The organism is Vibrio sp. Vb2880, from assembly GCF_033337975.1.
Taxonomy (GTDB): domain Bacteria; phylum Pseudomonadota; class Gammaproteobacteria; order Enterobacterales; family Vibrionaceae; genus Vibrio; species Vibrio alginolyticus.
This window is the reverse complement of the sequence record NZ_JAWORT010000022.1, coordinates 1-56,557: the sequence shown is the minus strand read 5'-3', so window position 1 is coordinate 56,557 and position 56,557 is coordinate 1. Positions and strand designations below refer to the sequence as shown.

The 56,557-nt window shown below is 45.0% G+C and carries 61 protein-coding genes and 3 pseudogenes (1 of these 64 cut by a window edge); 40 read left to right on the top strand and 24 right to left on the bottom strand.

Features of this window, described 5'->3' with window-relative positions:
- From R7M92_RS19845 to glmU, 10 genes are all read left to right on the top strand, one after another.
- Window positions 1-163 carry the end of a F0F1 ATP synthase subunit I gene (locus R7M92_RS19845; RefSeq protein WP_005378921.1) on the top strand. It extends 227 nt beyond the left edge of the window, so 163 of the gene's 390 nt are visible here — the last part of the coding sequence; its start codon lies beyond the left edge, outside the window; the stop codon is at window positions 161-163.
- Window positions 164-171: 8 nt separating this feature from the next.
- Entirely contained in the window at window positions 172-984 is an 813-nt protein-coding gene (gene atpB, locus R7M92_RS19840) for a F0F1 ATP synthase subunit A (RefSeq protein ID WP_005378922.1), read from the top strand.
- A 57-nt stretch (window positions 985-1,041) separates the two neighbouring features.
- A complete protein-coding gene (atpE, locus tag R7M92_RS19835) occupies window positions 1,042-1,296 on the top strand; it encodes a F0F1 ATP synthase subunit C (protein ID WP_002540812.1) in 255 nt (84 codons plus the stop codon).
- A gap of 74 nt (window positions 1,297-1,370) precedes the next feature.
- Entirely contained in the window at window positions 1,371-1,841 is a 471-nt protein-coding gene (atpF, locus tag R7M92_RS19830) for a F0F1 ATP synthase subunit B (protein WP_005378929.1), read from the top strand.
- A gap of 14 nt (window positions 1,842-1,855) precedes the next feature.
- Window positions 1,856-2,389 carry a F0F1 ATP synthase subunit delta gene (atpH, locus tag R7M92_RS19825; protein WP_017635596.1) on the top strand — a complete coding sequence of 178 codons (534 nt, stop codon included), beginning with the start codon at window positions 1,856-1,858 and terminating at the stop codon, window positions 2,387-2,389.
- Window positions 2,390-2,402: 13 nt separating this feature from the next.
- Window positions 2,403-3,944, top strand: a complete 1,542-nt coding sequence (atpA, locus tag R7M92_RS19820; RefSeq protein ID WP_005378931.1) for a F0F1 ATP synthase subunit alpha — start codon at window positions 2,403-2,405, stop codon at window positions 3,942-3,944.
- 44 nt (window positions 3,945-3,988) lie between these two features.
- Complete coding sequence (gene atpG / locus R7M92_RS19815) at window positions 3,989-4,855, top strand: F0F1 ATP synthase subunit gamma (RefSeq protein ID WP_005378932.1); 867 nt, start codon at window positions 3,989-3,991, stop codon at window positions 4,853-4,855.
- A 35-nt stretch (window positions 4,856-4,890) separates the two neighbouring features.
- Window positions 4,891-6,294, top strand: a complete 1,404-nt coding sequence (gene atpD, locus R7M92_RS19810) for a F0F1 ATP synthase subunit beta (protein ID WP_005383849.1) — start codon at window positions 4,891-4,893, stop codon at window positions 6,292-6,294.
- An 18-nt stretch (window positions 6,295-6,312) separates the two neighbouring features.
- Window positions 6,313-6,735 carry a F0F1 ATP synthase subunit epsilon gene (locus R7M92_RS19805; RefSeq protein WP_005378937.1) on the top strand — a complete coding sequence of 141 codons (423 nt, stop codon included), beginning with the start codon at window positions 6,313-6,315 and terminating at the stop codon, window positions 6,733-6,735.
- A gap of 149 nt (window positions 6,736-6,884) precedes the next feature.
- Entirely contained in the window at window positions 6,885-8,246 is a 1,362-nt protein-coding gene (gene glmU / locus R7M92_RS19800) for a bifunctional UDP-N-acetylglucosamine diphosphorylase/glucosamine-1-phosphate N-acetyltransferase GlmU (protein WP_017635597.1), read from the top strand.
- A gap of 80 nt (window positions 8,247-8,326) precedes the next feature.
- On the opposite strand, the gene R7M92_RS19795 is transcribed toward glmU, so the two are convergent.
- Window positions 8,327-9,067: an amino acid ABC transporter permease gene (locus R7M92_RS19795; protein WP_005383852.1), complete on the bottom strand. Its 741-nt coding sequence runs from the start codon at window positions 9,065-9,067 to the stop codon at window positions 8,327-8,329.
- 115 nt (window positions 9,068-9,182) lie between these two features.
- On the opposite strand from R7M92_RS19795, the gene R7M92_RS19790 reads away from it, so the two are divergent.
- Window positions 9,183-9,959 (top strand): transporter substrate-binding domain-containing protein, encoded by a 777-nt coding sequence (locus R7M92_RS19790; RefSeq protein ID WP_318134086.1) that lies wholly within the window; start codon window positions 9,183-9,185, stop codon window positions 9,957-9,959.
- Between the two features lie 44 nt (window positions 9,960-10,003).
- Here R7M92_RS19790 and punC read toward each other — a convergent pair whose 3' ends face one another.
- Window positions 10,004-11,209: a purine nucleoside transporter PunC gene (punC, locus tag R7M92_RS19785; protein WP_285385950.1), complete on the bottom strand. Its 1,206-nt coding sequence runs from the start codon at window positions 11,207-11,209 to the stop codon at window positions 10,004-10,006.
- A gap of 152 nt (window positions 11,210-11,361) precedes the next feature.
- Here punC and punR point away from each other — a divergent pair, with 152 nt between their 5' ends.
- On the top strand, window positions 11,362-12,264 hold the full coding sequence (gene punR, locus R7M92_RS19780; RefSeq protein WP_318134084.1) for a DNA-binding transcriptional activator PunR: 903 nt from the start codon (window positions 11,362-11,364) through the stop codon (window positions 12,262-12,264).
- A 54-nt stretch (window positions 12,265-12,318) separates the two neighbouring features.
- Here the strand turns inward: punR and ilvA are convergent, their stop codons facing one another.
- The 5 genes from ilvA to ilvG are packed head-to-tail and all read right to left on the bottom strand — an operon-like array spanning window position 12,319 to window position 18,617.
- Window positions 12,319-13,866: a threonine ammonia-lyase, biosynthetic gene (gene ilvA, locus R7M92_RS19775; RefSeq protein ID WP_005383857.1), complete on the bottom strand. Its 1,548-nt coding sequence runs from the start codon at window positions 13,864-13,866 to the stop codon at window positions 12,319-12,321.
- A 2-nt stretch (window positions 13,867-13,868) separates the two neighbouring features.
- A complete protein-coding gene (gene ilvD / locus R7M92_RS19770) occupies window positions 13,869-15,710 on the bottom strand; it encodes a dihydroxy-acid dehydratase (protein WP_005383859.1) in 1,842 nt (613 codons plus the stop codon).
- Window positions 15,711-15,723: 13 nt separating this feature from the next.
- Window positions 15,724-16,662: a branched-chain-amino-acid transaminase gene (gene ilvE, locus R7M92_RS19765; protein WP_005378953.1), complete on the bottom strand. Its 939-nt coding sequence runs from the start codon at window positions 16,660-16,662 to the stop codon at window positions 15,724-15,726.
- A 12-nt stretch (window positions 16,663-16,674) separates the two neighbouring features.
- Window positions 16,675-16,959, bottom strand: a complete 285-nt coding sequence (gene ilvM / locus R7M92_RS19760; protein ID WP_005378958.1) for an acetolactate synthase 2 small subunit — start codon at window positions 16,957-16,959, stop codon at window positions 16,675-16,677.
- An 11-nt stretch (window positions 16,960-16,970) separates the two neighbouring features.
- Entirely contained in the window at window positions 16,971-18,617 is a 1,647-nt protein-coding gene (gene ilvG, locus R7M92_RS19755; RefSeq protein WP_005378960.1) for an acetolactate synthase 2 catalytic subunit, read from the bottom strand.
- A gap of 465 nt (window positions 18,618-19,082) precedes the next feature.
- On the opposite strand from ilvG, the pseudogene R7M92_RS19750 reads away from it, so the two are divergent.
- From R7M92_RS19750 to R7M92_RS19675, 16 genes and pseudogenes are all read left to right on the top strand, one after another.
- Window positions 19,083-19,304, top strand: a pseudogene (locus R7M92_RS19750) (magnesium chelatase domain-containing protein); the annotation flags it as partial.
- 45 nt (window positions 19,305-19,349) lie between these two features.
- Window positions 19,350-21,275, top strand: a complete 1,926-nt coding sequence (locus R7M92_RS19745; protein ID WP_318134082.1) for a recombinase family protein — start codon at window positions 19,350-19,352, stop codon at window positions 21,273-21,275.
- A 433-nt stretch (window positions 21,276-21,708) separates the two neighbouring features.
- Window positions 21,709-22,527 (top strand): hypothetical protein, encoded by an 819-nt coding sequence (locus tag R7M92_RS19740; protein WP_318134080.1) that lies wholly within the window; start codon window positions 21,709-21,711, stop codon window positions 22,525-22,527.
- Window positions 22,528-22,672: 145 nt separating this feature from the next.
- Window positions 22,673-22,873 carry a hypothetical protein gene (locus tag R7M92_RS19735; protein WP_256895297.1) on the top strand — a complete coding sequence of 67 codons (201 nt, stop codon included), beginning with the start codon at window positions 22,673-22,675 and terminating at the stop codon, window positions 22,871-22,873.
- Window positions 22,870-23,088, top strand: coding sequence for a hypothetical protein (locus R7M92_RS19730; RefSeq protein WP_256895298.1), 219 nt, complete (start codon window positions 22,870-22,872; stop codon window positions 23,086-23,088). The genes R7M92_RS19735 and R7M92_RS19730 overlap by 4 nt, the downstream gene beginning before the upstream one ends.
- Before the next feature lie 2 nt (window positions 23,089-23,090).
- The gene (locus R7M92_RS19725) at window positions 23,091-23,552 is read left to right on the top strand and encodes a hypothetical protein (protein ID WP_256895299.1); all 462 of its coding nucleotides are present in this window, start codon (window positions 23,091-23,093) and stop codon (window positions 23,550-23,552) included.
- Window positions 23,545-23,946 carry a hypothetical protein gene (locus R7M92_RS19720; RefSeq protein ID WP_256895300.1) on the top strand — a complete coding sequence of 134 codons (402 nt, stop codon included), beginning with the start codon at window positions 23,545-23,547 and terminating at the stop codon, window positions 23,944-23,946. Before R7M92_RS19725 ends, R7M92_RS19720 begins: the two co-directional genes overlap by 8 nt.
- Window positions 23,946-24,458 carry a hypothetical protein gene (locus R7M92_RS19715; protein ID WP_256895301.1) on the top strand — a complete coding sequence of 171 codons (513 nt, stop codon included), beginning with the start codon at window positions 23,946-23,948 and terminating at the stop codon, window positions 24,456-24,458. The genes R7M92_RS19720 and R7M92_RS19715 overlap by 1 nt, the downstream gene beginning before the upstream one ends.
- 86 nt (window positions 24,459-24,544) lie before the next feature.
- The gene (locus R7M92_RS19710) at window positions 24,545-24,844 is read left to right on the top strand and encodes a hypothetical protein (RefSeq protein ID WP_256895302.1); all 300 of its coding nucleotides are present in this window, start codon (window positions 24,545-24,547) and stop codon (window positions 24,842-24,844) included.
- Window positions 24,837-25,088 (top strand): hypothetical protein, encoded by a 252-nt coding sequence (locus R7M92_RS19705; protein ID WP_256895303.1) that lies wholly within the window; start codon window positions 24,837-24,839, stop codon window positions 25,086-25,088. Before R7M92_RS19710 ends, R7M92_RS19705 begins: the two co-directional genes overlap by 8 nt.
- A gap of 113 nt (window positions 25,089-25,201) precedes the next feature.
- Complete coding sequence (locus tag R7M92_RS19700) at window positions 25,202-25,789, top strand: recombinase family protein (RefSeq protein WP_318134073.1); 588 nt, start codon at window positions 25,202-25,204, stop codon at window positions 25,787-25,789.
- Window positions 25,790-25,855: 66 nt separating this feature from the next.
- Window positions 25,856-27,322, top strand: a complete 1,467-nt coding sequence (locus R7M92_RS19695) for a DNA/RNA helicase domain-containing protein (RefSeq protein WP_318134071.1) — start codon at window positions 25,856-25,858, stop codon at window positions 27,320-27,322.
- Between the two features lie 30 nt (window positions 27,323-27,352).
- Window positions 27,353-27,811: pseudogene (locus R7M92_RS19690) on the top strand (magnesium chelatase domain-containing protein); the annotation flags it as partial.
- Window positions 27,812-27,885: 74 nt separating this feature from the next.
- Entirely contained in the window at window positions 27,886-28,257 is a 372-nt protein-coding gene (locus R7M92_RS19685; RefSeq protein WP_025635473.1) for a hypothetical protein, read from the top strand.
- 148 nt (window positions 28,258-28,405) lie between these two features.
- Window positions 28,406-28,987 (top strand): recombinase family protein, encoded by a 582-nt coding sequence (locus R7M92_RS19680; protein WP_025635471.1) that lies wholly within the window; start codon window positions 28,406-28,408, stop codon window positions 28,985-28,987.
- Between the two features lie 275 nt (window positions 28,988-29,262).
- A complete protein-coding gene (locus R7M92_RS19675; protein ID WP_318134068.1) occupies window positions 29,263-30,171 on the top strand; it encodes a hypothetical protein in 909 nt (302 codons plus the stop codon).
- A gap of 183 nt (window positions 30,172-30,354) precedes the next feature.
- Here the strand turns inward: R7M92_RS19675 and R7M92_RS19670 are convergent, their stop codons facing one another.
- Window positions 30,355-30,834, bottom strand: a complete 480-nt coding sequence (locus tag R7M92_RS19670; protein ID WP_025635014.1) for a hypothetical protein — start codon at window positions 30,832-30,834, stop codon at window positions 30,355-30,357.
- Between the two features lie 129 nt (window positions 30,835-30,963).
- A complete protein-coding gene (locus R7M92_RS19665) occupies window positions 30,964-32,511 on the bottom strand; it encodes a recombinase family protein (RefSeq protein WP_025635015.1) in 1,548 nt (515 codons plus the stop codon).
- Window positions 32,512-32,571: 60 nt separating this feature from the next.
- Here R7M92_RS19665 and R7M92_RS19660 point away from each other — a divergent pair.
- A pseudogene (locus R7M92_RS19660) lies at window positions 32,572-33,453 on the top strand (YifB family Mg chelatase-like AAA ATPase); the annotation flags it as partial.
- Window positions 33,454-33,508: 55 nt separating this feature from the next.
- Here the strand turns inward: R7M92_RS19660 and R7M92_RS19655 are convergent.
- On the bottom strand, window positions 33,509-34,465 hold the full coding sequence (locus tag R7M92_RS19655) for a DUF2860 domain-containing protein (protein WP_318134062.1): 957 nt from the start codon (window positions 34,463-34,465) through the stop codon (window positions 33,509-33,511).
- Window positions 34,466-34,614: 149 nt separating this feature from the next.
- Between R7M92_RS19655 and R7M92_RS19650 the strand changes: the two genes are divergently transcribed.
- A complete protein-coding gene (locus R7M92_RS19650; protein ID WP_086047109.1) occupies window positions 34,615-35,493 on the top strand; it encodes an acyltransferase in 879 nt (292 codons plus the stop codon).
- A 46-nt stretch (window positions 35,494-35,539) separates the two neighbouring features.
- On the opposite strand, the gene R7M92_RS19645 is transcribed toward R7M92_RS19650, so the two are convergent.
- The 5 genes from R7M92_RS19645 to R7M92_RS19625 all read right to left on the bottom strand — a co-directional run bounded on the left by R7M92_RS19645 (window position 35,540) and on the right by R7M92_RS19625 (window position 39,542).
- On the bottom strand, window positions 35,540-36,142 hold the full coding sequence (locus R7M92_RS19645) for a thiol:disulfide interchange protein DsbA/DsbL (protein ID WP_005379036.1): 603 nt from the start codon (window positions 36,140-36,142) through the stop codon (window positions 35,540-35,542).
- Between the two features lie 34 nt (window positions 36,143-36,176).
- Window positions 36,177-37,163, bottom strand: a complete 987-nt coding sequence (locus R7M92_RS19640) for a serine/threonine protein kinase (protein ID WP_318134091.1) — start codon at window positions 37,161-37,163, stop codon at window positions 36,177-36,179.
- 48 nt (window positions 37,164-37,211) lie between these two features.
- Window positions 37,212-38,633 carry a cytochrome c oxidase accessory protein CcoG gene (gene ccoG / locus R7M92_RS19635; RefSeq protein WP_005379038.1) on the bottom strand — a complete coding sequence of 474 codons (1,422 nt, stop codon included), beginning with the start codon at window positions 38,631-38,633 and terminating at the stop codon, window positions 37,212-37,214.
- A 308-nt stretch (window positions 38,634-38,941) separates the two neighbouring features.
- Window positions 38,942-39,208 (bottom strand): YihD family protein, encoded by a 267-nt coding sequence (locus R7M92_RS19630; RefSeq protein ID WP_005379040.1) that lies wholly within the window; start codon window positions 39,206-39,208, stop codon window positions 38,942-38,944.
- Between the two features lie 166 nt (window positions 39,209-39,374).
- Window positions 39,375-39,542 carry a hypothetical protein gene (locus R7M92_RS19625; protein ID WP_005379043.1) on the bottom strand — a complete coding sequence of 56 codons (168 nt, stop codon included), beginning with the start codon at window positions 39,540-39,542 and terminating at the stop codon, window positions 39,375-39,377.
- A gap of 296 nt (window positions 39,543-39,838) precedes the next feature.
- Here R7M92_RS19625 and R7M92_RS19620 point away from each other — a divergent pair, with 296 nt between their 5' ends.
- Together R7M92_RS19620 and trhA are read left to right on the top strand one after the other, a co-directional pair.
- On the top strand, window positions 39,839-40,645 hold the full coding sequence (locus R7M92_RS19620; RefSeq protein ID WP_025768919.1) for a sporulation protein: 807 nt from the start codon (window positions 39,839-39,841) through the stop codon (window positions 40,643-40,645).
- Between the two features lie 70 nt (window positions 40,646-40,715).
- Window positions 40,716-41,369, top strand: a complete 654-nt coding sequence (gene trhA / locus R7M92_RS19615; RefSeq protein WP_025768918.1) for a PAQR family membrane homeostasis protein TrhA — start codon at window positions 40,716-40,718, stop codon at window positions 41,367-41,369.
- A 33-nt stretch (window positions 41,370-41,402) separates the two neighbouring features.
- Here trhA and R7M92_RS19610 read toward each other — a convergent pair whose 3' ends face one another.
- From R7M92_RS19610 to def, 6 genes are all read right to left on the bottom strand, one after another.
- On the bottom strand, window positions 41,403-41,987 hold the full coding sequence (locus R7M92_RS19610; protein WP_017821574.1) for a DUF3157 family protein: 585 nt from the start codon (window positions 41,985-41,987) through the stop codon (window positions 41,403-41,405).
- Window positions 41,988-42,013: 26 nt separating this feature from the next.
- Entirely contained in the window at window positions 42,014-43,459 is a 1,446-nt protein-coding gene (locus R7M92_RS19605) for a TrkH family potassium uptake protein (protein ID WP_318134060.1), read from the bottom strand.
- Window positions 43,460-43,468: 9 nt separating this feature from the next.
- A complete protein-coding gene (gene trkA, locus R7M92_RS19600; protein WP_005379062.1) occupies window positions 43,469-44,845 on the bottom strand; it encodes a Trk system potassium transporter TrkA in 1,377 nt (458 codons plus the stop codon).
- A 63-nt stretch (window positions 44,846-44,908) separates the two neighbouring features.
- The gene (gene rsmB, locus R7M92_RS19595; RefSeq protein ID WP_158159522.1) at window positions 44,909-46,192 is read right to left on the bottom strand and encodes a 16S rRNA (cytosine(967)-C(5))-methyltransferase RsmB; all 1,284 of its coding nucleotides are present in this window, start codon (window positions 46,190-46,192) and stop codon (window positions 44,909-44,911) included.
- An 80-nt stretch (window positions 46,193-46,272) separates the two neighbouring features.
- Entirely contained in the window at window positions 46,273-47,220 is a 948-nt protein-coding gene (gene fmt, locus R7M92_RS19590; RefSeq protein WP_053308102.1) for a methionyl-tRNA formyltransferase, read from the bottom strand.
- 33 nt (window positions 47,221-47,253) lie between these two features.
- On the bottom strand, window positions 47,254-47,772 hold the full coding sequence (def, locus tag R7M92_RS19585) for a peptide deformylase (RefSeq protein ID WP_005379068.1): 519 nt from the start codon (window positions 47,770-47,772) through the stop codon (window positions 47,254-47,256).
- A 138-nt stretch (window positions 47,773-47,910) separates the two neighbouring features.
- On the opposite strand from def, the gene R7M92_RS19580 reads away from it, so the two are divergent.
- From R7M92_RS19580 to R7M92_RS19565, 4 genes are all read left to right on the top strand, one after another.
- Window positions 47,911-49,005, top strand: a complete 1,095-nt coding sequence (locus R7M92_RS19580; protein WP_017821578.1) for a LysM peptidoglycan-binding domain-containing protein — start codon at window positions 47,911-47,913, stop codon at window positions 49,003-49,005.
- Window positions 48,989-50,098: a DNA-processing protein DprA gene (gene dprA / locus R7M92_RS19575; RefSeq protein ID WP_053350676.1), complete on the top strand. Its 1,110-nt coding sequence runs from the start codon at window positions 48,989-48,991 to the stop codon at window positions 50,096-50,098. The genes R7M92_RS19580 and dprA overlap by 17 nt, the downstream gene beginning before the upstream one ends.
- 2 nt (window positions 50,099-50,100) lie before the next feature.
- A complete protein-coding gene (locus R7M92_RS19570; protein ID WP_005379074.1) occupies window positions 50,101-50,580 on the top strand; it encodes a DUF494 family protein in 480 nt (159 codons plus the stop codon).
- 76 nt (window positions 50,581-50,656) lie between these two features.
- Window positions 50,657-51,226, top strand: coding sequence for a type I DNA topoisomerase (locus R7M92_RS19565; protein ID WP_017821580.1), 570 nt, complete (start codon window positions 50,657-50,659; stop codon window positions 51,224-51,226).
- Window positions 51,227-51,292: 66 nt separating this feature from the next.
- Here the strand turns inward: R7M92_RS19565 and R7M92_RS19560 are convergent, their stop codons facing one another.
- Window positions 51,293-52,426 carry a 5-(carboxyamino)imidazole ribonucleotide synthase gene (locus tag R7M92_RS19560; protein ID WP_318134058.1) on the bottom strand — a complete coding sequence of 378 codons (1,134 nt, stop codon included), beginning with the start codon at window positions 52,424-52,426 and terminating at the stop codon, window positions 51,293-51,295.
- Between the two features lie 4 nt (window positions 52,427-52,430).
- Entirely contained in the window at window positions 52,431-52,916 is a 486-nt protein-coding gene (gene purE, locus R7M92_RS19555; protein ID WP_005379082.1) for a 5-(carboxyamino)imidazole ribonucleotide mutase, read from the bottom strand.
- Between the two features lie 199 nt (window positions 52,917-53,115).
- On the opposite strand from purE, the gene R7M92_RS19550 reads away from it, so the two are divergent.
- From R7M92_RS19550 to R7M92_RS19535, 4 genes are all read left to right on the top strand, one after another.
- Window positions 53,116-53,673 carry an L-threonylcarbamoyladenylate synthase gene (locus tag R7M92_RS19550; RefSeq protein WP_005379084.1) on the top strand — a complete coding sequence of 186 codons (558 nt, stop codon included), beginning with the start codon at window positions 53,116-53,118 and terminating at the stop codon, window positions 53,671-53,673.
- A 47-nt stretch (window positions 53,674-53,720) separates the two neighbouring features.
- Window positions 53,721-54,638: an oxygen-dependent coproporphyrinogen oxidase gene (gene hemF / locus R7M92_RS19545; protein ID WP_065274969.1), complete on the top strand. Its 918-nt coding sequence runs from the start codon at window positions 53,721-53,723 to the stop codon at window positions 54,636-54,638.
- Window positions 54,639-54,739: 101 nt separating this feature from the next.
- Entirely contained in the window at window positions 54,740-55,573 is an 834-nt protein-coding gene (aroE, locus tag R7M92_RS19540; RefSeq protein WP_017821584.1) for a shikimate dehydrogenase, read from the top strand.
- A gap of 3 nt (window positions 55,574-55,576) precedes the next feature.
- Window positions 55,577-55,840 (top strand): DUF1488 domain-containing protein, encoded by a 264-nt coding sequence (locus tag R7M92_RS19535; RefSeq protein ID WP_064376867.1) that lies wholly within the window; start codon window positions 55,577-55,579, stop codon window positions 55,838-55,840.
- Between the two features lie 7 nt (window positions 55,841-55,847).
- On the opposite strand, the gene R7M92_RS19530 is transcribed toward R7M92_RS19535, so the two are convergent.
- Window positions 55,848-56,396: a gamma carbonic anhydrase family protein gene (locus R7M92_RS19530; protein ID WP_005379096.1), complete on the bottom strand. Its 549-nt coding sequence runs from the start codon at window positions 56,394-56,396 to the stop codon at window positions 55,848-55,850.
- Window positions 56,397-56,557: the final 161 nt, after the last annotated feature.

Genomic DNA, 56,557 nt, shown 5'->3' with positions numbered 1-56,557 from the left:
CTTCTATACGGGTGAAGTACTGAAAATTCTCATCACGGTTGCACTGTTCTATGTTGCCTACATGTATATGCAGGTGGAACTTGTTCCCCTCAAACTAACCTATTTGCTGGTACTAGGTATTAATATCTGTGCACCAGTGCTATTCATTAACAACAAAAAATAGGATGAGTTATGGCTGCGCCAGGTGAAGCGCTAACATCGTCCGGTTACATTGCCCACCACCTTTCTAACCTATCGCTATACAAGTTGGGTTTAGTAGGGTCGGAGACAAGTTTCTGGAACGTACATATCGATAGCCTGTTTTTTTCTTGGTTTACTGGTTTAATTTTCCTCGGAATTTTTTACAAAGTAGCAAAGAGAACAACAGCGGGTGTACCGGGTAAGCTTCAGTGTGCTGTAGAAATGATCGTTGAATTTGTCGCCGATAACGTCAAAGACACGTTCCATGGACGCAACCCACTGATCGCGCCTTTAGCACTGACTATCTTTTGTTGGGTATTTTTGATGAACGTGATGGACTTAGTTCCTATCGACTTCTTACCATACCCAGCAGAGCATTGGCTAGGTATTCCTTACCTTAAGGTTGTACCGTCTGCTGATGTGAATATCACCATGGCTATGGCTCTAGGCGTTTTTGCATTGATGATTTACTACAGCATCAAAGTAAAAGGTCTAGGTGGATTCGCAAAAGAACTTGCACTACATCCATTCAATCACCCACTGATGATTCCGTTTAACCTACTAATTGAAGTGGTATCGCTATTAGCGAAACCTCTATCACTTGGTATGCGTCTATTCGGTAACATGTTCGCGGGTGAGGTTGTATTCATTCTTTGTGCGGCAATGCTACCATGGTACTTACAATGGATGGGTTCACTACCGTGGGCAATCTTCCATATATTGGTTATTACGATTCAAGCCTTCGTATTCATGATGTTGACAATTGTTTACCTGTCAATGGCACACGAAGATCCTGATCATTAATTTTTTTAAAGCTTTTTATTTGGGCACTAAGCCAACAACTATAAATTGGAGATAGTAATGGAAACTTTACTGAGCTTTTCTGCAATCGCCGTAGGTATTATCGTCGGTCTTGCTTCTCTTGGTACAGCGATTGGTTTCGCACTGCTAGGTGGTAAATTCCTAGAAGGTGCTGCACGTCAACCAGAAATGGCTCCTATGCTACAAGTTAAGATGTTCATCATCGCGGGTCTACTTGATGCGGTTCCAATGATCGGTATCGTAATCGCGCTACTATTCACTTTCGCAAACCCATTCGTTGGTCAACTAGGTTAATCACCTTTAACTCGGGACGGGCGATTATCGCTTGTCACTGATTAACACTAAGTCCAAATAGAGGGGTAGCTGTTGTGAACATAAACGCAACTCTGCTAGGTCAAGCAATCTCGTTCGCACTATTTGTGTGGTTCTGCATGAAGTATGTATGGCCACCATTGATGCAAGCGATCGAAGAGCGTCAGAAGAAAATTGCTGATGGTCTTCAAGCAGCAGAACGTGCTGCGAAAGACTTGGATCTAGCACAAGCCAACGCTTCTGATCAATTGAAAGAAGCGAAGCGCACAGCAACTGAGATCATCGAACAAGCGAACAAGCGTAAGTCTCAAATTCTTGATGAAGCTCGCGAGGAAGCTCAGGCAGAACGCCAGAAAATCCTAGCGCAAGCAGAAGCAGAACTTGAAGCTGAACGCAATCGTGCACGCGATGAGCTGCGCAAACAAGTTGCTACTCTGGCTGTAGCTGGTGCTGAGAAAATCCTTGAGCGTTCTATCGATAAAGATGCGCAAAAAGATATTCTCGACAACATTACTGCAAAACTTTAAGTCTGGGGGCGCATATGTCTGATTTGACTACTATCGCACGCCCCTATGCTAAAGCAGCCTTCGACTTTGCTTTAGAGAAAGACCAGTTGGACCAATGGGGCCAAATGTTATCTTTTGCTGCTGAAGTGGCCAAAAACGAACAAATGAACGAACTACTAACGGGTTCAGTTTCTGCTGACAAAATGGCAGAAATTTTTGTTGCAGTTTGCGGCGAACAAGTTGATGCGCACGGTCAAAACCTTTTGAAGGTAATGGCTGAGAATGGTCGTTTAGCGGCCCTTCCTGATGTTTGTACGGAGTTTTTTACTCTGAAAAAAGAACATGAGAAAGAAATTGATGTTGAAGTAATTTCAGCAACAGAGCTTTCTGATGAACAACTTGCAAACATTGGCAGCAAACTTGAAAAGCGTCTTGAACGCAAAGTGAAGCTGAATTGCAGTGTAGATGAGACCCTACTTGGTGGGGTTATTATTCGAGCCGGAGACCTAGTCATCGATGACTCAGCGCGTGGTCGTTTGAACCGCCTGAGCGATGCATTGCAGTCTTAATGGGGATTGGAGCATGCAACTTAATTCCACGGAAATTAGCGATCTGATCAAACAACGTATCGAATCTTTCGAAGTTGTTAGTGAAGCTCGCAACGAGGGTACTATCGTATCGGTAAGCGATGGTATCATCCGCATCCACGGCCTAGCGGACGTGATGCAAGGTGAAATGATTGAATTACCGGGTGGCCGTTATGCACTGGCACTTAACCTTGAGCGTGACTCGGTTGGTGCGGTTGTAATGGGCCCATATGCTGACCTTAAGGAAGGCATGAAAGTTACAGGTACTGGCCGCATTCTTGAAGTGCCAGTTGGTCCAGAACTACTAGGCCGCGTAGTAAATACGCTGGGTGAGCCTATCGATGGTAAAGGTCCAATCGAAGCGAAAATGACTTCGCCTGTAGAAGTGATCGCACCAGGTGTAATCGACCGTAAATCGGTAGACCAACCTGTGCAAACTGGTTATAAGTCAGTTGACTCAATGATCCCAATCGGTCGTGGTCAGCGTGAGCTTATCATCGGTGACCGTCAGATTGGTAAAACAGCACTGGCGATCGACGCGATCATCAACCAGAAAGACTCTGGTATTTTCTCTATCTACGTAGCAATCGGTCAGAAAGCATCGACTATCGCTAACGTTGTTCGCAAACTAGAAGAGCACGGCGCACTACAAAACACTATCGTTGTAGTTGCATCAGCTTCTGAATCTGCAGCGCTTCAATACCTAGCGCCTTACGCAGGTTGTGCGATGGGTGAATACTTCCGCGATCGCGGTGAAGACGCACTGATTGTTTACGATGATCTATCTAAGCAAGCGGTAGCTTACCGTCAGATCTCTCTACTACTTAAACGTCCACCAGGCCGTGAGGCATTCCCAGGTGACGTATTCTACTTACACTCGCGTCTACTAGAGCGTGCAGCTCGTGTAAACGAAGAGTACGTAGAGCGTTTCACTAACGGTGAAGTGAAAGGTAAGACTGGTTCTTTGACTGCTCTTCCTATCATCGAAACTCAAGCAGGTGACGTTTCAGCATTCGTACCGACTAACGTAATCTCGATTACCGATGGTCAGATCTTCCTACAAACTGAGCTATTCAACGCTGGTGTTCGTCCTGCTGTTGACCCTGGTATCTCAGTATCTCGTGTAGGTGGTTCAGCTCAGACGAAAATCATCAAGAAACTATCAGGTGGTATCCGTACAGCACTAGCTGCATACCGTGAACTAGCGGCATTTGCTCAGTTCTCTTCTGACCTTGATGACGCAACGAAGAAACAGCTAGACCATGGTCAAAAAGTTACAGAACTAATGAAGCAGAAGCAGTACGCTCCAATGTCTGTATTTGACCAAGCTCTAACTATCTTCGCGGCAGAGCGCGGTTACCTTGATGATGTAGAACTTAACAAAGTTCTAGATTTCGAGGCGGCTCTACTATCGTACGCTCGCGGTCAATACGCTGAACTAGCAGCTGAGATCGACAAGTCTGGCGCTTACAACGATGAAATCGAAGCTCAGTTGAAGAAACTGACTGACGACTTCAAAGCAACCCAAACTTGGTAATTAGGTCGGTGGCAGTTTCTGCCACCAACTAACGGAGAGTAACGATGGCCGGCGCAAAAGAGATACGTAATAAAATCGGTAGTGTTAAAAGCACTCAGAAAATTACGAAAGCGATGGAAATGGTAGCAGCTTCAAAAATGCGTCGTTCTCAAGATGCAATGGAAGCTTCTCGTCCATACGCTGAAACAATGCGTAAAGTGATCGGTCATGTGGCTAACGCAAACCTAGAGTACCGTCATCCGTACCTAGAAGAGCGTGAAGCTAAACGTGTTGGTTACATCATCGTTTCGACAGACCGTGGTCTGTGTGGTGGTTTGAACATTAACGTGTTCAAAAAAGCCGTTACAGACATGCAAGCATGGAGAGAGAAAGGTGCTGAGATTGAGCTAGCCGTTGTTGGCTCAAAAGCAACAGCTTTCTTTAAACATGGTGGCGCAAAAGTTGCGGCACAGGTTTCTGGTCTTGGAGATAATCCAAGCCTACAAGACCTAATCGGCTCTGTTGGCGTAATGCTGAAGAAATACGATGAAGGTGAACTGGACCGTCTATATGTAGTATTCAACAAGTTTGTTAATACTATGGTTCAGCAACCAACGATCGATCAATTGCTACCTTTGCCTAAATCGGACAGCGAAGAGATGCAGCGTGAGCATTCATGGGACTACATCTATGAGCCTGAACCAAAACCTCTACTGGATACGCTATTAGTGCGTTACGTAGAGTCTCAGGTATACCAAGGTGTGGTTGAGAACCTTGCTTGTGAGCAAGCGGCTCGAATGATTGCGATGAAGGCTGCAACGGATAACGCAACCAGTTTGATTGACGATTTGGAACTTGTGTACAACAAAGCCCGTCAGGCTGCGATTACACAAGAACTATCAGAAATCGTTGGTGGTGCAGCTGCGGTTTAAGCTTAGGTAAAACGAAATAGTTTAGAGGATTAACGATGGCTACAGGTAAGATCGTACAGATCATCGGTGCGGTAGTCGACGTAGAGTTCCCACAGAGCAATGTACCTAGTGTATATGACGCTCTAAACGTAACGGACTCAAAAGAGCGTCTAGTTCTTGAAGTTCAACAACAGCTAGGCGGTGGCGTAGTTCGTTGTATCGTAATGGGTAGCTCTGATGGTTTACGTCGTGGAGTAGAAGTGGTTAACACTGGCGCTCCAATTTCAGTACCAGTAGGTACTAAAACTCTAGGTCGTATCATGAACGTCCTAGGTGACGCGATTGACGAGCGTGGTGAAGTGGGTGCGGAAGAGGTTTACTCTATCCACCGTAGTGCACCAAGCTACGAAGAGCAATCAAACGAAATTGCACTTCTAGAAACGGGCGTTAAAGTAATCGACCTAATTTGTCCATTCGCTAAGGGTGGTAAAATCGGTCTATTCGGTGGTGCAGGTGTAGGTAAGACCGTTAACATGATGGAACTTATCAACAACATCGCACTACAGCACTCAGGTCTATCAGTATTTGCTGGTGTTGGTGAGCGTACTCGTGAAGGTAACGATTTCTACTACGAGATGCAGGAAGCGGGCGTTGTAAACGTTGAGAAGCCTGAAGAATCAAAAGTAGCGATGGTTTACGGTCAGATGAACGAGCCACCAGGTAACCGTCTACGTGTTGCACTGACTGGTCTAACAATGGCAGAGCGTTTCCGTGACGAAGGTCGTGACGTACTACTGTTCATTGATAACATCTACCGTTACACACTAGCAGGTACAGAGGTATCAGCACTACTAGGTCGTATGCCTTCTGCGGTAGGTTACCAGCCAACTCTTGCAGAAGAGATGGGTGTACTTCAGGAGCGTATCACGTCAACGAAATCAGGTTCTATCACGTCTGTACAGGCGGTATACGTACCAGCGGATGACTTGACTGACCCGTCTCCAGCAACAACGTTCGCGCACTTGGATGCAACGGTTGTACTTAACCGTAACATCGCTGCAATGGGTCTATACCCTGCGATCGACCCGCTAGATTCAACATCTCGTATGCTTGATCCACTAGTCGTTGGTCAAGATCACTACGAAGTTGCTCGTGGTGTTCAGCAGACGCTTCAGCGCTACAAAGAGCTGAAAGATATCATTGCTATCCTAGGTATGGACGAGCTATCTGAAGAAGATAAGCAAGTTGTATCTCGTGCACGTAAGATTGAGCGTTTCCTAACTCAGCCTTACCACGTAGCAGAAGTATTTACAGGTGACCCTGGTATTTACGTACCTCTAAAAGAGACTCTACGTGGCTTTAAAGGTCTACTAGCTGGTGAATACGACGACATTCCTGAGCAGGCATTTATGTACTGCGGTAGCATCGACGATGCTATTGAGAATGCGAAGAAGCTATAAGGCTAACTAGGAGGCGATATGGCAGCAATAACCTTTCACCTAGACGTAGTAAGCGCTGAGAAGAAAATCTTCTCTGGTCGTGTTGAAACGTTTCAGGTGACCGGTAGCGAAGGTGAGCTTGGTATTTTCCATGGTCACACACCGCTGCTGACCGCTATCAAGCCTGGTATGGTGCGTATTGTGAAACAGCACGGCCACGAAGAAATTATTTATGTTTCTGGTGGTATGGTAGAGATTCAGCCTGGTACAGCGACTGTACTAGCTGATACAGCTATCCGTGGTGAAGAGCTAGACGCAGCGAAGGCAGAAGAAGCCAAACGCCGCGCTGAGGAGCAAATCCAGAATCAGCATGGTGACATGGACTTCGCACAAGCGGCCAGTGAACTGGCTAAAGCCATTGCTCAGCTACGAGTTATCGAGCTGACAAAAAAGCGTCGCTAAGCTCAATTAGCAACGTTGCATGAAAAAAGGCGGCCAATTGGTCGCCTTTTTGATTAATTTTAGTTGGAAATTTACATCCCACCATTAACTAATCCTTCCAAGGTGTTTAAAATAACGCCCAATTAAAATAGAACGTCAATAGGTTATTAATGAAATTCAGTGCTGTGATCCTTGCTGCGGGTAAAGGTACCCGTATGTATTCAAACATGCCTAAAGTGCTACACACTTTGGCAGGGAAGCCAATGGCAAAACATGTGATTGATACATGTACAGGTCTTGGCGCACAAAACATCCACTTAGTATATGGTCACGGTGGTGATCAAATGCAGCAAACGCTAGCAGAAGAGCCTGTAAACTGGGTACTGCAAGCGGAGCAACTAGGTACAGGTCATGCGGTTGATCAAGCGTCTCCGAAGTTTGAAGACGATGAAAAAGTACTGGTGCTTTACGGTGATGTTCCACTGATTTCAGCTGAAACGATTGAAAACCTATTAGATGCACAGCCAACAGGCGGTATTGCACTACTAACAGTGATTCTAGATAACCCGACAGGCTACGGTCGTATTATCCGTAAGAATGGTCCTGTTGTGGCGATCGTTGAGCAAAAAGATGCAACAGAAGAACAAAAACAAATTAAAGAGATCAATACTGGTGTGATGGTTGCGACTGGTGGGGATCTTAAGCGTTGGTTGTCTGGCTTAAACAACAACAACGCACAAGGCGAATACTACCTAACTGACGTTATTGCAGCTGCACACGATGAAGGTCGTGCCGTTGAGGCTGTACACCCAGTCAATGCCATTGAGGTGGAAGGGGTCAATGACCGCGCACAGCTTGCTCGTCTAGAGCGTGCTTTCCAGTCAATGCAAGCTCAGAAGCTGCTAGAGCAAGGTGTCATGCTACGCGATCCAGCACGCTTTGATTTGCGTGGTGAGTTACAGTGCGGTATGGACTGTGAAATCGACGTGAATGTTATCATCGAAGGTAAAGTTTCACTGGGTGATAACGTGGTTATCGGTGCGGGTTGTGTACTGAAAGATTGTGAAATCGACGACAACACCATCGTTCGCCCTTACAGTGTGATTGAAGGTGCAACGGTTGGTGAAGAATGTACGGTTGGTCCATTTACTCGCCTTCGTCCTGGTGCTGAAATGCGTAACGATTCCCATGTGGGTAACTTCGTTGAAGTGAAAAATGCGCGCATCGGAGAAGGTTCAAAAGCGAACCACCTAACTTACTTAGGTGATGCAGAGATCGGCCAACGGACTAACATCGGTGCAGGTACTATCACTTGTAACTACGATGGTGCGAACAAGTTTAAAACCATCATCGGTAATGATGTTTTTGTTGGTTCTGATAGCCAGCTGGTGGCGCCTGTCACTATCGCTGATGGCGCAACCATCGGTGCTGGCACGACACTAACAAAAGATGTTGAAGAAGGTGAGTTAGTAATTACTCGCGTCAAAGAACGCAAAATTACTGGCTGGCAGCGTCCTGTAAAACAGAAATAAGCATTACCTACACTCTGTCTCTATATTGTCAAAGCCGCTCAACAAGAGCGGCTTTGTTGTTTCTAGCTAAGGCTTCATCGCTAGTAGCTAGGAATGGCAATACGTTTTTCGAGCCAACGAACGGCTTGAGATACAAATAGGATGAGTAACAAGTACTCCAAAACGAGGAAGGTATAAATCTCTAAGGGTAAGTACTCATTCACCACCAGCTCATTAGCACGGCGAGTGAGATCGCTTAAACCAATCACGCTGACTAAAGAACTCATCTTGAGGATGTAGACAAATTGATTGCCCAGTGGTGGGAGAATTTGCCGAAACGCTTGGGGAAGAATTACCAAGCGCATCTTTTGCCAATAGCTTAAGCCCAAAGATTCAGCCGCTTCATGCTGGCCACGGCTGATAGCTTGTATTCCACCGCGAAATACTTCCGCCATAAACGCGCTCTCAGCGATAGTCAGTGCAATAACACCCGCCCAAAAGTGATTGAGTGAGACATCCAATAGCGTAGGCATGCCGTAATACACCCAAAGTAGTAAGACTAAAACTGGCACTGAACGGATCACCTCGACATAAATACGGTTTATCCACTTCAGAGAGGCTGAGTCCGACAGAGCGGGTAACGCAACGATCAGACCCAAGCTCATCGCAAACAACATACTGAGGAGTGATACCTGAATGGTGTCATTAAACCCAGCGATTAAAAACTTTAGATTGGTGAGTCCTTGATCCGTCGAAGGGTCAAGTACATACCAGCCCCATTGATAATCTGAACAACCAGTGAGTAATAGCAGTGAAAACAGCCATAGAGTTCGAAACGTCACATTTACTCCCTGAATTAACTAAAAAACTTCCTTTGTTGCTGCTATGTTATCAGTAGAGCTCTAATAAAGGTTAATTATTAAACCGTATAAGGTCATTATTTTTAAGGGAATAAAAATGAGAAAGATTTTACTAGTGCTAGGAATGTGTTTGCTTGCTGCGACTCAAGTCGCTCACGCTGAAAGCCGTCTTCAATCCATTTTAGACAATGGCGTACTCCGAGTTGGAACGACGGGAGATTGGAATCCGATGACGATGAAAGACCCCACGACAAACAGTTATCGTGGCTTCGATATCGATGTAACAACAGAACTTGCTAAAGATCTCGGTGTAAAAGTGGAGTATGTGCCCACGGATTGGAAGACGCTAGTTAATGGCATTACCGCCAACAAATACGATATTACTGGCAGCGCATCTCTGAACATGTCTCGCGCGAAAGTAGCTGGATATAGCCAGCCATATTTCTACCTTTCCTTTGTACCTGTGGTGCAAAAGAAAGATCTCGCCAAATTCTCTGATTGGGCGGATTTTAATAAACCAGAAGTAAAAGTCGCGGCGACGTTAGGTACGGTACAAGAAAAAATGGTGAAAGAATTCTTCCCGTCTGCTCAACATATTGTTATTGAAGCGCCAGCGCGCGACTTCCAAGAACTACTAGCTCGCAGGGCCGATGTATCGGTGACGTCCAATGTGGAAGCAGCGACGTTAGTGGACAAGTTTAAACAGTTGGCGATAGTGCCAGTGACCGCACCGCGTAAACCAACCCCAATTGCTATGTTGTTGCCGCAAGACGATCAAGTATGGATTAATTACATCAATCACTGGGTAGAGTTGAAAAAGACTCAAGGCTTTTTTAAGCAGACTGCCAAGAAGTGGGGGTTGAAAAGCTTATAAACAGAAAGAGCCGCATTGCGCGGCTCTTTTTATTATCTGAACAATTAAAGTTCGTCTTCACTCACGACTCGGGCGTTGTCAGGAGTCGTAAAGTGCTTGGATAATTCGCGATTCGACAGAATGTATCCCATCCACAGCCCACCCATACAGATGATGATTGCGATGCCAGTAACCATCTGAGCTTGGCTTGCCATTGCGGCTACCAATGCACTTGAGAAGCTACTTACACAGATTTGCAGGCTGTTTTGCAAACCTGCTGCTGTTGCAGGGCTCTGTTGTGCGCTGGCCAGTGCACGGTTTACCACGATTGGGTACAGTGCGCCGTTAGCAACGGCAATCAAACAGAATGGCGCAAGAATAGGCCAAATCGATGACAGCTCCCACTGTGAAGCAATGAAAATCATTAATGCCGCGACACTAAATAGGCCAATCAGTTGGCGCAGAACCTTTTCATCACCAAATTTTCGAACGCCTACTTTACCTAAGTAGCCACCAGCCATAAACGCGATAGTTTGTGGGATAAAGCTCAAACCAATATCTTTTGCTTCGTAGCCCAGTTGCGCCATGATTTCTGGCATCCCTGTTAGGTAAGCAAAGAATGCAGCTGAAGCCGTCGCAAACATAAACACGTTGCCAAGGTATTTTTTAGAACTCAGCAGCGCTTTGATGTCGGCAGACATACTGGTTTGTTTGATTTCTGCTTTCTCGTCTTTTTGTGCCATGGTCGCAAAGACCAAAAAGACACCAACCAGTGTTAGCGTAATAAAGATACTGTGCCAGCCGAAGTTATCTGCCAACACAACCCCTAATTGAGGTGCTAGTGCTGGTGATAGCGCGACGAGTGGCATGATTGTCGCAAAAATTTGTTGGCTACTGCTTGAGTAGCGCTTAATGACCATAGCCTGCCAGATCACGGCTGGTGCACACACACCGACAGCTTGGATAAAGCGCAGTGTGAGTAGTTGCCATACTTGATCACAGAAAGCCAAACCGAATGACGCGATAGTAAATAGCACCAACCCGGCTGCGAGTGTATTACGATGGCCAAATTTATCGGATGCCAATCCCCACATTAGCTGGCCAATCGCCATACCAACGAGGAATACCGTTAAAGAGAGCGCAATTTGCTCAGGGCCTGTTGCAAAGTCGATTTCCATCGCTTTGAATGCTGGCAGATACATATCGGTAGCAACGAAGCCAAGCATCGATAATGCTGCCAGATAAATGAGCTGTAGTTTTGAGATTTTCATGATTCAACCAGTCAAATTATTTAATCATTTTTTAATCAACATCAGTTGGCGCCAACCCTGATTTATTTACCTTATTATTCTATTTTTCGATTTTGAGAAAATAAAACGCTAAAATTGTTGGTTATCAATCAAATTTTTTGAAAGGTTAAATCATGTTCTCTAAAGCGTCTTTGGAAATGCTGGATACGGTTGCCCGTTTAGGCAGTTTCACCGCTGCGGCTGAGGTATTGCATAAAGTCCCCTCAGCCATCAGCTATGGAGTAAGGCAGGTCGAGCAAGATTTAGATGTGGTGCTGTTTCGACGTTTACCGAGGAAAGTCGAGTTAACTCCAGCGGGTGAAATTTTTATGGCTGAGGCGCGCTCTTTGCTGCGTCAAATGGAAGAGGTGAAAGCACAAACGCGGCGAGCGGCTCAAGGATGGAAAAGCACGTTAAAGCTGACCTTAGATAACGTGGTGAAGTTAGAAAAACTCAAACCTTTGGTGGAAGATTTCTATCGCGAGTTTGAATTTGCTGAATTGCAGATCAATATGGAGGTCTTCAATGGTTCTTGGGAAGCCATAGCACAAGGTCGAGCCGACATTGTCGTTGGCGCGACATCTGCGGTTCCCGTTGGGGGAGATTTTGAAGTCAAAGATATGGGCGTATTAGATTGGGCATTTGTAATGTCACCCGCTCATCCTTGCGTTCGACAACAAGTGCTTACTGAAGAGTTTGTGAGTCAATTTCCGGCGATCTGTCTTGATGATACTTCGAACGTGCTGCCAAAACGCCATACTGGCCATTATCCGCAACAGCGCCGATTATTATTGCCCAATTGGTATAGTGCGATTGAATGTTTAAAAAATGGGGTGGGCGTGGGTTACATGCCACGTCATATTGCAACACCCTTAATCAATGATGGTGTGCTGGTGGAGAAGGTCATGCCGGATGATAAACCGCTCAGTCACTGCTGCTTAGTATGGCGCAAAGATGATAATCATAAATTGATCCAGTGGATGGTGGACTATCTTGGGTCGCCTAATCAGCTACATAAAGATTGGTTACAGTCATAAAAAACACCTCGCATTAGCGAGGTGTTTTCATTGATATGTTTAAAATGTGGCGTTTTATGACAAGAAAAACTTATACGATGGGTTGTCTGTCTCGTCTTTGCATTGATAGCCAAGTTCACGTAAATGTGCAGAAAACTGAGCTAAATCGCTTTCATCTAACTCGAAACCACATAAAACGCGTCCGTAGTCAGCGCCGTGGTTACGGTAGTTGAACAAGCTGATATTCCAATGAGTACCGAGTGTGCTTAAGAACTTAAGTAGCGCTCCCGGATATTCTGGGAATTCAAAGCTGTAGAGGCGCTCTTTAAGCGGTTTAGACGGCTTACCACCAATCATGTAGCGCACGTGCAGCTTCGCCATTTCATCATCAGACAAATCAACCACTGGGTAGCCACCATCACGTAAGTCGCGAATGATATGTTCTAGCTCTTCCTGACCGCCTTGCAAACGCACACCGACAAAGATATTTGCCAATGCGTCATCGTTGTAGCGGTAGTTAAACTCTGTCACGGCACGGCCGCCAATGAGATTACAGAACTCAAAGAAAGCACCTTGACGCTCAGGGATGGTGACGGCAAGCAGACCTTCACGTTTTTCACCAAGCTCGCAGCGTTCAGAAACATAACGCAGACCGTGGAAGTTGGTGTTTGCGCCAGACAATACCGTACCTAGGTTTTTGTCTTTCAGCTTGTTCTGTTCAGCAAACTTCTTCAAACCCGCCAGAGCAAGCGCGCCAGAAGGCTCTGCAATCGCACGGGTGTCTTCAAAGATGTCTTTTACTGCTGCGCAGATTTCATCGCTAGAGACGGCAATATGGCCATCAATGTACTTTTGGCATAGACGAAACGTCTCTTCACCAATGCGTTTTACTGCAACGCCATCGGCAAACATGCTGACCTGGTCTAATACTACTGGTTCACCTGCATCCAATGCCGCTTTGAGGCATGAAGAATCTTCTGGCTCGACCGCAATCACTTTGATTTCTGGCATGAGCTGCTTCACAAGTACCGCAACACCCGCAGCCAAACCGCCACCACCGACAGGGACGAAAATGTAATCAAGGTGACCATTTTGCTGCAGCATTTCCATGCCGATGGTGCCTTGACCTGCAATCACCAGTGGGTGATCGAAAGGAGGGACAAATGTGTACCCATGCAGATCAGAAAGGCGTTCCGCTTCCGCTTTTGCCTCATCAAAGTTGCTGCCGTGCAGCACTACATTGCCACCGAAGCCACGTACCGCATCGACTTTGATGTCTGGTGTGGTTTTGGGCATCACGATGGTGGTCTTAATGCCTAGCTTAGTACCAGAGAGCGCCATGCCTTGAGCGTGGTTACCTGCCGATGCTGCAATGACACCAGCGGCTTTCTGCGCTTCAGATAAACTCGCCACCATGTTGTATGCACCGCGCAATTTGAACGAGTGTACGGGTTGGCGATCTTCACGCTTGAGCTGCACATTATTCCCGATACGTGCAGATAAACGAGGCATTTCTTGCAGTGGCGTCACTGTTGCTACTTCATAAACAGGTGCGCGAAGGATTTGGCGCAGATAATCTGCGCCAGTTTGGTTCACTTGTTTTTCGGGTTGAGCTTCCATCATTGCTAGCCCTCTAGCTTCGACTTGTCTCGTACTGCACCCTTGTCAGCACTGGTTGCCATACTCGCGTACGCTTTGAGTGCAAAGGAAACTTCACGTTGGCGGTCAACTGGTTTCCAGCCTAGTTCGTCTTGTTTTGCACGGCGCTCAGCAAGTTCTTGTTCAGACACTTGGAGTGAAATTGAACGGTTTGGAATATCAATTGCGATCATATCGCCTTCTTTTACCAGGCCAATTGCACCGCCGTTTGCTGCTTCAGGAGAGGCGTGGCCGATAGAAAGACCTGATGTGCCGCCAGAGAAACGGCCGTCAGTCAGAAGTGCACACTCTTTGCCAAGGCCCATCGATTTTAGATAAGTGGTTGGGTAAAGCATTTCTTGCATGCCCGGACCACCTTTAGGGCCTTCGTAACGGATAACAACCACGTCGCCTGCTTTTACTTTGCCACCCAAGATGCCTTCTACGGCGTCTTCTTGGCTTTCGAAAACTACGGCTGGGCCAGTGAATTTATGAATGCTCTCATCCACACCAGCAGTCTTAACGATACAACCATCTAATGCGATGTTGCCTGATAGAACGGCTAGACCACCTTCTTGGCTAAAGGCATGATCGATAGTACGAATACAACCTTCCGCACGGTCGTCATCAAGGCGATCCCAGCGGCAATCTTGTGAGAACGCTTGAGTAGTACGAATACCCGCGGGACCTGCGCGGTAGAACTTAAGTACTTCTTCGTCTTCAGTTTGGATGATGTCGTATTTCGCCAGCTGCTCTTTCATCGAAAGGCCAAGCACGGTGCGCGCATCATTGTGTAGAAGACCTGCACGATCTAACTCACCAAGAATTGCCATGACGCCACCTGCGCGGTGTACGTCTTCCATGTGATATTTCTGGGTAGATGGTGCCACTTTACATAGATGTGGTACTTGACGTGATAGGCGATCGATATCTTCCATATCGAAATCCACTTCACCTTCTTGCGCCGCGGCAAGTAGGTGCAGAATGGTGTTGGTTGAACCGCCCATTGCAATATCCAGCGCCATCGCGTTTTCGAACGCATCAAACGTAGCGATGTTGCGCGGCAGTGCTGATTCGTCATCTTGCTCGTAGTAACGACGAGTCAGTTCAACGATACGACGACCTGCATTAAGGAACAGTTGTTCACGGTCAGCGTGCGTTGCCAGCATAGAACCGTTACCTGGTTGAGAAAGCCCCAGTGCTTCCGTTAGACAGTTCATTGAGTTTGCAGTGAACATGCCTGAACACGATCCACACGTTGGACATGCGCTACGTTCGATCTGCTCGCTTTGCTCATCAGACACTTTTGGATCCGCGCCTTGGATCATCGCATCTACAAGGTCTAGTTTGATGATCTGATCAGAAAGCTTGGTTTTACCCGCTTCCATTGGACCACCAGAAACAAAGATAACAGGGATGTTAAGACGCATAGATGCCATCAACATTCCTGGAGTGATTTTGTCACAGTTAGAGATACATACCATGGCATCGGCACAGTGCGCGTTGACCATGTACTCCACAGAGTCTGCGATCAGTTCGCGTGAAGGCAGTGAGTACAGCATGCCGCCGTGACCCATTGCGATACCATCATCAACCGCGATGGTGTTGAATTCTTTCGCAATACCGCCAGCTTTTTCGATTTCGCGTGCTACAAGCTGACCCATGTCTTTCAGGTGTACGTGACCCGGAACAAATTGAGTAAACGAGTTTACAACGGCGATGATTGGTTTACCGAAGTCTTCTTCTTTCACGCCCGTTGCACGCCACAGTGCTCGTGCACCCGCCATGTTACGACCATGTGTGGTGGTAGCTGATCTATATTTTGGCATTTCCTAATCCTTCTTACTTCTGTTCTGGGTACACATAGTCTAACCAGCCCCACTTATCTTCCGTGGTGCCGTCAAATAGGCCAAAGTAGGCTGCTTGTAGTTCTTTAGTGATAGGGCCGCGCTTACCAGTGCCCACTTCAATCTTGTCGATGGTTGCCACTGGTACAATCTCAGCCGCAGTACCTGTCATGAAGACTTCATCGGCAAGGTAAAGGGCTTCACGAGCAATGTTCGCTTCACGTACTTCGTAGCCTTTATCGCGTGCAATTGTCATGATCGAGTCGCGAGTGATGCCCGGTAGAATCGCGCTAGTTGCTGGTGGTGTGGTGATTACGCCATCTTTGATAACGAAGATGTTTTCACCGGCGCCTTCCGATAGGTAACCATCTACGCTTAGCGCAATACCTTCGTCGTAACCGTGACGACGCGCTTCACCACCAACCAGTAGTGAAGATAGGTAGTTACCGCCTGCTTTAGCTGCAGTTGGGATGGTGTTTGGCGCAGCGCGGTTCCAGCTTGAAATCATCGCATCGACACCTTTTTCTAGCGCTTCTTCGCCTAAGTAAGAGCCCCAAGGAAATGCTGCAATGATTAGATCCATCTCAGTGCCAACTGGTGGACATACGCCTAAGCCAACATTACCGACAAAACCCAATGGACGAATGTAAGCGCTGTCGAGTTTGTTTTGGCGCAGTGTTTCGCGGGTCGCTTCCATGATTTCTTCTACAGAGAAAGGGATCGGAAAGCGGTAAATCTTGGCAGAATCTTTTAGACGTTGTGCATGCTCACGGTGACGGAAGACAATTGGGCCTTTTGGTGTGTTGTAACAGCGCACGCCTTCAAACACGGATGTACCATAGTGCATTGCGTGAGTCAGAACGTGAACGTTCGCCTCTGCCCATGGAACCATCTCACCATTAAACCAAATGAAATCTGCAGTTTTCGTTGCCATTTGTTGCCTTCCTTATGCACTTACGTGTTGTTGTAAGTTGTGATTTGGCAGTTCATCGTTGCGGATTTTTAGCACCTCAACCTTACGAACGTCCCACAACTTCTCTATTTGATTGATCAAAAACGAGATTGGTCGATCGCTGTCGACGATGATCTCGACGCTGGCTACTTTGCTTTCGTGGTTTTGCGTAGCAGCGACTTGTTTGATCACGAAGCCTCGGTGACGAATCACACGTAGAACGCGCTCCAACAGTACCGGTTTGTCATCGGCTTTGATGTCGAGTAAATATCTGTCCATGCGATTGTCTCCTATGTATTTTCCAACATATCACTGTTTGATGCGCCAGGTGGCACCAATGGCCACACGTTTTCTTCTTCATCAATCAAAACGTGAAGCATGTAAGAAGTTTCACTCGCTAGCATCTCTTTGAGAGCAGGTTCGACTTCTTCTTTCTTGGTGATGGTTTTGCCCGGGATATCGAATGCTTTTGCTAACATCACGAAATCTGGGTTGTCATCAAGAATGGTTTCACTGTGGCGACCGTCAAAGAACAATGACTGCCATTGGCGAACCATGCCAAGACGTTGGTTATTAAGAAGGACAATCTTCACTGGAATCTGCCGACGCTTCAGCGTGCCCAATTCCTGAACGTTCATCATAAATGAACCGTCACCTGTAATAAGGATAGACTGATCATCAGGACGTGCGACTGCAGCGCCCATCGCTGCTGGCAAGCCAAAGCCCATGGTGCCAAGGCCAGCAGAAGTGATGAAATTTTGTGGTTCGCGTGGCTGGATATGTTGCGCTGCCCACATCTGGTGTTGACCGACGTCGGTCGAGACAATTGAGCTATCTGGCATCATGTCAGACAGTTGTTTAAGCAATAGCGGTGCGTAGATTAACTCGCCCGGGTGGTCGTAACGCCACTTAAAGCCGCTGCGCAGACTTTCACTGTGATGAACCCACGGTGAAATATCTTGAGTCAGCTCTAGCTGAGGAAGAATGGTGTTGATGTCGCCACGTAATGGTGCGTTGGCGTGGCGCAGTTTATGAATCTCCGCAGCATCAATGTCGATATGAATCACTTTCGCATTTGGTGCAAACGTGTCGAGCTTACCCGTCACACGGTCATCAAAACGCGCGCCAACCACAATCAATAGATCGGCTTCTTGAACCACTAGGTTGGCGGCTTTGGTGCCGTGCATACCCAACATACCAAGATAGTGAGGATCATGGCGTTCAATGGTACCGAGACCTTTTAATGTGCTAACTGCAGGCATTGGGTTTAAGCGAAGAAATTCGCGTACTGCATCGGTTGCTTTCGCAAGTTGCACGCCACCACCAACATACAACACTGGGCGAGTAGATGCTGCCAGCACATCTTGCGCACGTTTGATATCTTCAGCGCTGACATCTTCGATTGCTGGTGCTATGTATGGAGGAAGAAGGTCTGTGGGTGCTTGAGCGAGTTGAACGTCTTTGGCGATATCGACAATGACAGGACCCGGACGACCGGTTTTTGCGACCTCAAAGGCTTCGGCAAGTGTCGGAGCTAGATCTTCAATTTCGGTCACGAGATAGCTGTGCTTAGTACAGGCTAGGGACATTCCGATCACATCCATTTCTTGGAATGCATCGGTACCGATATGAGAGCTAGCTACCTGGCCTGTGATGGCAACTAGAGGTACGGAGTCAAGGAAAGCGTCGGCAAGGCCGGTAACAAGGTTAGTGGCTCCTGGGCCGGAAGTTGCCATGCACACAGCAACGTCTTGAGTGGAACGAGCCATCCCGATAGCAGCCATAGCGGCCCCTTGCTCGTGACGGCATAGGATGTGTTCCACCCCACCGTCATACAAAGCATCATAGATTGGCATGATGGCCCCGCCGGGGTAGCCAAAAACGGTTTCGATGCCTTGCTGTCTTAAAGCGGCTACGACAAGTTGTGCACCAGTCATCGTAAACCTCCTTTGCTACGTTGTGGCTCGTAGCGATTGCCATATTTATTGCACTTCATGTGCACTCCCATTCTTCCCGTTAAACTGTCCGAGGGTTAGACAGATGACAACTTGTAGTTGTAAAAAAACCCCCGGACTTTTCAGTGCGGGGGTTTTTTGTAATTTGTGGTTACCTTTCGCCCACAATACCCCGCGCGGTGCCAATAATGACCACGATAATCAGGGCTAGCAGTGCGTTGATATGAGCGAAAAGATTCATCTGTCTGTCGTTCTTTTTTCGTTAAAAAATGTTGTGTAATGTTCTACGAAATTGTTTGCGTCATTAGTGGTATCACACAATTCCGCTGCATGACAAGCAAAAAGTCATTCTTTTTTCACATTAACTCTCAATTGGGACGCGGTATATAACATAACCAACTAGATAAAACATTTGTTTACAGAGTGTTCAAAAAAATTGAGGAACGTATGGGGCTGGCAATCATTCATAGTCGAGCAAGCGTCGGGGTGCAAGCGCCATCGGTTAGTGTAGAAGTTCATATCAGCAACGGCATGCCAGGGTTTACCTTAGTAGGCTTGCCAGAGACAACGGTAAAAGAGTCCAAAGATCGCGTACGCAGTGCGATCATTAATTCTAACTTTCAATTTCCTGCTAAGCGGATCACCGTGAACTTGGCTCCATTAAATTTGTTCTAGTTGCAATCTGTAGTACGATGTTTTTAGAGAGGTAACTACATGATTTATGCATACTGTCGGGTAAGTTCAGGCAAGCAGCTTGAAGGGCTATCAATGTCATTGCAGGGTGACGAAGCTTTGCTTAGTAAGCTAGCAAAAGACTACAACACAACTGTATCAGAACGGGTCTATAGAGATGAGGGAAAATCTGCATATAAAGGTGAACACTTACGTGGCGAATTAGGCGAGCTACTGGCAGATATTGATTCTGGTGTAATTAAAGACGGCGACATAATCGTTATGCGTCATCTTGACAGGCTATCACGTCTGGATTTCAGTAAAAGTATGAATTTATTCAATGGCATACTTGGTGCAGGGGTCGGCATATACACGACTATGGACAGTAGGCTTTATAGCAATAAGCTGGGTAACTCAGAGCAAGCGATATACAACGCTTTGGCTGGCTTTGCATTCTCAACTGCAAACGAAGAATCAGTTCGTAAATCGTACTATATTAACAAAAATGCACTCGCTCAGATCGAGAGGTTTCAACGTGGTGAGCGAACTGCTTGTGGGCATGCTTATGATATAGGTGTTGGTCATCATCCGTTTTGGGTAACGACTCGAACCGATGATGGAATTGGAGTTAAGAACCCGCCAGTACGCGTTCACACTGAAAATTATAATATTGCTAAAGAACTAGTTCACTATGCTTTACAAGGCAATGGAATCACACGTTGTCAGCAGCTACTCGAAAAGCGAGGTCTTAGTTACACAAAGCAGGGAATTCGGAATATTTTTGAGTCGGCGGCTCTATATGGTCGTTTAAAAATTAGCATAGATGATAAACAAGGTGCTCGAACGGAGTTTGAGTTGGACGGGTATTACCCGGCAGTATGTTCGAAAGAAGAATTTTATAAACTGCGAGCTGAGCGCAAAAAGCGCACAGTATCTAATGGTAATAGAAAAGAATACAGTTTGTTGTCTGGTGCGAGAATGCTGCACTGTGGTTGTAAGCAATCGCTAAATGTGCATCACTCTAAGAATGGTGCAAAGTATTACATTTGCGCAAGTCAAAATCACAACATGATTAACTGCTATACGCTGGATAACTTAGTTCTCAATGCGTTAAAAAGTAAGGTTTTTAATACTGAAATTGACGATTCTAGGTTGAAAGCTTTGGAAGCTGAGTTGGATGTAATTTCGACAGTATATAGGAACAAGCAGAAATTCGTATTTGATAATATTGAGTTATTTGGCGACGCTATTAAATCAGAGTTATCGACGATGAAAGCTGATGTCGCGACATTAGAGAGTAAAGTTGAGGCTGAACGACAAGCGGTAATGTCGGCTAAGCCAGCAGAGGTTATAGAGTTATCGACTTACGATAAGTGGGTGCATCAAATCTCTGAGATAGTAGATGCGGATTCAGAAACAAAGCGTGTTTACAATCAGAAAATTAAGCAGCTTGTGAATGATATCGTGTTACATGACGACGGTCTGGTGGAAATTGAATATGTAGATCGCTCAAAGCACTACTACTACTTTCCAGAAAATAAGCGCAAAAAACAAGGGGAGTTTTGGGCTGTTAAACTACTTGTAATAGATGATTCTGCAAAAAGAGAAATAATTTTATCTGACGAAGATATGGAGGTGTTTATATTTTCGACAGAAGATATCAAAGCGAAAAAGTATGTAAATGATATTAGCAAGTTCAAGGCTGGATTAATGTTATGTAGTAGGAAACGTACTACAGATACAGCTCAGAAGAGATTTGCTAATCAAATTAAAGAGTATCTTCGTACTCATGGTGAGCTGGAATATAAGCGTTCTGAAGTGGTCAAGCTTGGCATCAGCGAATCACGCTGGCAGAAGCTCAAGGATACTGATTTAACAAAGTACGGTATAGGGTTTAAGAGCAAGGAGAGTGAAATAGTGAATGGCAACTCATCAGTATCTAAATTGGCATTTTTGATGGAAGAATAGCTCGATCACTTAAAAAATTCGCTCACATCAACTCTTAGCGCTTTAGCGAAGGCAATAAGCTCTACGTCACGAACTTGTCTAATTTCACTTTTTCAGAGCAATGTGCAGCATTTCGCAACAGAGTTGATGCTCTAACTAACAAGTAGCAATTCAAATATGCAATCAGGGTTATAATCTTGGTTGCATTTTTTCTTTGTACAAGCTGAATTAAATCAATGGGATCATGGTTTGCGAAGCAAGGCAGGAAAAGCGCTTTCAAGGTGAGCATTTTTGCAAAAAAATGCGCAATCTTAGAGGCTTAGATCTTTAGATGATTAGTTCTTTAGACGATTAGTAAGTTAGAAATTTCGTAGGTTAGATAGTTAAAGCAATAATGTTTAACAGGTGCTGATTGGCGCTTATCATGCTCATGTCAACAGATTAGGAGCGACAAATGTTAACAAAAACAATTCAACTAAACTACGCTAGCTACACTATTCCAGATACTTCCGACCTAACAGCGAGCGACTTCAACGTAATAGCTCATAGTATCATGAAAAACACAGATGAAAACAAAATCGCTAAATTCGGCGTGTTTGCATCAGATGTCAATTTTTCTCATGACGATAGCTTTCAGGTCGTAAAAGGTCGAGAAATGCGCGGTGGCATTGACACGAGACTAGCGTGCATCAGCAATTTTCACAAAAATTCTAAGTCACTATCAAGACTTAGAGACGCAATTGATCGCAATCAAAATTTATCTGTCTATGAGCGCGAATCTCAATATGAGTGGCTAAAAGATACACAGGTGTACTTCAAGAGTTTATTGCAAGAACGTAAGACACAGCGTAAGCGGCCGACTTATTACACGGGTGCGCTCAAGCATAAGAAAACGCGCAGATTTATGGCAAATGCAGCATTCTTGATTATAGAAAATGAAGATGAATCACTGCACTTATTCGCGAGAATCGGTCAGACTGAATACGATTTTCAATTCTCAGTAAAAGAGGTCGCTGTTAAATCAGGTAAGCAATTACGCTGTGAGCACTCAGTCTATGATGCTTCTACGATCGGTGAAGATGATGACTTTTTGTTCGATGAATTAGAGTTTTCTAATAAATGTGAAAGCACAAAAAACAAGCAAGATAGCATCGTATCTAATCTTGAAATTAAGTTTGAGCGTAAGCCTGAGCCTGATATTGAAATTGATGAAGATCTAAAAGCTGTACTCATGAGCGTTGAATATGAATATGCACTCGAATGTAGAGCATAATCTTTCAAAAACTAGCTACTCTCGATATTCAAAGCAACTTCACAACGAAGTTGCTTTTTTTATTACAAATTTCTAGCAACTGGTTATTTAAGCGATTCTTAAGCATATAAATACATTCATAGCAAAGAAACTGTAAGGGTTATGAATGGGATTTACACGAGAAAACGCAGCGCATTACGGAGCACTTGGCGGTAAGAAGTCAAAACGGCTTTCTGCTCAAGAGAAGCAGCGACAATTGAGAATGGCTGATCTGGCTCGGTTGCGTCAGATCTTGGATGGTGAGCATGGGAAAGAGCTTCAGCTTGCATATCTCAACACGATCAAAGAAGCATGGGGGCTGGTATGAATTTTCACATTAATCGAGTCGCTGATAGTACATGGCTTGAATTGCATATAAATGGCAACGTCATCATGCGAGACGAGCTGGCAAAAGACTATGAAGCACAGATTCAGGATATGAAGTCTCGTCTGGAATACATCGTGAAGGTGGAGCAACGCAAAAACGTTCACAAATTAGTAGCAGATCATCTGCTGGACAATGACTTGACGAGGTTTTTCTAAGCATGATCGTAAATGAAGTAAATCTTGCGCACTGTATGCGGAATGTCGATGGTCGCTGGCTGCTGGTGGACGTTTTGTATTCGATTGAAGTTCAGCAAGAGCACAAGCATTACGCAGCGCTGATATACGCTAAAGCACATGCTCTCGGGAAATGGTTAACAGAGTACGAAGTTGGCGAGCTTTGCTCAGCATATGACAAAGCTCTGGCAGTAAGAACTACTGAGCAGAATCTGGCGCTAGCTAACTTTAATCGAGAACAAGCGAAGCTGGTTTATGTTGATGGCATGGCTTTGTTCAAGGTCGAGAAATCGATTGATGTGGAAATGACAATTTCGGAGTTAAAAAATTTCATAGAGAAATATCGCTCTGGGCTGGGTGTTAACGACTTAGAGCAGGCTTCAGGGGTGCTGTATAAGTTGGCACTGGCAGGGACAAATAAAATCAGGGTAAAGAACAATGTTTAAAGAATTATACAGCGCTCTGTCGGCACTCACTGACAAGAGCGTATTTGCAACAAGGGTCATAAAACAACTGGCAGATATAGAGGCTCAGGGACATACAGCAAAGCTACTCAGCGTTGACGAAATGGCGGAAATTCGTAGTAGGTTCACAGCTTATCTGAACGGTGATATTGAGGCACTGCACAAGCTAATTTCAGTTAAAGAAAGGCTAATCGTAGATGGTGAGCAGGACATCAAGGCTGATGTGGACTGGCTTCTAAAAGGTCAGACATTTCAACAGCTAAATCATGAATTGAAGAATGGTCTGATTCGAACCGTGGCAGTTAAGCGCTCTGACAAAGGCGCATCAATAAAGCACAAAAAATATACGATAAAAGATTTTATGAGGAAGAAGTAATGCTTTCATTCGCAGAACATGTATCGGTAATCGACGAAAAAATCGCTGACAGTAAATTCTTAAGCTCAGCAATGACAGAGGCTCGCGGAGAGCTGAAAAAATGGCTACTCGACAGAGAAAGCGAAAATAACAGGTTGGATTTTGAGCAGCGTATCATGATTGCTAAGGCGCGGGAATACAATGCTCAACGCATCAATAAACTGGCTTTCGAGATTGCAGATCTACAGACGGGATTTACGGCTGATCAGGTGGCTCAAGTAGCAGCATTTCAAGCGGTAGATACACTAATTCAGCTAGAAGATGAGTTCGAAGACGACGTGATCGACGAGATGCTAAACGTAGTGCATTCGGTATCAACGGCAAAACTGCTGGTAGTGCTCTTTCGTGATGAAGGCTCTATTGAGGGAAACTTAGACTTTGTACGTGAGCTACGCGAAGCAAAAATCACAGGCGACATTGACTTGATCGTATCTGTATTAGCGAAAGCAAAAGCACTACGAGCAGTCGAGTAAGCACAGTTAAGGCATGGGAAAACAAGTTTTTGAGCGCGAACATGTCTTCTGTGAAAAATAATAACGATAAAGTAACGGGAAACAGTATGAGTAAATTTAACTCAGTGAGTGGCAGTGATGCTGGTAAACGCAGCAAGCGGGGCAAGGCTAAAACATTTGATATTGATACTCTGGATGGCGACGAGCTTATGCGTAAGTCACTGACAGGTGAATTTGGAGCAGTAGTTCAGAGACAAACGCTACTATTAGCAATTCAAAGTCATTTGAAGTCACAAGAACGTCTCTGCAAGCAGAAAATCGACGAAGAGAACATGGTTTCAGCGTCGTATTTGAAGCATTTAAGTCGCGCCGAAATTGAGGCAATCATGGAGAATGACAATGCTTAAGGCAGTCAAAGTAGAGTTAACTGATGATGGGGAGTGTCAATGCTGGGAGGGAACGCAACTGGATTTACTTCGCATGGTAGGTTCGCTTGATGAGCAGCAGCGACAACGTAAAACTGATGGTAGCGAATTAGATGAGATTCGAGAACGTGTGGCACTGATGGAGCAACAACGTGCAGAATCTAACAAAAAATTGCTTCGTACTCAGGCAGAACGGCAGCAAAGAATTCGTGAGCTGACACGGTAAATGGAAGAGAGCTAAATGCTCTCTTTTTTTTGGTCTGATGTACGGTTGTTTGTCTGGCAATACGCACATGTACGAAAGGTATCGGTTGAGGCATTCGTACGGTGGAGCCTAAGATGTTCGAAACTACAAAGATTCGTACAGGTGGGAACATGGCTCTAATTGGGTATGCAAGGGTAAGTACAGCAGATCAAGATTTATCAGCACAACTGGAGGCATTGACAACGGCTGGCTGTCAGAAAATATTTTACGGCAAGCAAAGCGGCAAATCAGACGACAACAAAAATAAACTGGCAGAGCTGCTGCATTATGTTCGTGAGGGAGACACTGTAGTACTTACGAAGCTTGATCGCATGGGGCGCAGCTTGAATATGATTTTAGCGACGATTCAGCAATTACAAGAGCAAGGTGTGCAGGTAAAAACGCTCGACGGGCAGGTTGATACTACGAGCGAGAACGCTATGCAGAGAGCTATGACTCAGTTGCTCGGTGTGTTTGCTGAGCTTGAGCACTCAATAATTGTAGATCGTCTTCAATCTGGCAGAGTGCGTACGGGAAACAAAGGTGGTCGGAAGTCTGCTATTAATGAAGGGCAGCGTGAAGAGATAAAGCAAAAATTTGCTCGTGGAATGTCGATTTCGGCATTGGCACGGGAGTACGGAACGAGCAGGGCGACAATACATCGTGTACTAAAAATTCGGTAGTCTATTGATTTTGTGTGTTTTTTAAGCGAGATTGAATGCTATACGTCAGATTTAGGTAACATAATTATGAGAAGCATTAATATTCTATCGTTGGTACAAGCATATAGATCTCTTTCTCAAACTGAATACGAATCATTTATTAAGTACTATGAAATAGATATTAAAAATACCGAGGTTAACGATCTTGAAAATATGATTTTAATCATGCGAAGTGTTCTTGATTTTGTTAATGTGTTTAATGATTTCTTTGTCGGATATAAGATACAGCATATTAGTAAAGAATTTGATTTACTAAGGTTTGGTAGGAATTACACAGTAAATATTGAATTAAAAAGCAATAGTAATGAAAGCAAGATAGAAAATCAATTGTTAAGAAATAGATATTATCTTAGTCACACTAACAAAGTTATTCACAACTTTACTTTTGTATCGCAAACTAAAAAAATCTATTTGCTCAATAGTTATAATAAATTAGAAGAGACTAATTTTAATTTCTTACTTCAGATTTTAACTGGACAAAACTTATCAATAATAGATAATCCAGATAATTTATTTAATCCTTCTGATTATTTGGTTTCGCCATTCAACTCAACAAATAAGTTTATTAATGGTCAATATTTTTTGACAAATCAACAAGAAGACATAAAAAATCAGATTTTTAATAATCTAAACTCGATTGGCACTTCATTTATTGCAGTTACAGGTAGCGCAGGAACTGGAAAAACACTACTTACATATGATGTTGTTAAATCTTTCATAAGCAATAAAAAAGCAGTGATTGTGCATTGCGGTCAATTAAATGAAGGGCATCGTAGATTGATTGGGCTGGGGTGGAATATTGTATCGATAAAAGAGTTTAGAAACTACGATATATCTAATTTAGACTTGGTTGTTATTGATGAAGCTCAACGTATTTTTGAATGGCAATTCAATAATCTAGTTTCAGATGCTCAAATGAAAAATATAAGCTGTATTTTCTCTTATGATAAGAGTCAAACATTATCACGAAAAGAGTCATTATTGGACATTGAAGGTAAAATAAACAATATTCATGGTAGTAAGTTATTTAAACTTTCAGATAAAATAAGAACAAATAAAGAGATAGCTAGCTTCATAAAATTGCTATTTAATAATAAAAGAAAAATCAACATAAAGAATGAGGGAAATATTGATTTTGATTATTTTAACGATGTGAAAAATGTTAAAGATTATATCGATCTGATAAGTAATAATGGATGGGAGGTTTTAAAGTTGACTCCTTCTCAATATGACAAAGAATATCATGAGTCATATTCTAACTTATTTAGTAAGAATTCACATAGAGTCATAGGTCAAGAGTTTGATAATGTAGCTGTTGTTATTGATCAGTATTTTTCTTACAGTAATGATGGAAAGTTAATTTACAGATCTAAAACACATTATGATTCAGTGAAAATGTTATTTCAAAATATAACTAGAACTCGAAAGAAACTAAAACTAATCATAATTGGCAATCGTGAAGTATTAAATAGGTGCTTATCGATTTTTCAATGAACAAAGGTCTAGATTTATGATTGCAACTAGATAAAATTTGCTCCGGCAGATCTACCCAAGGAGGGAGGACGTTTTGATCTTCCTATAGCATTGGGAATTTTGGCCGCTTCGGAGCAAATCGCGACAGATAAGCTCAAAAACTACGAATTTGTTGGTGAGTTAGCACTATCTGGTGGTCTGAGACCTGTAAAAGGTGTGCTGCCTGCTGCGCTGGAAGCTATTAAGATTCAACGTCATTTGGTCGTCCCACATGTGAATGGCGATCAGGCGGCGCTGGTGGGGAAGGAACAACATAAATCGGCCCAATCATTACTGGAAGTATGTGCCGAGCTTTGTGGTCAACATCGACTGAATCTTTTTCAAACGCCTAAGCGAAAAACGATCGAAAAACATGGTCGAGACTTACAAGATATTATTGGCCAACAACAAGGTAAGCGAGCACTGGAGATTGCTGCCGCTGGAAACCACAACTTACTACTTTTAGAACCTAAAAGACCTATTAATGAATTCTTCAATATTGAACACTAATCTTAATGAGTTCTTGTTACTACGGAGAGTTAATAATGGTAATGAAACTAGTTGATATACAAGTTAAAGATTTACGCCAACCTATCACTTTAGACTATCTAACAAAGCGATATCCTGACTGCTTTGATGAAGAGCAGAGGTGGAAGTTGAACTATGACGAGCCTCTGGCAATCCACGCAGATGTAGAATTTGACGCTGAATACAACAGGAAAAGTTCAATGTCAGCAAAAGGTGACTGGAGAGGTATGGATGTAGCTAATGTTATGCGCTGGTTTTTAAATCAACTGGAGAAAACAGGATACCCAGTAGATAACCTTGTGGTCATTAGTTATACACAATATATAGAGCCAAACTCAAAGTACAAACTGAGAATCGATGTGAAGACTTTTCACACGAAAGAACCATAAGCTCAAAAGAACACATAGGCTCAAAAACATTCGTTTTTAGACCACCTAAGATGAACTCAATCTGGATTGTTTTAAAAGTAGGGTGTTGATTGATTTAAGCCTAGCCTATAAAATATCCCTACTTTTGAATCTTTAGGAGTAAGGCAAGGTGAGTTGCAGAACGTACTTCTACTGCCGTGTATCCAAAACTGAACAGACCACAGAAAACCAAGTGCAAGCTTTTAAAGACAGAGGCTATGAAGTCGATGAAGCATTTGTAGTGGAAGAGACTGTTTCAGGAGCCGTATGCGCAATGGAGCGTAAAGGCTTTAAGACGATGGTAGAGCATAAGCTAATGAAAGGAGACACATTAGTTGTCTTGAAGCTTGACCGTTTAGGGCGTGACAACATTGATGTGCAGCAGACAATAAAACTTCTGTGTGAGAAAGGGGTTAATGTTCATAGCCTAGACTTACCAACAAAAGACCTAACGACTTCTGAAGGTAAGCTTATGTTGAGAATGTTCACGGCTTTTGCTGAATTTGAGCGAGACCGAATCAGAGAAAGAACAATTGAAGGGCAGGCTAGAGCTAGATCCCAAGGAAAAACGATAGGACGCCCCGTTAAGGCTACACCTCAAAAAGTAGCTGAAATGCGTGCTCAAGGACTTTCTATTTCGAAAACAGCAGAAAAGCTTAATGTTTCTATTTCGACAGTTAAGAGGCTAACAGCAGAAGCTAAGAAGCTTTAGACCTCCTTGAGATTGCTTTGCTATAAAAAAAATGAAACAGCAAGCGCACATAAAAAATTCAATTAATTGTTTTGACCGTTATTTGGTTATTTTACACCCAGTAAATCAGCCAAAAGTAAAACACATTTTGTGTGTACGTAACTAGGCGGTGCAATCGAAGGAAAAACCATATAGTCCAACCCCTCCCCGCCTACCCATGATTATCAGGTGGTAGAGTGTTTGTGAGGTTCAATCATACTAACCAACCACAGATAGAGTTATACCAGCAGTAAACGATGATGAAACAGTGCACTTTAGAGCAAATTGACCCTAGACAGCTTGTTCTCGATGAAAGGTTTCAAAGCAGACAAACACAGTTAATAGCTAAAAGAGCAGACAGAGCAGCTTCAGAAAACAGTAGACAAAGGCAACTCAGAAACATTCTTACCAGTTTAGAGAACGGTAATGGCATTAAGGAACCAATAGAAGCCTATGACATTTACGGAGAGTTGTATGTAGTGAGTGGTTTTCATCGTACAGAAGCATGCCACAAGTTCCTTAAAGACAACCCAAGCCAAAACCTTTTAGTCCCCGTGAAGGTCTACCGAGGCTATACAGAAGCTGAAGCCTACTTGGATTCTCTTACCAAGAACTTGGAACACGGTACAGCCTTAGATCAGTCTGAGATATGGCAAAACAAGTTTAAGCAGTCTTTGATGCAAGGTGAGAACCTAAAGATACTTTCAAAGCGAAAAACCGCTAAGTTATTTGATTGCAGTGAAACCCAAGGATTACACATTGTGAACGCTCAGAATGCCTGTGTCGAGGTTGGTTTACCTAATGTGAAAGAGTGGTTGGGTGATTATCAAAAGGCAGCAGAAAAGCTTAGAAAAAAGCTATTAAAGAGATTTGAGCTAGCACCTGACGATTTCGATAAGGATGGATTTCCAATTATCAGCAGATTATCAAAAGCTTATAAAGGTGAGAAATTTGATGCTGATTTATCTGAAGAAGAGCTAGAGCAAAAAGAAATCATTTATCAAGAAAATACCCTCAAAGAGTTAATCCAAAGAAACCCTATGGCCTTTAGAAAGGCATTAAATACTTTAGATAAAAGAGCATTAGGAATTGTCGTAAAGCGTAGTTGGGATGAAAACGAGGTTATCCTAAAGTATGGTGAAGGTGATGGATACGAGAAATTCTAACGACTCATAGCGAAAACCTAGGAATAACAGCAGAAAAAACAAAAGAGGTCTTAGCGGTAGCCGCAAGCTAGTGTAAATCTTTGGTAAGACACTAGGGTGGTCACTTGTGACCGCTAAGATCTCTAGGTGGTCACCCTAGTGGTTGGCATAGAATGGGGTTTGTTTTTTTTGTTTTAAATACAGTTATTTACATGCATCTAATACTTGTTTAATCGCTTTGGTAGAGCCTTTCAAAGAAAACTTTGCTTTGGAGGTGTCATAATCATAGCTAGTTAACTGAACTACTACACTTGACTTACCATCGAGAAGATCTCTAACGAACTTTGAGTTAGCATCATTCATATATACATAGCGTTTTGACGTAGAGTTCATGGTCATTTCTACAGGCTCATTTTTATCAACACGATACTTTACATTGTTAGGGATTCTCTTAGACCCAATGTATTTACCTGCGCCTACTTTTACTTCAAAAGATTTGCCGGGATAGCAACCCATATGGATGAAGCCATCCCTAAAACCAGCATCAGATAATACAGAAGCGAAAACTTTTGTTTCATCTGTAAAATCATCTTTAATCGTCTCTGAGGTCCACTGTGCTGCACAGGTATAGGAAGAAAGGGCAAATAACAAGCCACCAGTTAGAGTTTTAGATAGAATAGACATACTTAATTCCCAGATGATTAATAGTTACTTTTTTATTTAGGCAGTATTGAAAGTCTAAAATTTATGAAACACATTGTCTACGCAACATTAGTGATAATCAACGAGACATCACATCAAGCTCTTTAATTGTTAACCCCAACGAGTATCAAAAGTAACACTGAAAGAGACTCCTGTATTACTCTGCCACAAGTTCTCTGACGGGATAAAAGTTAAGATAATATCTTCTCCAGTCTTTAGGTTTATCTCCAAACGCTCTTTATTTTTGTAGACCACGATGTTGGCAATATGTCTCTTCAGGTATTGGTGTAAACGCAGGCGTTCGAAGTTTTCATTAAGGCGTAGCGTTATCTCTTGTAAATCAACCTCATCATTTTCTACTGCCTTAGAACTTTGAAGCATCAATAGCTCATTCTTAACTATATCCATACGCTGCTCAGTTTTACGTATCGCTGCGCTAATGTACTTACTAGACCCATTTTCTTCTAAATCATTGATAAGGTTGTTTAGCTTCCTGTCTAGCTCAACAAGCTCACCCTCTAGCTGCATTTCTTTTTCGTGGTTATCTGCTTTGTTTGCAAATGTATGGAGAAGCTTTTGAAGAGCTATTAGAACAACCCACTGAACAGAATAATAACGATGACCTATATACTGACATCCAGCACCGTGTCTCGCTGTACTACAAACAAGGTAATAACCTCCTTTGTCTGAAGAGCCCTTGTTAACAAATTGCATCGAAGAACCACATTCACAAGAAACCATCCCTGATAGAATATTGCGTGTGTGACCTCTACGAATTGCTCCAGTCCCTCTAATTTTTCTACTTTGAGCCGCAGCCTTAGCTCTGAGCCATAAATCTTTTTCTATAATAGGAGGATAGTAGTTTTCAATGACTTCCCCTGTAGGAACTCTTTGACCAAGTTTGTCTGTAACATGTGGGATGTATTCGCCTAGAACAGCAGTATTATTGAGGAGCTTAGTCACATAAGAGAGGTGCCAGCGTTTAGCTCTTGAGCCTATAGGAGCAATCCCCTGCGAATTTAGCTTTCTTATTAAAGCAGACCGTCCATACCCATTTGCTGAAAGCTCAAAGATATAACGAACAACCACTGCTTTCTCATAGTTAATCTGTATTTTAGTTTTGTCTTCGTTGTATTCGAGCCATGCAGGTAGGTGAGTTCCCAGTGGCTTTAGATGAGCAACTGCTTGCTTTGCATGCCATACATCAGCTAGGCGTTTACTTTTCGCAGCCGATTCCTCATGTGCTCTGCTCATGATTACAAGTGAGATAATCAACTTTGTCATATCAAGTTGACCTCTTCTATATACCTGTTTATCCATGAGAGTTACGACGATGATACCAAGCTCGACAAGCTCCATGAGAAGGCGCATTGACTTTTCGACTGGTTGACGGCTCATACGGTCAAAGCTTTCTAGGAGTAACCAACTTCCTTCAGGAATAGTCCCTTCTTTAACCGCTTCTATAAACTGGGAAAGAGCCCCTTGTTCACTATTACGTCCTTTAAACCCACTAACACCCAAATCTTGAAAAGAAAGGCTCTGCAATTCTAGCCCGTTTTCCTCTGCGTACTTCCGAGCAGTTTCTAACTGTCTCTGTAAGCTACGACCTTCTATTTGCCCTTTAGTACTGAAACGAATGTAACTGTATGCTTTTGTCATTACTAAAAAACTAACTTATGTACTCCTAAAAATAACGTAGGTCTATTATACCCAAGATTCCTTTTCCTTGGCCCGCCAGGTACTGGAAAAACGATGTTGGCTTCGCGTTTGTGTGACTTATTACCGGAAATGAGTGACGAAGAAGCAATGGAAACCGCTTCGGTGGCATCGTTGACTCAGAGTGAAATTAATGAGCATAACTGGAAGTCGCGTCCGTTTCGTTCTCCGCATCATTCAAGTTCAATGGCGGCATTAGTCGGCGGTGGCTCGGTACCCAGACCAGGGGAGATCTCTTTAGCCCACAACGGGTTATTGTTTCTCGATGAAATGCCCGAATTTGATCGTAAAGTTCTGGACTCGTTACGCGAACCGCTCGAATCTGGCGAGATCATTATCTCTCGAGCGCAAGGTAAAACACGCTTTCCGGCTCGCTTCCAATTAGTTGGAGCCTTGAACCCAAGCCCGACAGGATATTACGAAGGCAATCAAGCGCGCACCAATCCACAAGCTATTTTGCGCTACCTTGGTCGATTATCTGGACCACTGTTAGATCGCTTTGATATGTCTTTAGAAATCCCAGCTTTGCCCAAAGGGACATTAGCAGAAGGTGGTGATCGCGGTGAGCCGACTGCTATCGTAAAAGCGCGTGTGAGCCATGCGCGTAACAATATGCTAAACCGCAGTGGTAAGGTCAATGCACTGCTAGGTAGTCGAGAAATTGAGGCGTTTTGTCCCTTGCATAAGAGTGATGCTGAGTTTCTTGAAACCGCTTTGCATCGTTTAGGGCTCTCGATTCGTGCGTATCATCGTATTATCAAAGTGGCGCGAACAATCGCCGATCTGGATGGGGCGGAGCAAATTGAACGAACGCACTTGGCTGAGGCACTTGGGTATCGAGCGATGGACCGTTTACTGAAACAGCTTACGGCGCAAGCGGTATAGACAGCAAAGTGTCATCGCAACAAGTGTTGTAAGCACCTTGTTGCGATGAAGGACGTTAGAAGGTGTAGTTGAGACCAAGCGACAATAGGTACTCTTTCTCCTCATAAAACGTGATATTCGAGTCAGTTTGGCTATAGCCGGCTAAAGAAATGAACGACCAGTCTTGCCAGTCAAATACGTTTTGATATTCGTAGGCCGCAAATAGGCTGATGGTGTCGTCATTTCGTGTTTTAGCAAAAGTTTGGTTAGCTGCTTGATAGTCTTTCCATGCATAACCCGCGGTGAGGGCCAATCGATGGCGGTTGATAAATTTAAACCAGCTGATGTCAAACCCGTACGAATCAAATGATTCCGCCTTACCGTCGGCATCTTGATTGATGTAGGTGAAAGCGGGTTGCAACATAGACGTTTGGTTGAGTGGAATGCGATAGTCGCCTTTGACATAGTAAAGGTTAGCATCGCGAGCAAGTGAGCGGTCTGTCACTTCCTCCTGCTCGATGTCTTTATCAGCATAAGCAAGATCAAGGTTGAAGTTCTTATCAATTAACCCTTTGATCTGAAAGCGATACGCATTGCCGTCAACATCCGTCTCTTTACGTGCGGTTCCTACTTGATAAGGGTTGCGCCAAGTTTCGCCTTTGAGTACCGTCGGCAGATAGGAAACATCGAGCACGGTGCCAGATTGTAGCTCGTGTTGATAGCCCAACTGAAAAGCGAGTGTACCTACCGCGACATCTGAGCGTGTGGTACCGGCGTAAACTTGGTGGTTGAGTCGGCTACCAAAGGTGTATGTCACACTCCCTAGCGGTGCAGCGATAACGGAACTGTCACTATCGGCACGCTTATCGAGAGAATCGATGGTGTTACTATTTTCTGTATTGAAATTGGATTCTGATGATATGAATCCGGCATTCAGCGAAATTTCACCGCCAAAACCTGCGGTTTCAGCGAGTTGAGCCTGAGCAGAACTGACGACAAAGGCCAAAGGCAAGAGAAGTAGCCTTGGTTTCATTCGTTATCTCCTTGTTGTCGAATGAGTGGTGCACATATTGGTTGCGGTAACAAATCTGACCATTTCCACGCATGTTCCAATGTGGCAAAGGCGCAGTATAATTACACGCTGTTTTATTCTTCACACATTATCACTGTTGTTTGACTATCATGTTGGCATATTTGTTATTTTTTTTTAACGCTTCTTTTGTGATTCTCAATTCTGCGGTTTGTTCACTCGCAATTTGTGTTATCGCTGTATTTAAAATATTGCTTCCTGGCGTAAAGCTAAAAGCACTAGCGACCGTTTGTGCCAATAAGGTGATGTGGTTATGGGCTACCGTTAATGCGTGCATTCTGGCGGTATCTAACCGTGTTGAGTGGGATGTTCAGGGCGGTGAAGCGCTTAAAAAAGACGGGTGGTATCTGCTGATCAGTAATCATCTCAGTTGGACAGATATTGTTGTGCTTTGCTGCGTGTTTAAAGACCGTATTCCCATGCCGAAGTTTTTCCTCAAGCAACAACTGCTGTATGTGCCTTTCATCGGGATGGCGTGTTGGGCGCTCGATATGCCATTTATGCGTCGCTATTCGCGAGAGTATCTGATCCGCAATCCTCATAAGCGAGGTCAAGATTTAGAGACGACACGTCGCTCGTGCGCTAAATTCAAACACACTCCAACCACAGTGGTTAACTATGTCGAAGGAACCCGATTTACCGAAGAAAAGCAGCGTAAGAGTAAAGCAAACTATCAATATTTGCTGCAACCAAAATCGGGCGGGATTGCGTACACGTTAGCGGCGATGGGGGAACAGTTCGAGAGCATTATCGACGTTACGTTGGCGTACCCAGAAAATACGCATAAACCATTCAAGGATTTATTGATGGGCCGCATGAGCAAGGTGGTTGTGCGTGTAAATGTGTTACCCGTTGATGAACGAGTGCTCGGTGATTACTTCAACGATAAGCCCTATAAGCGGCAATTTCAGCAATGGCTGAGTGATGTGTGGCAAGAAAAAGATCGGTTACTACAAGAGATTTACAAGTAAACAAAAGGGGAGCGACGTGCTCCCCTTTTGATTGATATCGATGTGCTTATTTTAGTGTCAGCAAGTAGTTCACCAGAGAGAAGTACTCATCCATCGTTTTGATGCTTTGTGCTTGAACTAGGTATTTGTTGTTAACGATAACCGCAGGAACGCCGGTTAGACCGCTGTTTTCAAATTGCTTGTCCATACGGCGAACCATTGAATCAACCGCGAAGCCTTTGAATGCAGAATCGAATTTTTTCGCATCTACACCTTCATCAAGGAAGATTTGACGAAGTTCTTCATCATTACGTGGTGCTTTCTTTAGATTGTGGATGCGGTTAAACATCACTGGCACCATTTTGTCTTCCACTTTTAGTGCAACCATCGTTGCGTAGGCTTTGCTCATTGATGGGCCCATGTTGCCACCCATGAAAGAAACGTGGTTTTTTAATAGCTTAGTACCTTCTGGCAACTGCTTTTTCAGTTGCTGGATAACCGGTTCAAAGCTATTACAGTGCGGGCAGTAGAAAGAGAAAAACTCCGTCACAAGAGGTTTTTTTGATGCCTCAAGATCCAATACTTTGTAATGTTCACCTTCTTTGAATTGCGCTGCATGTGCCGACAGGCTTAACATCAGCATAGAAAACAGTGCGAACAGTTTTTTCATCGAAATATCTCCATTTTTGAATTTTTGGCCTGACTTACCATTGAGGCATTAAAGACAGCGGTGCTTCTTCTAAAGCGGCGATCTGCTCTTTAAATGCAAGGACCTGACCTTCCCAGTATTTTGGCTCATTAAACCATGGAAAAGCGAGAGGAAATGCAGGGTCATGCCAACGTTTTGCTAGCCATGCCATATAGTGCACCATTCGTAGACCGCGAAGTGGCTCGATTAGTTTCAATTCTGCAGGATTAAAGTCGCAAAACTCTTGGTAAGCCTCTAAAACAATATCCAACTGCATCAGTTTGTCTTGGCGTTCACCGTTCAATAGCATCCATAAGTCTTGTACTGCAGGGCCGTTACGAGCGTCATCCAAATCAACAAACATAGGGCCATCTCGCCACAAAATATTGCCTGGGTGGCAATCGCCATGCAAACGAATCATATTGAAGCCTTCTTGCCAGTGGCTTTCAATTGATTTGATCAGCATATCCAAGTCATTGAAGAAGCTGTTCTCCAAGTGCATTGGAATCATATTGGCGTTTTGCAGAATCTCTCTTGGTTGATACAGGTATTCTTGTAAGCCGATCGTAGGGCGATGTTGGAAGGCTTGGCGGCTGCCGACTTTATGGATTCGGCTAAGGAAACGCCCTACACCTTCGAGCTGATCTAAATTGTCAACCTCGTATTGGCGACCACCCACGCTATCAAACAGCGCAAAAGCATAGCCTTGATAGTGATGCAGGGTTTCACCGTTGATGCGCACAGGTGGTGCGACGGGGATCTCATTGCCAATCAGCTCTAAAGTAAAGTCGTGCTCCTCTTGGATCTGTTCATTGCTCCAACGTTCAGGACGGTAAAACTTGACGACATAACGACGACGCTCTTCGTCAGTAAATTGATAAACACGGTTTTCGTAGCTATTGAGGGGAAGAAAGCCTGATTCTGCGCGAACGCCGATGCTTTCTAACGCGTACCACATAAAGTCTGGGGTAAGGGCGTCAAAGTTAAACATACTTTGGGACATATAAACAAAAAGGCTCATTACTGAGCCTTTTTCCATTAGTCATCGAAGTTATAGCTTCTTGATAAATCGGCTTTCCACTTCAATGGTGAATTCGTTGCTCTTATCGGTGAGTATAAACTGAATTGTCGTAATCGCAGAGTTTAGCTTGTCAGGATCGGCACCAAGACTCATTGGCAGGTTCAATACCTCACCTGGCTGGACCTGAATTGTCTGCTTACCATACCAGCTTACATCGGATAGCCCTTCAACATCCAACGAGTACTCTTGCACTTGCTGAGTTTTGTTGATCACCTTGAGGGTGTAGGTGTTTTCTACTTCTCCCGAGCTATTAACGCGGAACAGTTGGTTACGGTCGCGAATAACACTCATGCCGGCTGGGTCTACCGCTGCAATTTGGGCAAAGAAAAGACCGACCATGACGAGTAGTACGGCACCATAGCCTAGCAGTTTCGGACGCATGACTTTGGTACTCTTACCCGATAAGCGATGCTCGGTGGTGTAACTAATTAGGCCTTTCTCGTAGCCCATGCGATCCATGGTGTTGTCACACGCATCAATACAGGCGCCACAGTTGATACATTCATACTGCAAGCCGTCACGAATATCGATACCTGTTGGGCACACCTGCACACACAAATCACAATCAATACAATCACCCAAACCAAGCTGCTTTGGATCGGCTTTACGCGGACGTGGGCCACGTTTTTCCCCACGTTTTGCATCGTAGCCAACGATGAAGGTGTCTTTATCAAACATGGCAGACTGGAAGCGCGCGTAAGGACACATGTGAATACACATGATGGAACGCATCCAACCAGCATTACCATAAGTACAAATGGCAAAGAACATTACCCAAAAGACGGGCCAGAAGTTGGCGTTAAAGGTGAAAAAGTCGATAACCAATTGCTTCATTGGTACGAAGTAGCCAACAAAAGTAAAACCAGTGGCGAGTGCAATGGCAAACCAAGCTATATGTTTGACGGCTTTACGCATCGCTAAATTCGCCGTCAGCTTATTGGAGTCTTGTTTACGGCGTTTATTGGCACTACCTTCGAGCTTCTCTTCAAACCAGATATACATGAAGGTCCAGACGGTTTGTGGGCAGAGATAGCCACACCAAACCCGACCTAAGAAGGTGGTAATAAAGAACAACCCAAACGCCGCGATCACAAACAGCAAGGCGAGTAGGGTAAGATCTTGTGGGTACAGGGTGGTACCGAAAAAGTTGAACTGCTGGTTGCCAATATCAAGCAAGATCGCTTGACGTTCACCGTAAGGGATCCACGGTATCAAAGCGAAGAGAAGTAGTAAGAACCAACCACCGTAACGACGTAGTTTCTGGTAAGTCCCTTTGCTTTCGCGTACATAGATGCGATTACTTGGGTTAAACCGATCCCCGTTTCCTTTATGGGTTTTGGGATTATAGGTTTTAGGAGTCACATCTTTGATATCGATCTTGTCCTGACTCATGCACTCATCCTTCTTAGGCTTTTATAATGTACGGCGTCATTTCTATTGATGTCGCTCGATGACATTGCTGCTCGTTCCGTCATAAAGATGACCGAACATAATTATTTTAGTAAATACTGATGAACGGCGATTATACAATCAATAACAATTCCGTTTCTTTAACGCAGTCAATGTTTAACAACAAAAATCAGTACAGTTAACCTGATAATTGGCTGAACAGTTATAACCAATTGTGGGACTAAAAACTTTGGTTATAAAAAAGCGACTCACAGGGAGAGTCGCTTAAAGAATACTGGCTGTTGAGCTGGTTATTTGATGATGCCACGAGCGCGTAGGATCGCCGTTTTAAAATCGTCCTCTTGGTCTTTTTTGAGTCCAGGGATCATTTCATCTTTGCTGCTATTACGCATTTTAAGGTGGTAGATCAGTACATCGTCGGTCAGATCTTCTAGCTTTCCTTTATAGCCTGCTTCTTTTGCCAGCTTAACGATGAACTGCAAGAGGTTCAGCTCTTGATCTTTATGCCATTCAGGCTCTAGTAGCTCAAGCAGCTCTTCAATGCGATGACACTTCATTTCTTTCTCCACAGAATTTATAGGTGTAATTAGCAGTAAAGGTACCAAATTGCTTTGCTAAGACCAAATAGGAAAAACGATCTCTTTCACCGTGGTTTGTTCTAAGTCTTTGAAGTTTTATGAGTAGCGCGCAAAGAAAAAAGCGCAGCTGGCGCCGCGCTTTTGATTAAGCTGCTTTGATAACTTTGGCCGGAACACTCGACATCATTGCTGTCTTCTCAACCAATGTCATTGCTGGCGCAACTTGCTTTGCCTTTGGTGCAGTAGTAAAGCCACTGCGGCGGCGCATTGCACTAGTATTAGTGTGTGCGAACCTGACTGTTGTTGGGCGCATTAATTTACCTAACTGTCAGGCATATCCATTGCCGATGTAATGGCCTGAATCATTATGAGCTAGGCTCCAACAAGATTGAAGAATCACTCTTCTGGCTCTCGCCAATCCAGTTAATGAGTCAGGAATACCGATATGCATGCATATCAAGTGTAAGATTAGCATCCTTGTAATAATTGGTCGATAGTTGAGCAATTGAATTGTTTAGATTTTGTCATTTTGTCGCGATGTTCGAGGCAATTTTTGTTTGATCCCACGATCAGCAGTAGTAGTATGAGATCTCGATGAAGGAGGTGCCTATGTCATTTTTGAAGAAGACACTTGCCAGTTTTGGGATTGGGAGCGCGAAGGTCGACTCAATCTTAAACCAAGACGTGCTATACCCAGGTCAAAGTGTGGATGTGTCGATCCATGTATATGGTGGTGCGACTGAACAAGCGATCGACAACATTGATTTAAAACTCTGTTGCCGCTACATCGCAGAAGCCCCTGATGACCGTGGTGCGCGAGAAGGACACAGCATGCGCCGAGTACCTCAAACTCATGTGCTTGCTAAGTGGAGTCTCCCTTACGCATTTACCATCCATTCCGGCGAAGAGCGTACCTTCGATGTTAAGCTCGATGTGCCTTGGAACACGCCTATCACCATTGGTGATGCCAAAGTATGGTTAGAAACCGGCTTAGACGTTGCCGCTGCTTTGGATCCGACTGATAAAGACATCCTCACCGTTCGACCTGATCCACTGATGGATGCGGTACTATCTGCATTTGAAGCGCAAGGTTTACGAATTCGCCAGGTGGAATGCGAGGAAGTGAAAGGATTCGATCTACCATTTGTGCAAGAGTTTGAACTGGTGCCAACCGACGGACCTTACCACGGCGTGTGGCGCGAATTAGAATTTGTTGCCCACCGCAGTGAGCAAGAGCTCAAGTTGTGGTTTGAAGTTGACCGCACACGCAAGGGGCAAGGTGGCATGCTCGCGAGCTTACTGAGTAGTGGCAAACTCAAGCGAGAGCTGACCATTCCTGCCACGACTAAGCCAGATCAAGTTGGCGAACTGGTACTCAATTATCTCGATCAAACTACTGCCGTTCATGAGTCTTAATTTAAGCTTACACGTGTAAGCCTAATGTGCCATACTAGAGCAAATTTCAAACTCTAGTATAGGCGCATTGATGTCCGAGCTGCAGAAACCTCAATACAGTCAACGTGAAGAACTGGCCAATACCATCACCCACGGTATAGGGATGATTTTTGGTATTGTTGGCTTGATACTGCTGTTAGTTAAAGCCATAGACCATCAAGCTGACACTTTAACGCTTACCAGTATGGCGATTTATGGTGCGAGTATTATCGTGCTATTTTTGGCCTCGACGCTCTATCATGCGATCCCTCATCCCAAAGCGAAACGTTGGCTAAAAACCTTCGACCACTGTGCTATTTATCTTTTGATAGCAGGCAGCTATACCCCTTTCTTGTTAGTCAGCTTAAGAACACCTCTAGCATTTGGGTTGATGATCGTTATTTGGAGCATTGCGTTGATCGGCATCATCATGAAAGTTGCGTTCGTCTATCGATTTAAAAAGCTTTCTTTGATGACGTATTTGGTGATGGGATGGTTATCGTTGATTGTGATTTATCAGTTGGCGATCAACTTGGATGTCGGCGGACTTACACTGCTTGCTGCTGGTGGAGTTGTGTATTCACTGGGCGTGATTTTCTACGTTGCGAAGCGCATTCCCTTTAACCATGCGATTTGGCACGGCTTTGTTTTGGCTGGCTGCGTGTGCCATTTCTTTGCTATTTATTACTTTGTTGAGCCTATCTAGCCGATAGGCTCAACAAAGAATATTAAACACGTATTAGCGAGTTTTTACCTCTAGCACTTTGGCAGAAAACTGGTATTGCTGTGATTGCGGTACAGCCAATTTAATGCTCTTACCTTGCTCCGCTTGCTGAGGTCGCAGGTAGGTATCCGCCATGCGCTTGATGGATTGCCAAACAGTCACGTTTTCTTTTGCCAGTTGCTGACCAGACATATCAAACACTTGCACCTCAACTTCCACTTGAATGACAGATTGAGAGCTTTGGTTAGTGATTGATGTAGGTAAAACAAGCTCACCGCTTTGATAGCTTGCTGAACCAATCAATACATCCACACCTGAATCTGATAGCTGCATGGTTGGCTTTTTGGCGTTTACCACCACGGTCGTGCCAACGGTTTTCGTTATCACTGGGATTGTCGCAATCGCAGGAGCTGCGATTGTTTCAACTACGCTTGCTGTTGTTTGTGTCTCCGTCGCTTGCTGCGCCGTTTTTTTCATGACGTATTCCCAGGTAAAGTCATCGTTCAACTTCACTTCTCGACCATCGGCTAAAGTGATGACCTCGGCGGCGTATGTGGATGAGGCGGCAAGTAGGGTCGCCAGAGTAATCCATGTTTTCATTGTTATACCTTTTAATTAGAGTCTGCTTAGCGGCGCCAAAACGCAGGAAAGAACAGTACAAGAATAGTCAGAATTTCCAAGCGGCCCATTAACATCCCAAAGCTTAAGAGCCATTTGGCAGTATCGGGCAGAGGCGCGAAGTTGCCTGTCGGGCCAATCACACTGCCCATACCAGGGCCAACATTGGCAACGGCGGTGATTGAGCCAGAAATACTGGTCACAGGGTCGAGGCCAAGTGCACTTAAACAACCCGCGATAAAGATAATGGTGATAAAAAACATCAAGCCAAATGCCACCACTGAGCGAACAATATCATCATTCACCGGTCGCTGGTTATAACGCTGTACAAACACCCCTGAAGGGTGAATCAACTTCATCATTTGTTTGTTTAGCAGCGTCATCGCAATTTGGAAGCGGAAGATTTTGATCCCGCCAGACGTTGATCCTGAGCATGCTCCCGCCATCATTAAGAATGCGAAAAGAGTAGTGGGTAATGCGCCCCATGCGGTGAAGTCTTCTAAGCCAAAGCCAGTTGTGGTGACGACAGAGACAATATTAAACATCGACACTCGCAGGGCATCCAAAATGGTGTACCCATCTCGAATCACTAGCCAAGCTGAAATCACTAAGCTTGAGAATACGAACAGGTACGCAAATCCTCTAACTTGAGCGTCGTTAACCAACACATCAATATGGCGTTTACGTAATGCGGCGATAAAGAGCAAAAACGGCAAACCACCTAAGAACATAAAGGTAGTGGCCACCCAATGTGCGCCATTAGAGAAGTGGTTCATTGACCCATCAGATGTAGAGTATCCACCCGTCGATAGCGTAGTAAAGGCATGGTTGATTGCTTCGAACAGGTTCATGCCGGTGATCAAGTAGCCCAAAATACATAGGCCTGTTAGCATCAAATAAACCGCTACGATGTTTTTGGCGACCGTTTTCGCTCTTGGACTACTTTTATCCGACCAATCTGATGATTCGGTTTGGAATAGCTTCATACCACCGACATTCAGCATAGGTAGCACTGCTACCGCCATCACGATAAAACCAATGCCACCAAGCCACTGTAAAATAGAGCGCCACAACAATATGCTCGGCGCCATGTTGTCTAGGCCACTGAGCACCGTTGAGCCCGTCGTGGTGATACCCGACATCGTTTCGAAGTAGGCGTCGGTGAAGCTGATGTGGTTGATAAACACAAATGGCAAAGCGGCAAACGCACTCGCGATGGTCCAAACCAAACTGGTGATGAGGAACATATCGCGTACGCTGAGTTTGAACTTGGCGGTTCGACCTATCGTTAGGCAGATGAAGGCGGCAAGGTGCGTGATCACAACGGCTTGGGCGAAATCGAGGAATCCCCCCGTACCGGTAAAGAAAGCGACCAAAGTCGGCACGTACATAAACAGGGCCAGTTTGGATAAAACTAGCCCGATAACAAACAGTACGGGACGTAAGTTGACCATAGGAAAATCCTAGAGGAAGAATGGACTCGGCTGGAATAGCGCTTCGACGTCTGATACGTATTTTTTGTTGACCAGGAACATCACCACATGGTCATCCTGTTCGATGACCGTACGGTCGTGGGCAATAAGAACTTCTTCGCCACGAACGATAGCACCAATGGTGGTCCCAGGTGGAAGTTTTATATCTCCAATCGCACGTCCAACCACTTTAGATGTACTTTCATCACCGTGAGCGACGGCTTCAATCGCTTCCGCAGCGCCGCGGCGAAGTGAGGATACGTTTACGATATCAGCGCGACGAACGTGCGTTAGCAAGGCTGAAATAGTGGCTTGCTGAGGTGAGATTGCTACATCAATTACGCCGCCTTGTACCAGGTCTACATAAGCGCCACGTTGGATCAGCACCATCACTTTTTTAGCGCCCATGCGTTTTGCCAACATTGCAGACATGATGTTGGTTTCATCTTCGTTGGTCAGCGCGATGAAGACGTCGACTTGGTCGATGTTCTCTTCCGAGAGAAGCTCTTGGTCTGCCGCATCACCGCAGAACACGATGGTGTTTTCTAGTTGCTCAGAGAGCTTTTCTGCACGCTGGTAGTTACGCTCAATCAGCTTCACGCTGTAAGTTTGCTCTAGGCGTTTAGCCAAGCTTGCGCCGATGTTACCCCCGCCAACAATCATAATGCGGCGGTACGGTTTTTCTAGACGCTGAAGCTCACTCATCACTGAGCGAATATGATTACTTGCTGCAACGAAGAACACTTCATCGTCGGCTTCAATAATCGTGGTGCCTTGTGGGCGAATCGGGCGACCCTGGCGGAAAATAGCCGCCACACGGGTATCGATGTGCGGCATGTGCTCACGCAAAGCAGACAGCGCATTACCCACCAGCGGGCCACCATAGTAGGCTTTCACCGCCACTAGGCTGACTTTCTGTTCAGCAAAGCTCACCACTTGCAGCGCGCCTGGGTATTGGATCAGACGTTCGATGTAGCTCGTAACGAGTTCTTCTGGTGCGATAAGGTGATCAACAGGAATAGCGCCAGATTTAAACAGGGCTTCTTTTTCTGCCAAGTATTCTGGAGAGCGAATACGCGCAACGCGGTTTGGGGTATTGAATAGAGTGAACGCGACCTGACAGGCGGCCATGTTGGTTTCATCAGTGTTGGTTACTGCGACGAGCATATCGGCGTCTTGCGCGCCAGCTTCGTGTAGCACGTCTGGATGGCTCGCATGGCCATTGACCACACGTAGGTCGTATTTGTCCTGCAATTCACGCAGTCGGTCGGCATTATTGTCGACGATGGTGATGTCGTTGTTTTCACCCACTAGGTTTTCTGCCAGTGTGCCGCCAACCTGACCTGCACCAAGAATAATGATCTTCATACTCTTTTCTCGTATCTGAAAAAGGCGATTGAAATCACTTCAATCGCCCTATTTAGCATGCTGTTACGCGTGTGTTTTAGTTAGTACTGCGTAGTAGAAACCATCCATATCTTCTTCGCCTGGTAGAATTTGACGACCAGGCTGGTCGGGATCAGAATCCAGCAGTTGCGCATCCGCGGTACGTGCTAAAAACGCTTTTACTTGCTCCACGTTTTCTTGCGGTGTGATTGAACAAGTCGCGTAAACCATGGTGCCGCCGGGCTTCAGTTGCGTCCACATGGCATCAAAAATTTCACTTTGCAGCTCTGCTAATGCGGCGATGTCGTCTGCACGACGTAGCCATTTGATGTCTGGGTGACGACGAATCACGCCAGTCGCAGAACATGGGGCATCCAGCAAAATGCGATCAAATTGCTCGCCTTGCCACCATTCTTGTGGATTACGCGCATCACCGCAAACCACTTTTGCCTGAAGGTTGAGACGCTTCAGGTTTTCATGCACACGTTTCAAGCGTGTGTCGTCGCAGTCAATCGCGACCACTTCACTGCCCGACGTGCGCTCTAGAATGTGCGCCGTCTTGCCACCTGGCGCAGCACAGCAATCTAAAATCCGTTCGCCGTCTTGTGGTTTTAGATAGTTGATCGAGAGCTGTGCTGCCGCATCTTGTACCGAAACCCAACCTTTATCAAAACCAGGTAGCTTCATCACGTCACATGGTGCGGCCAATTTTATGGCGTCCATTGCTTCTGTGTGTGGCGTGCTATCAATGTTTTCATTTTTGAGCAGCGCAAGGTATTCATCACGAGTGTGGTGTTGGTGATTTACACGGAGCCACATTGGTGCTTTTTGGTTGTTCGCTTCAACTATGCTTTCCCATTGCTGTGGGTAGGCCTCTTGCAGCAGTTTTAGTAACCAGCTTGGGTGACCGTACTTGCCAGCGTTGTTGCTGACGGCCATTTGGTCGAGTTCTTCTTGGTTGCGCTGGTAGTTACGCAATACAGCGTTAATCAAACCACGCAGACGAGGACCCTTCAGCTCTTTAGTGCCTTCAACTGTTTCACCGACAGCTGCGTGCGCAGGAATACGCATGAAGCTCAGTTGGTAAATACCAACCAGAATTAGGTGATGGAATACACGTTGTTTGCCTTTGAGCGGCTTATCCATCAACTGGTTTGCGATCATTTCTAGGCGAGGTAGGTAACGTAGCGCACCGTAACAAATCTCTTGTAGCAGAGCATGGTCACGAGGTCGTACCGTTTGTTGAGCCGCTGGAAGAGCGCTTGAAAGTGAGTGGCCCTTGTCGACGACAAGATACAGGACGTTAGCAGCCGCAGCGCGAACATTCATGATGAGTACCTTAAAGTAAAGGAGGGCATCTCTGCCCTCTAAAAGTTCGTATAATTGGGGATAATAACCCCTAGTATGGCTTAAACCAGCAGAGTGCCAACTTCAAACCAAGCCGCACGCGAATTCAGAATATCCTGAACTGACATGGCTTTTTTGCCAGGAACTTGCAGTTGCTCTAGCACCAGTACGCCGTCGCCTGTCGCAACATAAATACCGGTTTTATCTGCTTGCACGATGGTGCCGGCTGGCTTGTCACTGGTTTGCTCTGCCACACGGCTTTGCCATACTTTGATGCTGTTTTCTGCCGCCTCAAAGTGGCTCATTGGCCATGGGTTAAATGCACGAACGCAGCGCTCAATGTGCGCCGCATCGTCGTTCCAGTTGATGCGTGCTTCTTCTTTGCTGAGTTTTTTCGCATAGTTCGCTAGCTCATCGTCTTGCTTCACTGGCACTGCTTTACCCGCAGCAATGTCTGCTAGGCAGTCAATCAGGGCTTCTGGACCAAGCTCAGCCAATTTTTCGTACATTGAAGCGCTGGTATCTGTCGCTTCGATTGGCAGAGTTGCAATCTTCAGCATATCACCAGTGTCGAGACCGATGTCCATCTGCATGATGGTCACGCCAGTTTCTGCATCGCCCGCCCAAATAGAGCGTTGGATTGGAGCCGCACCACGCCAACGAGGTAGGATAGAACCATGTACGTTGATACAACCCAGTTTAGGGGTATCAAGAACCGCTTGTGGCAGCAGCATACCGTACGCCACGACAACCATGAGGTCGGCGTTCAGATCGGCAAGTTCTTGTTTCGCTTCGTCGGACTTAAAGCTTTCAGGTTGGTAAACCGGGATATTGTGTTCTAGCGCCAGTTGTTTTACCGGTGGCGCAGCCAATTTTTTGCCACGACCCGCTGGACGATCTGGGTTTGTGTAAACCGCGATGACTTCATGCTCCGAAGACAACAACGCCGCCAAGTGACGGGCGGCGAAATCCGGAGTACCTGCAAAGACAATACGTAAAGACTGACTCAAGGTAGACTTCCTTCTAATTGGGATGGTTCGAGATTAAGCGTTTTGCTGCTTCTCGTTAAAGCGTTTGATTTTTGCTAGCTTGTCCTGAATGCGTTTGCGTTTCAGTGGTGATAGGTAATCCACGAATAGCTTACCTTGTAGGTGATCAAGCTCGTGTTGAACACAAATCGCTAGCAGGTCGTCGGCTTCAAAGGTGAACTCTTTGCCATCACGATCCAGTGCTTTAACGGTAACTTCTGCAGCGCGAGGCACAAGTGCGCGTGCACCTGGTACCGACAGACAGCCTTCTTCGATGCCATCTTCGCCACGCTTTTCCAGAATCTCAGGGTTGATTAGCACCATCGGCTCATCGCGAGTTTCTGAAATATCAATCACTACGATACGTTTGTGAATATCAACCTGCGTTGCAGCAAGGCCAATACCTTCTTCGTCGTACATGGTTTCAATCATGTCATCGACGATTTTTTGAATCTCAGGTGTCACCGCTTCAACAGGCTTTGCGACTGTGCGCAGGCGATCATCCGGGAATGTTAATACTTGTAATACAGACATATTCACTCGAAATATTGAACTGTGCCGAAACAGCACAAACCTTGTTGGCTCAATTCTAGACATTTTATAGCCTAAATGACAGCATCCTTGCACCAATTTCCATTCTGGTTCCTGCTTAATAGACCAAGGACGAGGGTCATGAATCGAATTTTCCGCAACGTTGCCAGTGTTACGTTGCCGTTACTTTTCTCTTTCAACGCTGTAGCAAATGTGGATGCGAACCCACTGACAGTTAAAGATGATGCGCCACAAACGTATGTAGTCGTGAAGGGCGATACGCTATGGGATATTTCGGCCATGTACTTGGATAGCCCGTGGTTGTGGCCTCGTTTATGGCAAGTAAACCCGGAAATCGACAACCCTCATTTAATTTATCCTGGAGACAAGCTGTCTTTGGTGTGGATTAACGGTCAGCCCGTGTTGAGCCTAAAACCGGTTAAGAAGCTGAGCCCGAAAGCTCGCATCACAGAAAAGAAAGCCGTACCAACGGTCGCGGAAGGTTTGGTGATGCCTTACCTCAAATCGGATCGGTTGCTAGATAAAGATTCGTTGAACAGAGCAGCAAAAGTGATGGGTAGCAGCAAAGGCAGTAAGTATCTGACTGCAGAAGATGTGCTGTATATCAATGGCAATCAGACCGCGACAGGTTGGGCTATTTACCGACCAGTAGCTACCTTTTCGCGTGACGATGTGTCCGAAGAGATTACCGCGCTGCGTTTGATTGCCAAAGGCGAGCTCGTTGAAGCTTCGAGTGATTATTCAGGTTTGAAGCTTACATCGCAAATGCAAGAAATCCTACGTAACGATATCGCGTTGCCAAATCAATCGGTTGAGAATACTGACTTCACGACTACGTTCTATCCGCTGCCGTCGCCACAAGGCAGTTCTGCAAAGTTGCTAGGTAATATCGAAGGTATTCGCTTTAGTTCAACTAACCAAGTCGTGGTGATTGATAAAGGCACGTCAGACAATCTCAAGCAAGGCAGTGTGTTTGATTTAAAAGAAGACGCGCACCCAGTTTACAAAGACGGCGATGAGTTCAAGAAAGAGTTTGGCGTGCTTGATAAGAAAATCACTTTGCCTCAAAGCAAAGTTGGTGAGTTGCTGGTCATTCGTCCTTATGAGTACTTTAGCTTGGCACTGATCACTAACAGTACGAAACCCATTAACCAAGATATTTCGGTGGTGTCACCGTTGGCGGACGAATTAACCATCGATGAATCGACGAAATAACGATGATCTCGCTGCCTGGTTAAAACTGAGTTGTTTACCAGGCATTGGCGGCGTCAAAATGAATAAGCTACTGGCAAGAGACACGCCACGTAACATCGTAAACTTCTCTCCTGAACAGCTACAACAACTTGGGTTAACAACTAAGCAAATTCAAGCTTGGGCTTCAACAGATAAAGAAGTCGATGCTTGTTTAAGCTGGCTTGAGGCTTCTACAAACCATCATATCCTGACACTGACTGACCCGCGTTATCCACCTCAACTCAAACAAATCGTTGCACCGCCACCTCTACTTTTTGTTCAAGGAAACCCTACTTGTCTTTCTCAGCCACAAATCGCGATGGTTGGCAGTCGAAATGCGAGTATTGATGGATTACAGCATGCACGTCAGTTTGCTGCAGAGTTTGTTCAGCACGATTTTATTGTCACCAGTGGTCTCGCTTTAGGCATTGATGGTCATGCGCATGATGGTGCGTTGCAAGCGGGTGGTAAGACGATTGCGGTGCTAGGATCTGGCTTAGAAAATATTTATCCGGCACGTCATCGTGGTTTAGCGCAACGTGTTATTGAACATGGGGCTTTGGTGTCTGAGTTTCGGCCTAATGCCAAGCCGCGCCCAGAAAACTTCCCGCGTCGTAATCGTATTATTAGTGGATTATCGCTTGGTGTACTGGTCGTCGAGGCGGCGAAAAAGAGCGGCTCGTTAATTACAGCTCGTTACGCGCTTGAGCAAGGTCGAGAAGTATTTGCGCTGCCAGCGTCAATCAATGCCCCCAATGCCTGCGGTGGAAACCAGTTGATACGTCATGGCGCTTGCCTCGTAGAAAAGACGAAAGATGTCTTAGATGAAATACAGTCCTTGCTTGATTGGTCTATTAATCAGAGTACCGATTTATTTTCTACGTTAAATGATGAAGAAGAATTGCCATTTCCTCAGCTGTTAGCTAACGTAGGAAGTGAAGCTACACCGGTTGATATTCTTGCAAACAGGACCAATATACCTGTCCAAGAAGTCATGATGCAGCTCTTAGAGTTAGAACTCTCTGGGCATGTCGTTGCGGTTTCAGGTGGCTATATTCGAAAGGGGAGGGGCTAGCTATGATGATGGATATACTGATGTATCTATTCGAAACCTACATCCATAGCGATGCAGAGTTACAGGTCGAACAAGACGAGTTGGAAGAAGAGTTGCTTCGTGCTGGCTTCCAACAAAAAGATATCTACAAAGCCCTTGTCTGGTTAGAAGAGCTTGCCGCATTGCAGCAAAGTGACACCTCTTCTGCAATCTCGACTTGCATGGCTTCGTCATCAACTCGTATCTACACAGCGAAAGAGATGCAGCGTTTAGATTTGGAATGCCGAGGATTTCTATTGTTTCTCGAGCAAATCAATGTGTTAACCACAGAAACTCGCGAAATGGTGATTGACCGAGTGATGGGATTAGAAACGAGTGAGTTTGAGCTTGAAGACCTCAAATGGATCATTCTGATGGTGCTGTTTAATGTGCCTGGCAACGAAAACGCTTACACGCTAATGGAAGAGCTGTTGTACACCAAGGAACAAGGGATTCTTCACTAACCATCTGGGCAAGTTCGAGTTTAGCCAGAATAAACGCGAGCTTGTCTTCTTGTGTGTTTTTCACGAAACGGTAAGTATGAGTAGTAAAATCGACAACACCCTTTTCTCTGCCCATGAACACGCTTTGGAGCACGAGCCGTGTCCAAAATGTGGTGGTGAGCTGACTCTCAAGCACGGAAAACATGGCCCATTTCTCGGCTGTAACCATTACCCAAGCTGTGATTACATTAAACCGCTACACAGCAATGATGGTCACATCGTGAAAGAGTTGGGTGTGCCTTGTCCTGAGTGTGGCAATGAGTTGGTTCTCCGCCAAGGGCGCTACGGTATGTTCGTTGGTTGTAGCCATTACCCGGCTTGTCATCATATTGAGTCGATTAATCAACCAGAGCCAGAGGCGCAGTCACAAGAGCAACACGCTTGCCCTGAATGTGGCAAAGGACATTTGGTTGAGCGTAAAACCCGATTTGGCAAAACCTTCTACGCGTGTGATAACTACCCTAAATGCAAATTTGCTGTGAACCTTGCTCCGGTCAAGGGGCGATGCGAAGAATGTGGTTTTACTTTGTTGGTGGAGAAGAAACTCGCCAGTGGTGTGAAATTGCAATGTGCCAACCGTAAGTGCCAGCACACCCAACAAGGGTAAATACATCAAAGGAATTAAAAAGGGTCGCATCGTGCGACCCTTTTTTTATTTTTTTGCTGCCAAACGTTAGTGTTGAGGCTGTTTAGCGAACGCTTGCACGGCTGGGAAAGCTATTGGGTCTAAGATGTCTGCCAGAGCGCACAGCCTACGGTGCAATTCTCCTGGGTAGTCGCCACACACGTTGATGTGTCCCATCTTGCGACCTGCACGTTTCTCTTTGCCATACCAATGAAGGTGGCAACCATCCATTGATAACAATGCTTCTGGTAGTGTGTCTTCACCAAGAATATTGATCATTGAGGTTTCACGAACTAATTTCGTACTGCCTAATGGTAAGCCGCACACTGCGCGCAGATGGTTTTCAAACTGACACGTTTCTGCACCTTGCTGTGTCCAGTGACCAGAGTTGTGCACGCGTGGAGCAATCTCATTCACTAAAAGTGCCCCATCGACATCAAAGAACTCAAGCGCTAATACGCCAACGTAATCTAGGCTATCTGCGACTGACGTGAACATTTGCTTTGCTTGTTCCTGTAACCCTGGCGCATCAATCGCAGTAGAAAGACTCAATACACCGTTGGTGTGGACGTTCTCTGCCAGAGGGTACACTTCCACACTGCCATCTTTGCTTCGAGCACCAACCAGTGATACTTCGCGGTTAAAAGGAACAAACTCTTCAGCAACAATCGCTTGAGTTGGTGTTGCCGCGATGCACTCCGACATCTCAGTCCAAATGTCGTCGACTTGAGAAGCTTCTTTTAAGCGCCATTGGCCTTTACCATCGTAACCACCTAATGCACTTTTCAGAACCATTGGCATACCAACGTGTTCAATTGCGCGGTCAAAGTCTTCACGAGTTTCAATGACGTAGTATTTCGCGTTGCGCACGCCGGCATCATCAAGCAGTGCTTTTTCAATACGGCGATCACCACCTGCTTTGATGGCTTGCGTACTTGGTAGGAACTTGCCGCTCGCTTCGCAAACCTTGAGCACGTCATGTGGAATATGCTCGAACTCGGCAGTAATCACATCAACTTGCGTAATCGCATTTTCCAAGCCATGGCCAAGTACCTGTTGAGTTAAAGGGTGAACGACATCACCGCTGCTGACATCGTAAGCTGAAATTTGAATATTCAGTGGCGCACCAGCCAGAGACATCATACGAGCCAACTGACCCGCACCAAGAACCAGTACATGCATCTGATTAATCCTCTGCAGGGTTTGGATTTGCGAGAACTGTTTCCGTTTGCTCATTACGGAATGCTTCTACCTTCGCCATGATGTTTTCATCATGAGTGCCTAGGATTTGCGCAGCTAGGATACCGGCGTTTGCTGCGCCCGCTTCGCCAATCGCCAATGTACCAACCGCAATTCCCTTTGGCATCTGTACAATAGAAAGCAGTGAATCCATACCTTTCAGTGCACGAGACTGAACGGGAACCCCAAGCACTGGCAAACTAGTAAACGCCGCCGCCATACCTGGTAGGTGGGCTGCACCACCTGCGCCTGCGATGATAACTTTGATGCCGCGTTCTTTTGCGCCACTGGCGTAGTCAGCCAGTAATTGAGGAGTTCGGTGTGCTGACACGACTTTTGTTTCGTAAGGCACGCCAAATTGATCTAGCATGTCCGCTGCTAGTTTCATGGTTGGCCAATCGGATTTAGAACCCATGATGATACCGACTTTCATCTCAAACTCCTTTAAGCTGCAAAAATTAGGTGAGCTATAAATTTGTGCGCATTATACGGGGATTTTTATCTCAAGCAAACGTTTGCGTCTTGTTGTTGGCGCTATTGATACATTTTATAAAAAAATTGCTTTAGTGTCTGAGAATGAATATTTGTACACTTAGTGAAAACAACACAGTCAAACAAATAGGAAGTAATCGGTGGATAACTTTGAACAAGTGCTCAACGCACTCAAGCAAGGCGAAGTGATTGCCTATCCAACAGAAGGGGTTTTTGGTGTCGGATGTGATCCAGATAACCCAGAAGCAATTCAAAAGCTATTAGAGCTCAAGCAGCGTCCGGTAGAAAAAGGGCTGATTCTCATCGCGGCAAGTTATGATCAGCTCTTGCCTTATATTGATGAATCTCAGTTGACTGAAGAACAATTACAGACTGTTCATGCCACTTGGCCAGGCCCATACACTTGGATCATGCCAGCTAGCGATAAAGTATCCAACTGGGTTTCAGGGCAGTTTGATTCAATTGCGGTTCGTGTGACTGATCATCCTTTGGTGCAAAAAATGTGTAATGCATTCGGAAAGCCGTTAACCTCTACCAGCGCGAATCTTTCCGGCTTACCACCGTGTATGACCACGGAAGAAGTCGAAGAGCAGTTGGGTGATAAGCTGGTCGCCATTCTTCGTGGCGAGACCAGCGGTCGTGATAAACCCAGCGAGATTCGTGACGCCAAAACTTCACAAATATTAAGACAGGGTTAACCCTGCTAGCCAGCCATCATTAGGTTTCACGTAATAGGTAATAACGTATGTCAGCGATCGATAAGCACGCCGTAAAGCAGTTCTTGATGTCACTTCAGGACTCCATTTGTCAGCAGTTAGAACAAGAAGATGGAAAGGCCGTCTTTGTCGAAGATGCATGGCAACGTGAAAAAGGAGAGCGTCTGGGTGGCGGTGGTCGCTCACGTGTTTTGCGTGATGGCCTTGTTTTCGAGCAGGGAGGCGTAAACTTCTCTCATGTGGAAGGGAAAGAAATGCCAGCATCAGCGACAGCGCATCGCCCAGAGCTAGCGGGTCGTCGTTTTGAAGCCATGGGTGTTTCTTTGGTTATTCACCCTAAAAACCCTTATGTACCGACTTCACACGCCAATGTCCGCTTCTTTATTGCAGAAAAAGATGGCGAAGACCCAATTTGGTGGTTTGGTGGTGGTTTTGACCTAACGCCGTTCTATCCATTTGAAGAAGATTGCCAATCATGGCACGACACTGCAAAACTGCTTTGTGCGCCATTTGGTGACGATGTTTACCAAGAGCATAAGGCATGGTGTGACAAATATTTCTTCCTACCACATCGTAATGAAACTCGCGGTGTTGGCGGTTTGTTCTTTGATGATCTAAACCAGTGGGAATTTGATAAGTGTTTTGCTTACATCAAAGCAGTCGGTGAAGGCTATTGCCAGGCTTACTTGCCGATCGTTTCTCGTCGTAAAGAGATCGAGTATGGTGAGCGTGAGCGTGAATTCCAACTATATCGTCGCGGCCGGTACGTAGAGTTCAACTTAGTGTATGACCGTGGTACCTTATTTGGTTTACAAAGTGGTGGGCGTACTGAGTCGATTCTGATGTCAATGCCGCCGCTCGCTCGCTGGGAGTACTGCTACGAGCCAGAAGCGGGATCGCCAGAAGCTGAACTTTACGAGCGATACCTAACGCCACGAGAGTGGTAAGCACGGAATCTCCTTTTCTATATAGATAGATAGTGATAGGGTCATCTGTAATCAGGTGGCCCTGTTTTCTCTATATCTAAATAAGGAACAAAGGTAAGGAAATGACCCAGCAAATCGATCGCTATGCCGTGTTTGGTAATCCTATCGGACACAGTAAGTCGCCATTCATTCACACCTTGTTTGCTCGTCAAACTAATCAATCTTTGGTGTACACCGCAGAAAGTGCACCTGTTGATGGTTTTATTGACGCGGCGAAGGTGTTTTTTGCTGAAGGTGGCAAGGGGTGTAACATCACTATGCCATTTAAAGAAGATGCTTATCAATTTGCTAGTCGATTGACAGAACGGGCTCAGTTAGCAGGCGCGGTAAATACCCTCAAGAAGTTAGACGATGGTGAAATCATCGGTGACAACACTGATGGTGCAGGTTTAGTGCAAGATCTGCTTCAGCATCAGGTTGTATTGGAAGGTGCGCGAATCCTAATTATTGGCGCTGGTGGTGCAGCTCGTGGTGTTATTAAGCCACTACTCGATCAAAAGCCGACCTCTTTAACCATTACCAACCGTACCTTTAGTAAAGCACAGGAGCTCGCAGAGCTGTTTGTCTCTCACGGTCCTATCCTCGCCAAAGAGATGGCAAGTATTGATGAAGAGTATGATGTCATCATTAACTCCACATCCGCTTCTCTTAGTGGTGAACTACCGACTATTTCATCCTCCATCTTTGCCGCTAACAGTACAAGCTATGACATGATTTATGGCAAAGGGGTGACGAGCTTTAACTTATGGGCAAAAGAGAATGGTGCCGCTCATGCGTATGACGGTCTTGGAATGTTAGTTGGGCAGGCTGCGGAAAGCTTTATGCTCTGGCGTGGCTTACGTCCTGGTGCCAAACAAATTCTCAGAGAACTAAGAAAGAACCTTGAAGGTCAATAAGCGATGAATCAATCCATCTTATTCCCAGATATTCAATCATGGGATGAAGTATCACAATCGGTAAACTTTTCGGCGCAACAATCAGGCGCACTAATAGAGTGCTTTGTGACGAAACAAAAGTTAGAAAAGCTCAGTGGTTCACTGATTGAAACTGAGCAAGCGGCAATTAAAGTGTTTACTGATTACCGATTCGACCTAGAAGAAATGGCTGAAGAGCTAATAGAAGATGAAGCCTTCAACGAAGAAGGCTATATCATCATCGGTTAACAGGGCTTTAGTTCAAGTCTTTTACTTCATTTAAGTAGTCGTTTTTGTTCTGCACATAGTTGTTGGCAGACTTTTGCAAGAAAGCTCGTTCTTTTTCTGATAGAGGGCGAGCTTGTTTTACTGGGCTTCCAACATATAAGTAGCCACTTTCTAATACTTTCCCAGGTGGCACTAAACTGCCTGCTCCGATCATCACCTCTGACTCAATTACAACAGCATCTAAAACAATAGCTCCCATACCAACCAAAACACGATCGTGGATCTCACAACCGTGCAGCATCACTTTGTGGCCAATCGTAACGTCATTGCCAATAATCAATGGGTAGCCGTTTGGGTTTTCGGCGTTCTTATGGGTGACATGCAAAACACTGCCATCTTGAATATTCGTTCGATCACCAATGTGAATGTGGTTTACATCGCCTCGCGCTGCTACCAATGGCCAAATGCTAGAATCATCGCCAATTCGGATATCACCGACTAAAACAGAGGTTGGGTCAACGTAAACACGCTCACCAAGTTCAGGCTTTATACCTTTGTAGCTTCTCATTGAGCTCATCTTTTTTCCTTATTCAGGGCGATTACAGGGTGTATGGAGGTAGAATAGTAGTGAAAACTCGCCTTTTAGAATAAAAAACACCCAAACGATAAAAAAATCAAAAAAAACGAGAAAAAGGGCTTGCCAATGTGATCGCAATCTCTATAATGCCACCTCGCTGA

Coding starts and splice junctions, on each gene's coding strand:
- atpB (WP_005378922.1), top strand. CDS start 172: ATGGCTGCGCCAGGTGAAGCGCTAACATCGTCCGGTTACATTGCCCAC.
- atpE (WP_002540812.1), top strand. CDS start 1,042: ATGGAAACTTTACTGAGCTTTTCTGCAATCGCCGTAGGTATTATCGTC.
- atpH (WP_017635596.1), top strand. CDS start 1,856: ATGTCTGATTTGACTACTATCGCACGCCCCTATGCTAAAGCAGCCTTC.
- atpA (WP_005378931.1), top strand. CDS start 2,403: ATGCAACTTAATTCCACGGAAATTAGCGATCTGATCAAACAACGTATC.
- atpG (WP_005378932.1), top strand. CDS start 3,989: ATGGCCGGCGCAAAAGAGATACGTAATAAAATCGGTAGTGTTAAAAGC.
- atpD (WP_005383849.1), top strand. CDS start 4,891: ATGGCTACAGGTAAGATCGTACAGATCATCGGTGCGGTAGTCGACGTA.
- R7M92_RS19805 (WP_005378937.1), top strand. CDS start 6,313: ATGGCAGCAATAACCTTTCACCTAGACGTAGTAAGCGCTGAGAAGAAA.
- glmU (WP_017635597.1), top strand. CDS start 6,885: ATGAAATTCAGTGCTGTGATCCTTGCTGCGGGTAAAGGTACCCGTATG.
- R7M92_RS19790 (WP_318134086.1), top strand. CDS start 9,183: ATGAGAAAGATTTTACTAGTGCTAGGAATGTGTTTGCTTGCTGCGACT.
- punC (WP_285385950.1), bottom strand. CDS start 11,209: ATGAAAATCTCAAAACTACAGCTCATTTATCTGGCAGCATTATCGATG.
- punR (WP_318134084.1), top strand. CDS start 11,362: ATGTTCTCTAAAGCGTCTTTGGAAATGCTGGATACGGTTGCCCGTTTA.
- ilvA (WP_005383857.1), bottom strand. CDS start 13,866: ATGATGGAAGCTCAACCCGAAAAACAAGTGAACCAAACTGGCGCAGAT.
- ilvD (WP_005383859.1), bottom strand. CDS start 15,710: ATGCCAAAATATAGATCAGCTACCACCACACATGGTCGTAACATGGCG.
- ilvE (WP_005378953.1), bottom strand. CDS start 16,662: ATGGCAACGAAAACTGCAGATTTCATTTGGTTTAATGGTGAGATGGTT.
- ilvM (WP_005378958.1), bottom strand. CDS start 16,959: ATGGACAGATATTTACTCGACATCAAAGCCGATGACAAACCGGTACTG.
- ilvG (WP_005378960.1), bottom strand. CDS start 18,617: ATGACTGGTGCACAACTTGTCGTAGCCGCTTTAAGACAGCAAGGCATC.
- R7M92_RS19745 (WP_318134082.1), top strand. CDS start 19,350: ATGATTTATGCATACTGTCGGGTAAGTTCAGGCAAGCAGCTTGAAGGG.
- R7M92_RS19740 (WP_318134080.1), top strand. CDS start 21,709: ATGTTAACAAAAACAATTCAACTAAACTACGCTAGCTACACTATTCCA.
- R7M92_RS19735 (WP_256895297.1), top strand. CDS start 22,673: ATGGGATTTACACGAGAAAACGCAGCGCATTACGGAGCACTTGGCGGT.
- R7M92_RS19730 (WP_256895298.1), top strand. CDS start 22,870: ATGAATTTTCACATTAATCGAGTCGCTGATAGTACATGGCTTGAATTG.
- R7M92_RS19725 (WP_256895299.1), top strand. CDS start 23,091: ATGATCGTAAATGAAGTAAATCTTGCGCACTGTATGCGGAATGTCGAT.
- R7M92_RS19720 (WP_256895300.1), top strand. CDS start 23,545: ATGTTTAAAGAATTATACAGCGCTCTGTCGGCACTCACTGACAAGAGC.
- R7M92_RS19715 (WP_256895301.1), top strand. CDS start 23,946: ATGCTTTCATTCGCAGAACATGTATCGGTAATCGACGAAAAAATCGCT.
- R7M92_RS19710 (WP_256895302.1), top strand. CDS start 24,545: ATGAGTAAATTTAACTCAGTGAGTGGCAGTGATGCTGGTAAACGCAGC.
- R7M92_RS19705 (WP_256895303.1), top strand. CDS start 24,837: ATGCTTAAGGCAGTCAAAGTAGAGTTAACTGATGATGGGGAGTGTCAA.
- R7M92_RS19700 (WP_318134073.1), top strand. CDS start 25,202: ATGTTCGAAACTACAAAGATTCGTACAGGTGGGAACATGGCTCTAATT.
- R7M92_RS19695 (WP_318134071.1), top strand. CDS start 25,856: ATGAGAAGCATTAATATTCTATCGTTGGTACAAGCATATAGATCTCTT.
- R7M92_RS19685 (WP_025635473.1), top strand. CDS start 27,886: ATGGTAATGAAACTAGTTGATATACAAGTTAAAGATTTACGCCAACCT.
- R7M92_RS19675 (WP_318134068.1), top strand. CDS start 29,263: ATGATGAAACAGTGCACTTTAGAGCAAATTGACCCTAGACAGCTTGTT.
- R7M92_RS19670 (WP_025635014.1), bottom strand. CDS start 30,834: ATGTCTATTCTATCTAAAACTCTAACTGGTGGCTTGTTATTTGCCCTT.
- R7M92_RS19665 (WP_025635015.1), bottom strand. CDS start 32,511: ATGACAAAAGCATACAGTTACATTCGTTTCAGTACTAAAGGGCAAATA.
- R7M92_RS19655 (WP_318134062.1), bottom strand. CDS start 34,465: ATGAAACCAAGGCTACTTCTCTTGCCTTTGGCCTTTGTCGTCAGTTCT.
- R7M92_RS19650 (WP_086047109.1), top strand. CDS start 34,615: ATGTTGGCATATTTGTTATTTTTTTTTAACGCTTCTTTTGTGATTCTC.
- R7M92_RS19645 (WP_005379036.1), bottom strand. CDS start 36,142: ATGAAAAAACTGTTCGCACTGTTTTCTATGCTGATGTTAAGCCTGTCG.
- R7M92_RS19640 (WP_318134091.1), bottom strand. CDS start 37,163: ATGTCCCAAAGTATGTTTAACTTTGACGCCCTTACCCCAGACTTTATG.
- ccoG (WP_005379038.1), bottom strand. CDS start 38,633: ATGAGTCAGGACAAGATCGATATCAAAGATGTGACTCCTAAAACCTAT.
- R7M92_RS19630 (WP_005379040.1), bottom strand. CDS start 39,208: ATGAAGTGTCATCGCATTGAAGAGCTGCTTGAGCTACTAGAGCCTGAA.
- R7M92_RS19625 (WP_005379043.1), bottom strand. CDS start 39,542: ATGCGCCCAACAACAGTCAGGTTCGCACACACTAATACTAGTGCAATG.
- R7M92_RS19620 (WP_025768919.1), top strand. CDS start 39,839: ATGTCATTTTTGAAGAAGACACTTGCCAGTTTTGGGATTGGGAGCGCG.
- trhA (WP_025768918.1), top strand. CDS start 40,716: ATGTCCGAGCTGCAGAAACCTCAATACAGTCAACGTGAAGAACTGGCC.
- R7M92_RS19610 (WP_017821574.1), bottom strand. CDS start 41,987: ATGAAAACATGGATTACTCTGGCGACCCTACTTGCCGCCTCATCCACA.
- R7M92_RS19605 (WP_318134060.1), bottom strand. CDS start 43,459: ATGGTCAACTTACGTCCCGTACTGTTTGTTATCGGGCTAGTTTTATCC.
- trkA (WP_005379062.1), bottom strand. CDS start 44,845: ATGAAGATCATTATTCTTGGTGCAGGTCAGGTTGGCGGCACACTGGCA.
- rsmB (WP_158159522.1), bottom strand. CDS start 46,192: ATGAATGTTCGCGCTGCGGCTGCTAACGTCCTGTATCTTGTCGTCGAC.
- def (WP_005379068.1), bottom strand. CDS start 47,772: ATGTCTGTATTACAAGTATTAACATTCCCGGATGATCGCCTGCGCACA.
- R7M92_RS19580 (WP_017821578.1), top strand. CDS start 47,911: ATGAATCGAATTTTCCGCAACGTTGCCAGTGTTACGTTGCCGTTACTT.
- dprA (WP_053350676.1), top strand. CDS start 48,989: ATGAATCGACGAAATAACGATGATCTCGCTGCCTGGTTAAAACTGAGT.
- R7M92_RS19570 (WP_005379074.1), top strand. CDS start 50,101: ATGATGATGGATATACTGATGTATCTATTCGAAACCTACATCCATAGC.
- R7M92_RS19565 (WP_017821580.1), top strand. CDS start 50,657: ATGAGTAGTAAAATCGACAACACCCTTTTCTCTGCCCATGAACACGCT.
- R7M92_RS19560 (WP_318134058.1), bottom strand. CDS start 52,426: ATGCATGTACTGGTTCTTGGTGCGGGTCAGTTGGCTCGTATGATGTCT.
- purE (WP_005379082.1), bottom strand. CDS start 52,916: ATGAAAGTCGGTATCATCATGGGTTCTAAATCCGATTGGCCAACCATG.
- hemF (WP_065274969.1), top strand. CDS start 53,721: ATGTCAGCGATCGATAAGCACGCCGTAAAGCAGTTCTTGATGTCACTT.
- aroE (WP_017821584.1), top strand. CDS start 54,740: ATGACCCAGCAAATCGATCGCTATGCCGTGTTTGGTAATCCTATCGGA.
- R7M92_RS19535 (WP_064376867.1), top strand. CDS start 55,577: ATGAATCAATCCATCTTATTCCCAGATATTCAATCATGGGATGAAGTA.
- R7M92_RS19530 (WP_005379096.1), bottom strand. CDS start 56,396: ATGAGCTCAATGAGAAGCTACAAAGGTATAAAGCCTGAACTTGGTGAG.